This is a genomic window from Aquabacterium humicola (assembly GCF_030167915.1).
Classification (GTDB): Bacteria; Pseudomonadota; Gammaproteobacteria; order Burkholderiales; family Burkholderiaceae_C; genus Pseudaquabacterium; species Pseudaquabacterium humicola.
In genome coordinates this window covers 283,446-338,166 of sequence record NZ_JARGNB010000001.1, presented here as the reverse complement: position 1 = coordinate 338,166, position 54,721 = coordinate 283,446, and the positions used below count along the sequence as shown (strand labels likewise).

Annotated in this window: 54 protein-coding genes and 1 pseudogene (2 of these 55 only partly in view); 34 read left to right on the top strand and 21 right to left on the bottom strand. The window is 71.2% G+C overall.

The genetic code is table 11. The annotated features are described in order from the left end of the window. Positions 1 to 801, top strand: partial view of a ferritin-like domain-containing protein gene (locus P1K89_RS01520; protein ID WP_284614586.1) — the 3' portion only. Its footprint begins 3 nt before the window's first position; 801 of the gene's 804 nt are visible here — the last part of the coding sequence; the start codon falls outside the window, past its left edge; its stop codon occupies positions 799 to 801. After that, positions 798 to 2,309 carry a M81 family metallopeptidase gene (locus P1K89_RS01515; RefSeq protein WP_284614585.1) on the top strand — a complete coding sequence of 504 codons (1,512 nt, stop codon included), beginning with the start codon at positions 798 to 800 and terminating at the stop codon, positions 2,307 to 2,309. Before P1K89_RS01520 ends, P1K89_RS01515 begins: the two co-directional genes overlap by 4 nt. A 51-nt stretch (positions 2,310 to 2,360) precedes the next feature. On the opposite strand, the gene P1K89_RS01510 is transcribed toward P1K89_RS01515, so the two are convergent. From P1K89_RS01510 to P1K89_RS01490, 5 genes are all read right to left on the bottom strand, one after another. Beyond that, entirely contained in the window at positions 2,361 to 3,641 is a 1,281-nt protein-coding gene (locus P1K89_RS01510) for a DcaP family trimeric outer membrane transporter (RefSeq protein WP_284614584.1), read from the bottom strand. Positions 3,642 to 3,693: 52 nt separating this feature from the next. Continuing rightward, a complete protein-coding gene (locus tag P1K89_RS01505) occupies positions 3,694 to 4,434 on the bottom strand; it encodes an amino acid ABC transporter ATP-binding protein (RefSeq protein ID WP_284614583.1) in 741 nt (246 codons plus the stop codon). Continuing rightward, complete coding sequence (locus tag P1K89_RS01500) at positions 4,431 to 5,219, bottom strand: amino acid ABC transporter permease (protein ID WP_284614582.1); 789 nt, start codon at positions 5,217 to 5,219, stop codon at positions 4,431 to 4,433. Before P1K89_RS01500 ends, P1K89_RS01505 begins: the two co-directional genes overlap by 4 nt. A 158-nt stretch (positions 5,220 to 5,377) precedes the next feature. Next, positions 5,378 to 6,154: an ABC transporter substrate-binding protein gene (locus tag P1K89_RS01495; protein ID WP_284614581.1), complete on the bottom strand. Its 777-nt coding sequence runs from the start codon at positions 6,152 to 6,154 to the stop codon at positions 5,378 to 5,380. A 125-nt stretch (positions 6,155 to 6,279) separates the two neighbouring features. Then, positions 6,280 to 6,879, bottom strand: coding sequence for a MarC family protein (locus tag P1K89_RS01490; RefSeq protein WP_284614580.1), 600 nt, complete (start codon positions 6,877 to 6,879; stop codon positions 6,280 to 6,282). A gap of 179 nt (positions 6,880 to 7,058) precedes the next feature. Here P1K89_RS01490 and P1K89_RS01485 point away from each other — a divergent pair, with 179 nt between their 5' ends. Then, positions 7,059 to 7,517, top strand: a complete 459-nt coding sequence (locus P1K89_RS01485) for an Lrp/AsnC family transcriptional regulator (RefSeq protein WP_284614579.1) — start codon at positions 7,059 to 7,061, stop codon at positions 7,515 to 7,517. Positions 7,518 to 7,539: 22 nt separating this feature from the next. On the opposite strand, the gene P1K89_RS01480 is transcribed toward P1K89_RS01485, so the two are convergent. Further along, entirely contained in the window at positions 7,540 to 8,466 is a 927-nt protein-coding gene (locus tag P1K89_RS01480; RefSeq protein WP_284614577.1) for a LysR family transcriptional regulator, read from the bottom strand. 89 nt (positions 8,467 to 8,555) lie between these two features. Here P1K89_RS01480 and P1K89_RS01475 point away from each other — a divergent pair, with 89 nt between their 5' ends. Next, on the top strand, positions 8,556 to 9,434 hold the full coding sequence (locus tag P1K89_RS01475; protein ID WP_284614576.1) for a dienelactone hydrolase family protein: 879 nt from the start codon (positions 8,556 to 8,558) through the stop codon (positions 9,432 to 9,434). A gap of 30 nt (positions 9,435 to 9,464) precedes the next feature. Here P1K89_RS01475 and xerD read toward each other — a convergent pair whose 3' ends face one another. The 3 genes from xerD to P1K89_RS01460 all read right to left on the bottom strand — a co-directional run bounded on the left by xerD (position 9,465) and on the right by P1K89_RS01460 (position 12,091). Next, on the bottom strand, positions 9,465 to 10,394 hold the full coding sequence (xerD, locus tag P1K89_RS01470) for a site-specific tyrosine recombinase XerD (protein ID WP_284614575.1): 930 nt from the start codon (positions 10,392 to 10,394) through the stop codon (positions 9,465 to 9,467). 28 nt (positions 10,395 to 10,422) lie between these two features. Beyond that, positions 10,423 to 11,397 (bottom strand): tripartite tricarboxylate transporter substrate binding protein BugE, encoded by a 975-nt coding sequence (locus P1K89_RS01465; protein WP_284614574.1) that lies wholly within the window; start codon positions 11,395 to 11,397, stop codon positions 10,423 to 10,425. Between the two features lie 70 nt (positions 11,398 to 11,467). After that, positions 11,468 to 12,091 carry a chalcone isomerase family protein gene (locus tag P1K89_RS01460; RefSeq protein WP_284614573.1) on the bottom strand — a complete coding sequence of 208 codons (624 nt, stop codon included), beginning with the start codon at positions 12,089 to 12,091 and terminating at the stop codon, positions 11,468 to 11,470. A 77-nt stretch (positions 12,092 to 12,168) separates the two neighbouring features. Between P1K89_RS01460 and P1K89_RS01455 the strand changes: the two genes are divergently transcribed. Both P1K89_RS01455 and P1K89_RS01450 read left to right on the top strand, forming a co-directional pair. Further along, complete coding sequence (locus tag P1K89_RS01455) at positions 12,169 to 13,071, top strand: AEC family transporter (RefSeq protein WP_284614572.1); 903 nt, start codon at positions 12,169 to 12,171, stop codon at positions 13,069 to 13,071. Between the two features lie 4 nt (positions 13,072 to 13,075). Beyond that, the gene (locus tag P1K89_RS01450) at positions 13,076 to 14,878 is read left to right on the top strand and encodes a sensor histidine kinase (protein WP_284614571.1); all 1,803 of its coding nucleotides are present in this window, start codon (positions 13,076 to 13,078) and stop codon (positions 14,876 to 14,878) included. Here P1K89_RS01450 and P1K89_RS01445 read toward each other — a convergent pair. From P1K89_RS01445 to P1K89_RS01435, 3 genes are all read right to left on the bottom strand, one after another. Then, on the bottom strand, positions 14,822 to 15,550 hold the full coding sequence (locus tag P1K89_RS01445) for a response regulator (RefSeq protein ID WP_284614570.1): 729 nt from the start codon (positions 15,548 to 15,550) through the stop codon (positions 14,822 to 14,824). The two genes, P1K89_RS01450 and P1K89_RS01445, sit on opposite strands and share 57 nt — an antisense overlap. Positions 15,551 to 15,768: 218 nt before the next feature. Then, complete coding sequence (gene pncA / locus P1K89_RS01440) at positions 15,769 to 16,476, bottom strand: bifunctional nicotinamidase/pyrazinamidase (protein WP_284614569.1); 708 nt, start codon at positions 16,474 to 16,476, stop codon at positions 15,769 to 15,771. A 26-nt stretch (positions 16,477 to 16,502) separates the two neighbouring features. After that, entirely contained in the window at positions 16,503 to 17,702 is a 1,200-nt protein-coding gene (locus P1K89_RS01435) for an ABC transporter substrate-binding protein (RefSeq protein WP_284614568.1), read from the bottom strand. Positions 17,703 to 17,910: 208 nt separating this feature from the next. Here P1K89_RS01435 and P1K89_RS01430 point away from each other — a divergent pair, with 208 nt between their 5' ends. Together P1K89_RS01430 and P1K89_RS01425 are read left to right on the top strand one after the other, a co-directional pair. Then, positions 17,911 to 18,684: a ferredoxin--NADP reductase gene (locus P1K89_RS01430; protein ID WP_284614567.1), complete on the top strand. Its 774-nt coding sequence runs from the start codon at positions 17,911 to 17,913 to the stop codon at positions 18,682 to 18,684. Between the two features lie 86 nt (positions 18,685 to 18,770). Continuing rightward, on the top strand, positions 18,771 to 20,189 hold the full coding sequence (locus P1K89_RS01425; protein ID WP_284614566.1) for a GGDEF domain-containing protein: 1,419 nt from the start codon (positions 18,771 to 18,773) through the stop codon (positions 20,187 to 20,189). A 1-nt stretch (position 20,190) separates the two neighbouring features. Here the strand turns inward: P1K89_RS01425 and queG are convergent, their stop codons facing one another. Continuing rightward, entirely contained in the window at positions 20,191 to 21,273 is a 1,083-nt protein-coding gene (queG, locus tag P1K89_RS01420) for a tRNA epoxyqueuosine(34) reductase QueG (RefSeq protein WP_284616290.1), read from the bottom strand. A 78-nt stretch (positions 21,274 to 21,351) separates the two neighbouring features. Between queG and tsaE the strand changes: the two genes are divergently transcribed. Both tsaE and P1K89_RS01410 read left to right on the top strand, forming a co-directional pair. Beyond that, complete coding sequence (gene tsaE, locus P1K89_RS01415; RefSeq protein WP_439897945.1) at positions 21,352 to 21,840, top strand: tRNA (adenosine(37)-N6)-threonylcarbamoyltransferase complex ATPase subunit type 1 TsaE; 489 nt, start codon at positions 21,352 to 21,354, stop codon at positions 21,838 to 21,840. Then, a complete protein-coding gene (locus P1K89_RS01410; protein ID WP_284614565.1) occupies positions 21,833 to 23,251 on the top strand; it encodes an N-acetylmuramoyl-L-alanine amidase in 1,419 nt (472 codons plus the stop codon). Before tsaE ends, P1K89_RS01410 begins: the two co-directional genes overlap by 8 nt. A gap of 29 nt (positions 23,252 to 23,280) precedes the next feature. On the opposite strand, the gene P1K89_RS01405 is transcribed toward P1K89_RS01410, so the two are convergent. Further along, positions 23,281 to 23,937: a DedA family protein gene (locus P1K89_RS01405; protein WP_284614564.1), complete on the bottom strand. Its 657-nt coding sequence runs from the start codon at positions 23,935 to 23,937 to the stop codon at positions 23,281 to 23,283. 35 nt (positions 23,938 to 23,972) lie between these two features. Between P1K89_RS01405 and mutL the strand changes: the two genes are divergently transcribed. From mutL to P1K89_RS01370, 7 genes are read left to right on the top strand one after another with little or no spacing between them, the layout of a single operon-like run. After that, complete coding sequence (gene mutL / locus P1K89_RS01400) at positions 23,973 to 25,847, top strand: DNA mismatch repair endonuclease MutL (RefSeq protein ID WP_284614563.1); 1,875 nt, start codon at positions 23,973 to 23,975, stop codon at positions 25,845 to 25,847. Between the two features lie 10 nt (positions 25,848 to 25,857). Further along, entirely contained in the window at positions 25,858 to 26,619 is a 762-nt protein-coding gene (locus tag P1K89_RS01395) for a pseudouridine synthase (RefSeq protein ID WP_284614562.1), read from the top strand. Then, positions 26,612 to 28,033: a multidrug effflux MFS transporter gene (locus P1K89_RS01390; RefSeq protein ID WP_284614561.1), complete on the top strand. Its 1,422-nt coding sequence runs from the start codon at positions 26,612 to 26,614 to the stop codon at positions 28,031 to 28,033. Before P1K89_RS01395 ends, P1K89_RS01390 begins: the two co-directional genes overlap by 8 nt. Continuing rightward, positions 28,030 to 28,935, top strand: a complete 906-nt coding sequence (miaA, locus tag P1K89_RS01385) for a tRNA (adenosine(37)-N6)-dimethylallyltransferase MiaA (protein WP_284614560.1) — start codon at positions 28,030 to 28,032, stop codon at positions 28,933 to 28,935. Before P1K89_RS01390 ends, miaA begins: the two co-directional genes overlap by 4 nt. Before the next feature lie 15 nt (positions 28,936 to 28,950). After that, positions 28,951 to 29,610: an ABC transporter ATP-binding protein gene (locus P1K89_RS01380; protein WP_284614559.1), complete on the top strand. Its 660-nt coding sequence runs from the start codon at positions 28,951 to 28,953 to the stop codon at positions 29,608 to 29,610. Beyond that, positions 29,607 to 32,168, top strand: a complete 2,562-nt coding sequence (locus P1K89_RS01375; protein ID WP_284614558.1) for an FtsX-like permease family protein — start codon at positions 29,607 to 29,609, stop codon at positions 32,166 to 32,168. The genes P1K89_RS01380 and P1K89_RS01375 overlap by 4 nt, the downstream gene beginning before the upstream one ends. Beyond that, positions 32,165 to 33,283, top strand: a complete 1,119-nt coding sequence (locus P1K89_RS01370) for a lipocalin-like domain-containing protein (protein WP_284614557.1) — start codon at positions 32,165 to 32,167, stop codon at positions 33,281 to 33,283. Before P1K89_RS01375 ends, P1K89_RS01370 begins: the two co-directional genes overlap by 4 nt. A 9-nt stretch (positions 33,284 to 33,292) precedes the next feature. Here the strand turns inward: P1K89_RS01370 and P1K89_RS01365 are convergent, their stop codons facing one another. The 5 genes from P1K89_RS01365 to P1K89_RS01345 form a co-directional block, all read right to left on the bottom strand. Continuing rightward, on the bottom strand, positions 33,293 to 34,156 hold the full coding sequence (locus tag P1K89_RS01365) for a GGDEF domain-containing protein (RefSeq protein WP_284614556.1): 864 nt from the start codon (positions 34,154 to 34,156) through the stop codon (positions 33,293 to 33,295). An 86-nt stretch (positions 34,157 to 34,242) separates the two neighbouring features. Next, a complete protein-coding gene (locus tag P1K89_RS01360) occupies positions 34,243 to 35,811 on the bottom strand; it encodes a DHA2 family efflux MFS transporter permease subunit (protein WP_284614555.1) in 1,569 nt (522 codons plus the stop codon). Further along, a complete protein-coding gene (locus P1K89_RS01355) occupies positions 35,811 to 37,043 on the bottom strand; it encodes an HlyD family secretion protein (protein WP_284614554.1) in 1,233 nt (410 codons plus the stop codon). The genes P1K89_RS01360 and P1K89_RS01355 overlap by 1 nt, the downstream gene beginning before the upstream one ends. An 8-nt stretch (positions 37,044 to 37,051) precedes the next feature. Further along, entirely contained in the window at positions 37,052 to 38,503 is a 1,452-nt protein-coding gene (locus P1K89_RS01350; protein WP_350079774.1) for an efflux transporter outer membrane subunit, read from the bottom strand. Continuing rightward, the gene (locus P1K89_RS01345; RefSeq protein ID WP_284614553.1) at positions 38,500 to 39,009 is read right to left on the bottom strand and encodes a MarR family winged helix-turn-helix transcriptional regulator; all 510 of its coding nucleotides are present in this window, start codon (positions 39,007 to 39,009) and stop codon (positions 38,500 to 38,502) included. Before P1K89_RS01345 ends, P1K89_RS01350 begins: the two co-directional genes overlap by 4 nt. A 134-nt stretch (positions 39,010 to 39,143) precedes the next feature. Between P1K89_RS01345 and P1K89_RS01340 the strand changes: the two genes are divergently transcribed. The 16 genes and pseudogenes from P1K89_RS01340 (at position 39,144) to P1K89_RS01265 (ending at position 49,689) form a co-directional block, all read left to right on the top strand. Then, positions 39,144 to 40,940, top strand: a complete 1,797-nt coding sequence (locus P1K89_RS01340) for an ABC transporter transmembrane domain-containing protein (protein ID WP_284614552.1) — start codon at positions 39,144 to 39,146, stop codon at positions 40,938 to 40,940. Between the two features lie 29 nt (positions 40,941 to 40,969). Further along, positions 40,970 to 41,239 (top strand): type II toxin-antitoxin system CcdA family antitoxin, encoded by a 270-nt coding sequence (locus P1K89_RS01335; protein WP_284614551.1) that lies wholly within the window; start codon positions 40,970 to 40,972, stop codon positions 41,237 to 41,239. Then, on the top strand, positions 41,236 to 41,553 hold the full coding sequence (locus P1K89_RS01330; RefSeq protein WP_284614550.1) for a CcdB family protein: 318 nt from the start codon (positions 41,236 to 41,238) through the stop codon (positions 41,551 to 41,553). Before P1K89_RS01335 ends, P1K89_RS01330 begins: the two co-directional genes overlap by 4 nt. A 58-nt stretch (positions 41,554 to 41,611) precedes the next feature. Then, positions 41,612 to 42,577, top strand: a complete 966-nt coding sequence (locus tag P1K89_RS01325) for an ImmA/IrrE family metallo-endopeptidase (RefSeq protein ID WP_284614549.1) — start codon at positions 41,612 to 41,614, stop codon at positions 42,575 to 42,577. Positions 42,578 to 42,647: 70 nt separating this feature from the next. After that, the gene (locus P1K89_RS01320; protein ID WP_284614548.1) at positions 42,648 to 43,457 is read left to right on the top strand and encodes a thymidylate synthase; all 810 of its coding nucleotides are present in this window, start codon (positions 42,648 to 42,650) and stop codon (positions 43,455 to 43,457) included. Beyond that, positions 43,457 to 43,987, top strand: a complete 531-nt coding sequence (locus P1K89_RS01315) for a dihydrofolate reductase (RefSeq protein ID WP_284614547.1) — start codon at positions 43,457 to 43,459, stop codon at positions 43,985 to 43,987. The genes P1K89_RS01320 and P1K89_RS01315 overlap by 1 nt, the downstream gene beginning before the upstream one ends. A gap of 106 nt (positions 43,988 to 44,093) precedes the next feature. Next, a pseudogene (locus P1K89_RS01310) lies at positions 44,094 to 44,315 on the top strand (hypothetical protein); the annotation flags it as partial. Positions 44,316 to 44,323: 8 nt separating this feature from the next. Continuing rightward, positions 44,324 to 44,749, top strand: coding sequence for a hypothetical protein (locus tag P1K89_RS01305; protein WP_284614546.1), 426 nt, complete (start codon positions 44,324 to 44,326; stop codon positions 44,747 to 44,749). Then, positions 44,749 to 45,234 carry a [protein-PII] uridylyltransferase family protein gene (locus P1K89_RS01300; RefSeq protein ID WP_284614545.1) on the top strand — a complete coding sequence of 162 codons (486 nt, stop codon included), beginning with the start codon at positions 44,749 to 44,751 and terminating at the stop codon, positions 45,232 to 45,234. Before P1K89_RS01305 ends, P1K89_RS01300 begins: the two co-directional genes overlap by 1 nt. A 51-nt stretch (positions 45,235 to 45,285) precedes the next feature. Further along, positions 45,286 to 45,516, top strand: coding sequence for a hypothetical protein (locus P1K89_RS01295; protein ID WP_284614544.1), 231 nt, complete (start codon positions 45,286 to 45,288; stop codon positions 45,514 to 45,516). Positions 45,517 to 45,592: 76 nt separating this feature from the next. Further along, a complete protein-coding gene (locus P1K89_RS01290; RefSeq protein ID WP_284614543.1) occupies positions 45,593 to 46,387 on the top strand; it encodes an MlaE family ABC transporter permease in 795 nt (264 codons plus the stop codon). Continuing rightward, positions 46,387 to 47,436, top strand: a complete 1,050-nt coding sequence (locus tag P1K89_RS01285) for an MlaD family protein (RefSeq protein ID WP_284614542.1) — start codon at positions 46,387 to 46,389, stop codon at positions 47,434 to 47,436. The genes P1K89_RS01290 and P1K89_RS01285 overlap by 1 nt, the downstream gene beginning before the upstream one ends. After that, positions 47,433 to 48,095, top strand: coding sequence for a hypothetical protein (locus P1K89_RS01280; RefSeq protein WP_284614541.1), 663 nt, complete (start codon positions 47,433 to 47,435; stop codon positions 48,093 to 48,095). The genes P1K89_RS01285 and P1K89_RS01280 overlap by 4 nt, the downstream gene beginning before the upstream one ends. Positions 48,096 to 48,120: 25 nt before the next feature. Further along, positions 48,121 to 48,450: a nuclear transport factor 2 family protein gene (locus P1K89_RS01275; RefSeq protein ID WP_284614540.1), complete on the top strand. Its 330-nt coding sequence runs from the start codon at positions 48,121 to 48,123 to the stop codon at positions 48,448 to 48,450. A 16-nt stretch (positions 48,451 to 48,466) separates the two neighbouring features. Further along, complete coding sequence (locus P1K89_RS01270) at positions 48,467 to 48,835, top strand: DUF1801 domain-containing protein (protein WP_284614539.1); 369 nt, start codon at positions 48,467 to 48,469, stop codon at positions 48,833 to 48,835. A 17-nt stretch (positions 48,836 to 48,852) separates the two neighbouring features. Then, positions 48,853 to 49,689 (top strand): PPK2 family polyphosphate kinase, encoded by an 837-nt coding sequence (locus P1K89_RS01265; protein ID WP_284614538.1) that lies wholly within the window; start codon positions 48,853 to 48,855, stop codon positions 49,687 to 49,689. Between the two features lie 4 nt (positions 49,690 to 49,693). Here P1K89_RS01265 and P1K89_RS01260 read toward each other — a convergent pair whose 3' ends face one another. Further along, complete coding sequence (locus P1K89_RS01260; RefSeq protein WP_284614537.1) at positions 49,694 to 51,091, bottom strand: sensor histidine kinase; 1,398 nt, start codon at positions 51,089 to 51,091, stop codon at positions 49,694 to 49,696. A gap of 147 nt (positions 51,092 to 51,238) precedes the next feature. Beyond that, complete coding sequence (locus tag P1K89_RS01255) at positions 51,239 to 53,974, bottom strand: alpha-1,6-glucosidase domain-containing protein (protein WP_284614536.1); 2,736 nt, start codon at positions 53,972 to 53,974, stop codon at positions 51,239 to 51,241. Positions 53,975 to 54,107: 133 nt separating this feature from the next. On the opposite strand from P1K89_RS01255, the gene P1K89_RS01250 reads away from it, so the two are divergent. After that, a protein-coding gene (locus P1K89_RS01250) for an alpha-amylase family glycosyl hydrolase (protein WP_284614535.1) crosses the window boundary here: on the top strand, positions 54,108 to 54,721 show its 5' end (the start). Its footprint extends 979 nt past the window's final position; the window shows 614 of its 1,593 coding nt (coding positions 1-614); it begins with the start codon at positions 54,108 to 54,110; the stop codon falls past the right edge of the window.

Below are 54,721 nucleotides of genomic sequence, written 5' to 3'. Positions count from 1 at the left end.
CAGCTCCGACCGCAAGCTTTGCAGGTGCTTCTGATCGCCGACCCCGCCGCGAAAGCCGAGGCGGCGCGGGCGCTGCTGCAGGCCGCACGCGCGGGCGAGCTGTCGATCGACCCGGACGCGGCCCTCGGCACCGACGAGGCCGCCCTGCCCGGCCGCCCGCCGCGGCCGCGCCTCGTCGCCGCGGACCAGGTGCCGCGGCGCTCGCCGTTCACGCTGGCCGGCCGCGCCGCGCTGCTGCACGCGATCGCGCACATCGAGTTCAACGCGATCAACCTCGCGCTCGATGCGGTGTGGCGTTTTGCCGGCATGCCGCCCGAGTTCTACCGCGACTGGCTCCAAGTGGCCGGCGAGGAGGCCCTGCACTTCACGCTGCTGCGCGAGCACCTTCAATCGCTCGGCCATGACTACGGCGACTTCGACGCCCACGACGGCCTCTGGCGCATGACCGACAGCACGAAGCACGACATCGTCGCCCGCATGGCGCTGGTGCCGCGTACTTTGGAGGCCAGGGGCCTGGACGCGACGCCGCCGATCCAGGCCAAGCTGGCGAAGGCCGGCGACATGCGCGCGGTCGAGATCCTCGACGTGATCCTGCGCGACGAGATCGGCCACGTGGCAATCGGCAACCGCTGGTACCGTTGGCTGTGCGAGCGCGACGGGCTGGACCCGGTCGCAATCTATCCCGAGCTGCTGGCGCGCCATTCGGCGCCGCGGCTGAAGGGCCCCTACAACCTCGGTGCGCGCCGCGACGCGGGTTTCACCGACGACGAGATCGCCTACCTCACCCAGGCCCATCCATGACCCGTATCTTCATTGCCGGCTTCCAGCACGAGACCAATACCTTCGCACCGAGCCAGGCCGACTGGGCGGCGTTCAACCGCGGCTCGTCCTACCCGGCGTATGCGCGCGGCGACGCGATGGTCGAGCTGATCGCGCCGGGAAGCCTGCCGCTGTCGGGCTTCATCACCGCGGCGCGCGAGCGCGGCTGGACGCTGGTGCCGTCGGTGTGGGCCGGCGCGACACCATCGGCGCACGTCACGAAGGACGCGTTCGAGCGCATCGCCGCGGAGATGGTCGAGGACCTGCGGGCGGCCGCCGGCCGCATCGACGGCATCCTGCTCGACCTGCATGGCGCGGGTGTCGCCGAGCATGTCGACGACACCGAGGGTGAACTGCTGGAGCGCCTGCGCGCGGTGGTCGGCCCCGACATGCCGCTGATCGCGACCCTGGACCTGCACGCCAACGTCAGCGAACGCATGCTGCGCCACGCGGATGCCTTCTTCGTCTACCGCACCTACCCCCACGTCGACATGCGCGAGCGCGGCCACGCGGCGGTGGCGGCGATGGCGCGCCGGCTGGCGCCCGGCGCGCGGCCGCTGCACACCGCGTCACGCCGCCTGCCCTACCTGCTGCCGCTGAACACGCAGTGCACGCTGCTGGAACCCGCGGCCGGTTTGATGCGCACGCTCGACGCGCTGGAGCGCGAGCACGGCGTGCAGCTGGAATTCGCGATGGGCTTCCCGGCCGCCGATATCGCCGACTGCGGGCCGGTGGTCTTCGGTCATGGCGAGCACGCGGCGGCCGTCGGGCGCGCGGTCGAGGCGCTGGCCGCGGCGGTGAACGCACGCCGCAGCGAATTCGCGCTGCAGTGGCTGCTGCCGCGCGACGCGGTGCGCGAGGCGCTGCAGCGCGCGCAAGGGGCCTCGGCGCCTGTCGTCATCGCCGACACGCAGGACAACCCCGGCGCGGGCGGCGACAGCAATACCACCGGCATGCTGCATGCGCTGCTGGCCGAAGGCGCCGGACGGCGCTTCCCGGGCCGCATCGCGCTGGGCCTGCTGTTCGATCCCGACGCCGCCGCCGCGGCGCATGCGGCCGGCGTCGGCACGACGCTGACCCTGACGTTCGGCCGCTCGGTCAAGGACTACCGCGGCGAGCCGACCGATGCAGCGCTGACACGTGAAGTACGCGTGGAGGCGATCAGCGACGGCACGATCCCGCTGCACGGCCCGATGACCGCCGGCAGCACCGTGCGGCTGGGGCCGTGCGCGCGCATCGACGTCGACGGCGTGCAGGTGCTGCTGGCCAGCGCGAAGTGCCAGATGCTGGACCTGGACCTATGCCGCTTCCTCGGCGTGCAGCCCTCGGAGATGGCCGTGATCGTCGTCAAGAGCTCGGTGCACTTTCGCGCCGCGTTCCAGCCGATCGCGCACAGCATCCTCGTCGCCAAGGCGCCGGGGCCGATGGCGGCCGATCCCGAGGACCTCGCCTGGACGAAGCTGCCGGCGACGACGGCGCGGCGGCCCTGAAAGACAAACGCGGGCCGAGGCCCGCGTCGTTCGTTGCGCCGAGGCGCCGGATCAGAAGCTGTAGCGCCCCATCAGGTCGACGCGCCGCATCTGGCCCTTCTCGCCGAGGAAGGTCTTGCGGTCGCCGACGATCAGCTCGGCGCCCAGCTCGATGTTCTTGATCGGCGAGTAGATCAGGTTGACGAACAGCTGCGACAGGCGCTTGTTGTCGGCCAGCGCGGTGGCCCGCTCGGCGCGGTTGTGGCCGAAGGCCACCGTGCCGCGCAGCTGGCCACTGTAGGTGTGCGCCCAGCCCAGCACGATGCCCTTGTTCTTGTCGAAGGTGATCGCGCCGGTGTCGGCATCGATGTCGTAGCCGTTGCTGCCGTACATCTGGTCGATGTCGCCGTCGACGCGCGCGAACTGGCCCATCAGCAGGTCGCTGTCGCCGAGCTTGAAGCTGCCGCCCACGCCGAAGCCGAAGCCGCGCTTGGTCTCGCCGGCGCTGCGCTTCTCGTGCGCCAGCGCGCGCACGTTGATCGCGCCCCAGTCGAAGCTCTTGTCGAAGCGGGCGACGAACTGCGGCATGCGCTCGTTCGCGCTGCCGCCGCCGAACTGGTCTTCCGGGTCCTCGAGCGCGAAGGTCAGCTTCGCGAACTGCGGGTTGTTGTAGGTGTAGCGGATCATCGCGCGGCGCGAGAACGGCGCGCCGATCGGACCGTTGAAGTCCACCGTCTCCGGCAGATTGTCCAGGTCCATGAAGGTCGACCAGGTCTGGCCGACCAGGAAGCCGGCGTACTCGCCGTAGGCGTGGCGCAGGCGCAGGCGGTTGCGCGTGCTGCTGCCGTACGAGTAGAAGTCGGCCTCGACCTTGGCATTGAAGGCGCCCAGGTCCGTCGGCGTCGACGACTCGAAGCCGAAGCGCGAGGTCGCCGCGGTGAACTTGGTCTTGCCCTTCTGCGCCGAGCCGCGCACCGGCGTGTACATCAGGTCGGTGAAGAAGTCGCTCGAGCCGACCTCGCGGAAGTCGTGGATCGCATGCGTCTCGGCGTAGCCGTAGAAGCGCAGCGAGGTCTCCGAGCCCGGCAGGCGGAAGCTGCCGCCGATGTCGCCGAGCACCACGGCGTCCTTGCTCTTGATCTCGAGCTGCTCGATGCGCTCGCCCCAGCCGCTGGCGTCGGCGGGCTTGGCTTCGGCGGCCTTCTGCTTCTTCAGCTCGTTGACTTCGGCGCGCAGCTTGCGGATCTCCTCGCGCAGCTCGTCGAGCACCGCGTTCGATTGCGCCAGAACGGGCGCGCTGCCCAGCACGAGCAGCGAGGCGACGAGGCCGATCAGCGTGGGTTTGGTCTTCATCTTCTTCACCTTCTCCTGTGTCGATAGCGACGGAAGTCTTGTCAATCGGTTGTCAATGCGCGATCTGGCCGAGGAACGAACGGATGCGCTCGTTGTCCTGCGCGCCGAAGAACTGCGCCGGTGGCGCATCGGCGGCGATGCAGCCCTGGTCGAGGAACAGCACGCGGTCGGCGACCTCGCGCGCGAAGCCCATCTCGTGGGTGACGACGAGCATCGTCATGCCGGTCTTCGCGAGGCCCTTCATCACGTCGAGCACTTCCTTGACCATCTCGGGGTCGAGCGCCGAGGTCGGCTCGTCGAACAGCAGCACCTTCGGTTGCATGGCCAGGCTGCGGGCGATCGCCACACGCTGCTGCTGCCCGCCCGAGAGCTGGAAGGGGTGCTTGTGCGCATGCGCCTTCAGGCCGACGCGGTCGATCAGCTCCAGCGCCCTCGCCTCGGCCGCCGCCCGGTCCATCTTGCGCACGCGCCGCGGCGCGAGCGTCACGTTGTCCAGCACCGTCAGGTGCGGGAACAGGTTGAACTGCTGGAACACCATGCCGACCTCGGCGCGCAGCTTGTCGAGCGCCGCATGGTTGTCGTTGACCTCGATGCCGTCGACGACGATGCGGCCCGAGTCGTGCGTCTCCAGTCGGTTCAGCATGCGCAGCAAGGTGCTCTTGCCCGAGCCCGACGCGCCGAGGATCACGGTGACCTTGCCGGCGTCGAAATGCGTCGTCACGTCGCGAAGCACATGGTGCGGGCCGAAGTGCTTGTTGACGTGGTCGACGGTGATGAGGGCGTTCGAATTCATCCCAGCTTCCCCTCGACGTCGAAGCGGCGCTCGACCGCATCCGATATCTGGGTCATCACCGTGGTCAGCACCAGGTAAATGACTGCTGTCGCGATGAACACCGGCACCGCCTGGAACGAGGTGCTCTTGACCTGCGAGCCGGCATTCGTCAGCTCGACCACGCCGATCGTGAAGGCCAGCGACGAGTCCTTCAGCAGCGCGACGATGTTGTTGACCAGCGGCGGCAGCGAGATCTTGAAGGCCTGCGGGAAGGTCACGTCGACGAACGTGTACCAGCGGTTCAGGCCCAGCGAGCGCGCCGCCTCGATCTGGCCCTTCGGCACCGCGAGCAGGCCCGAGCGGATGGCTTCGGCGTTGTAGGCGCCGACGTTCAACGCGAGCGCCATGCAGGCGGCGGTGAACTCGCTCATGCGCAACAGCGGGTGCACCTCGGGCAGCGCGAAGTAGACGAACAGCACCTGCACCAGCAGCGGCGTTCCGCGCATCACCCAGATGTAGAAGCCCGCGATCCAGCGCAGCGGCGCGAAGCGCGACACCTTGCCCAGCGCCGCCGTCACGCCCAGCAGCACGCCGATGACGCCGGCCACCACCGTCAGCTGCACCGTGACGCGCGTGCCTTCGGCGAACAACTGCGCGTTGTTGCCGATCGGCTCCGGCGCCCAGGACAAGGGAATCGGGATCAGCCACAGGATCAGCATCAGCAGCACCGACGCGCTGAACATCGTCGCGCTGCTGCGCTGCTGGCGCGACCACCCGGCCGGCCATATCGAAAGCACTCGGTCCACGATCGTGGCTCCTCCTGCGGGAACGGCCGCCGCACCATCGGCGCGGCGCCCTCAAGCGCGCGGCTTGCAGGTCATGCCGGCGCGCGCGCCGGTCCCCTCGTCAGTGCGACCGGTTCACTGGGCCGGTCGCATCACTCGGCGCCCTGCGGGCGCCTCGTTCACTTGCAGCGGATATCGTCGTTGAAGTACTTCTTGGAGATCGCGGCATAACTGCCGTCCGCCTGGATCGCCGCCAGCGCCTTGTTGATCTCGCCGGCGAGGCCGGTATTGCCCTTGGCCACCGCCGACGCGATGCGCTCGATGAACAGGAAGTCGCCCATCTTCAGGCCCGCGCCGGGGTTGGCCGACAGCGAGTTCATCGCGACGAAGCGGTCGGTGACCCACGCGTCGACACGGTCGGACACCAGCGCGGCGCGCGCATCGGTGTCCTGCGGGAAGTTCTTGATCTCCTTGACCGCGCTGACCTTCTTGACGTTTTCCTGGTAGGTCGTGCCGGTCTGCACCGCGATGACCTTGCCCGCCAGGTCCTTCGCGGTCTTGATCTCGGGCTTCTTGGTGATGATCACGCCGCCCGAGCAGTAGTGCGGCTCGGTGAAGGTCACGGCCTTCGCGCGCTCGTCGGTGATGCCGTGCGAGGCGATCACCATGTCCCAGCGGTCCTGGCGCAGGCCGGTCAGCAGCGCGTCGAAGGACAGCGCCTTCCATTCGACCTTCAGGCCCATCTTCGCGGCGATCGCCTCGGCCACCTCGACCTCGAAGCCGGTCAGCTTCGAGCCCTGGAAGAAGTTGAACGGTGCGAACTGGCCCTCGGTCGCGATGACGATCTTGCCGTCCTTCTTGATGTCGTCGAAGGAACGGGCCTGCACCGTGACCGCCATGCCAGCCAGGGCAACGGTGATCAGGGCGCGTCGGGTCAGCGACTGCAGCAGCTTCATGGCGTGGACACCTTTCATGGGTCTTCGAGAGAGAACAGATCTAGGGAAAACGCGAGGAATGGCCTTGTTTCGGCTGGGGGCGGATTCTAGGAGTGGCAACCCCGTGAATCACGCGGAAATCAGTTTCAGGCGGCGTCGAAAAAATAGCGTTTGAGGCCCGCGAGAATCATTTCGACGGCGATGGCCGTGAGCACCAGGCCCATCAGCTTCTCGATCGCCGAGACCATCGACGAGCCGAGCCAGCGCCGGATGCGATCGGCCGCCACCAGCACGGTGCCGGACACGGCCATCGCGAGCGTCAGCGCACCGACCCAGTGCCACATGCGGTCGGGCTGGCGCGACGCCAGCAGCAGCACGGTGGCCATTGCCGACGGCCCGGCCAGCAGCGGCACCGCCAGCGGAAAGATCAGCGGTTCGCGCGCCGCATCGCTGGCGTACACCGCTTCGCCACCCGCGAAGATCATGCGCATCGCGATGATCAGCAGGATCACGCCACCGGCCACTTCGAGCGACCGCTCCGACAGCCGCATCAGCGCGAGGAAACCCTGGCCCGCGAGCATGAAGGCCAGCAGCACCGCGAAGGCGATCAGCACCTCGCGCAGGGCGACCCTGGCCTTGCGCTGCGGCGCCACGCCGCCCATCACCGAGATGAAGATCGGCAGGCTGCCGAAAGGATCCAGCACCAGCAGCAACAGCACCAATGCCGACCAGAAGCTGTGATCCATGGTTTTTCATCGTACCCCTCGGCCCCGTCGCGCCCGTCGACCATCGACCGCGGCTGCGGCGTCCCGACAACAGTGCGCGATGGTAGGGATCGCGGTGCGAAAGATGCTTTCCACTTGCTGCATCGATTCGATGCGATACGCAATAATGTTTCATCGAAGTTGAGGCATTAGTCGTCACCATGGATCTGGACAGCATCGACCGAAAGATCCTTTCGTACCTGCAAGCCGATGGCCGCATGTCGAACGTCGACCTCGCGGCCAAGGTGCACCTGTCCGCACCGCAATGTTTGCGCCGGGTCCGTGCACTGGAAGAGCGCGGCGTGATCCGCGGCTATCGCGCGCTGGTGCAGGGCGACAAGCTGGGCTACCAGGTGGTCGCCTACGTCAGCCTCAACATCGACGGCGGCAAGTTCGACCGCGTGCGCGAGATCGAGGCGACGATCCGCAGCTTCGCGCAGATCCTCGAGTGCCACACCGTCTCCGGCGACTACGACTACCTGCTGAAGGTGGTGGCGCCGGACCTGAAGAGCCTGTCGCAGTTCCTGACCGACCGGCTGATGCAGACGCCCGGCATCGCCGACGTGCGCTCGATGATCTGCATGGAAGAGGTCAAGCCGGCGGCGCCGCTGCCGGTGTGACGTCGGCCGCCTCTTATCGACGTTACTGATCGGCCACGCGGACGCGCCGGTGCAGCGGCAGGCCACCGCCCGCCAGGGTCTGCTTCAGCACCTCGACGAGCCGGCGCGCGGCCGGGCGCAGCGGCCGGTCGCGCCGGGCCATCACCTGCACGTGTCGCTCGATCGCCGGCGCGAACGGCGCGAACCGCAGCCCGGCCGCCTGCGGATGGCTGGCGCCCAGCGCCGAGACGACGCTGACGCCGACACCCGCCTGCACCAGCGACAGCTGCAGCGCGAGGCTCGAGGTTTCGATGCCGCCTTCCATCGTGCGCGCCCAGTCCGAGCCGTGTGCCCGCAGCAGCTGCATGATGCTGGTGTCCTCGGACTCCTTGATCAGCGGCCAGTCCATCGCGCTGCGCGGCGTCGGGCGCGGCGGCAGCCGGTGCACGGCCGGGTTCCAGATCAGGCCCAGCGGCGCCGACAGCAGCGTCTCGGCGGTGATGCCCGGCGCCTGGCCCAGCACCGAACCGATGCCCAGGTCGACGTCGCCGGCCACCGCCGCCGCGGTGATCGCCCCGCTGTTGGCATCGATCAGCTGCACGCGCACGGCCGGGTGCTGCATCGCGAAGCTGCGCAGCGCCTCGGGCAGCACGGTGCAGCCGAACGCGGTGCCGACGCACAACGCGATGCCGCCGGACAACTCGGCATCGCGGCCCTGCAGCACCGACACCGCCTGCCGCAGATCGTCGAGCAGGCGCTTCGCATGCGGCAGGAAGCGGCGGCCGTCGGCGCTGAGCCCGAACTGCCGGGTGCTGCGGTGGAACAGCACGACGCCGAGCTGCTGTTCCAGCGCCTGCAGCGCGCGCGACAGCGCCGGTTGAGACAGATGCAGGCGCTCGGCCGCACGCGAGAGGTTCAGCGTGTCCGCGGTGACGGTGAAGAGCTGGAGCTGGCGCTGGGTCAGATTCATGCAATGTCGACATGAATGTCGCCACATTATGCAGTTCACGTTTGACCGACCGCTGCCTAGAGTGCACCCGTCGCCTCACGGAGCCCAGCATGCCGGCGTCCCCCATCCCGCACCCCACCCGCCCCCCGCGCAGCGGCCTCGCCCTCGCCGCGCTGGCCGTCGCGTCCTGGCTCGGCGCCTGCGCGAGCGGACCGCCGCCGGCACCCGCCGGCACCACGCAGGGCCGCGCGACCGCGCACACCGCCGCGTCACGCGACGCCACGCTGACGCGCGCCCAGCTGGCGCTGCCGGCGGCGGTCACCGGCGGCGAGGTCTACCTCGGCCCCTGGTCGCAGCAGCCCGCCACCCGCGGTGCCCAGGTGCCGGTGGTGGTGTTCCTGCACGGCTCGTCCGGCCTCGGGCTGAAGGCCATCGCCGACTGGCAGCGCTGGCTCGCCGGGCTGGGCATCGCCAGCGTCGCGCCCGATTCGTTCGCGCTGCCCGACCGGCTGGTCTACCAGTCGCCGATCGAACGCGCGGTCTACGAGCGGCTGCATGCGCTGCGGGCCAGCGAGATCGACCCCGCGCTGCAGGCCCTGCGCCGGGCGAGTTGGGCCGACCACCGGCGCCTGCTGCTGGCCGGCACCAGCGAAGGCGCGGTGGCCGTCGCGCGCCACGACGGCGCGGGCTTCGCGGGACGGCTGCTCTACGCCTGGTCGTGCGAGGACAACTACTTCGTCGACGGCCACCGCACCGCGCTGGCGCCGGCCCTGCCGGTGCTCAACGTGATCAGCAGCAGCGATCCGTACTTCTCGCCACGCAACACCTGGCTCGGCAATGCGCAGGCCGCGGGTCACTGCGCCCGGGCGCTGGACGGCCACCCGCGCGCGGCCGTGCTGCTGATTCCCGGTGCGCCGCACACGCTGCTGAACCTGCCGGCCGCGCGCGACGCCACCGCCGCCTTCGTGCACGACGTGCTGCGGCCCTGACCCGTCGTCGTCGCAGCGCCGGCGCTGCATTCAGCCGCGCGGATGGTGCTGGGCGTGCAGCTGCTTCAGCCGCTCGCGCGCGACGTGCGTGTAGATCGTCGTCGTCGAGATGTCGGCGTGGCCCAGCAGCATCTGCACCGCGCGCAGGTCGGCGCCGTGGTTCAGCAGGTGCGTGGCGAACGCATGGCGCAAGGTGTGCGGCGACAGCGGCGCATGGATGCCGGCCGCCAGCGCGTGGCGCTTGACCAGCGTCCAGAACATCTGCCGCGTCATGCCGGCGCCGCGGCTGGTGACGAACAGCGCGTCGCTGTGCCGGCCCTTCAGGATCGCCGGGCGGCTCTCGGCCAGGTAGCGCTCGATCCAGGCATGCGCCTCGGCGCCGAACGGCACCAGGCGTTCCTTGCTGCCCTTGCCGAGCACGCTGACGACACCCTCGTTGAGGCCGATGCGCACGGTCTTCAGCTCGACCAGTTCCGACACGCGCAGGCCCGAGGCGTACATCAGCTCCAGCATCGCGCGGTCGCGCAGGCCGAGCACGTCCTCGATGTCGGGGGCCGCGAGCAGCGCCTCGACCTGGGCCTCGCTCAGCGTCTTGGGCACGCGCATCGGCTGGCGGGCGCTGCCCAGCCGCATCGTCGGGTCGGCCGGCACCAGACGCTCGCGCACCGCCCACCTGAAATAACGCTTGAAGACGGTGAGCCTGCGGTTGGCCGTCGTCGCGCGCGACTCGGCATGGCGCGCGGCGATGTAGCCCAGCAGGTCGACCTCGGTGCTGGCATCCAGCGCGCGGCCGCCGCCTTCGCCGCCGAGCCACAGGGCGTACAGGTTCAGGTCGCGCCGGTAGGCCTCGAGCGTCAGCCGCGCCAGGCCGTCCTCGATCCACAGCGCGTCGACGAACCGGTCGATCGAAGCGCGGCTGTCGCGCACGCAGCGCGGCTCGACCGGCTCGAGCGGCTCCATCGACGATGCGGGCGCGCTCAGGCGACGATCACTCGAGCGTCAGCCTCTGCAGCTGCACGACCTTCTTGTAGGTCACCAGCTCGCCCTTGATCTGCTCGGCGAACTCGGCCGGCGTGTTCAACACGATCAGCGAACCGGTGTCCTCGATGCGCTTCTTCACGTCGGGCAGATCGACGGTCTTCTTGATCGCCGCGTGCACCTTGTCGACGACCTCCTTCGGCAGACCCTTCGGCCCGTAGACGCCGTAATAGGCCATGCGGTTGACCGGCTGCAGCTTCACCTCGGCGAAGGTCGGCACGTTGGGCAGCACGGACAGGCGCTGCGGCGCGGCGACGACGATGGGGATCAGGCGGCCGTCCTTGATGAACGGCAGCGCCGACGGCAGGTTGTCGAAGATGATCGGCACCTGCCCGGCGACGGTGTCGTTCAGCGCCGGGCCCGCGCCGCGGTACGGAATGTGCGTGATGAAGGTCTTCGACATGCTCTTGAAGAGCTCCATCTGCAGGTGGCCGATGCCGCCCGCGCCCGAACTGGCATAGCTGTACTTGCCGGGGTTCTTCTGCAGTTCAGCGATGAAGGCCGCGTAGTCCTTCGCCGGGAAGGACGGGTGCACCGCGATGACGTTCGGCGTCGCGGCGATGTTGGTGATCGGCGTGAAGTCGGTCAGCGGGTCGTAGGCGATCTTCGGGTTGATCGCCGGGTTGGCGGCGGTCGTCGACACGGTGGCCATGCCGAGCGAATAACCGTCGGGCGCCGCACGGGCCGTTTCGGTGGCACCGATCGACCCACCGCCGCCGGCCTTGTTCTCGACGATCATCGGCTGGCCCAGCGCCGCCTGGATCTGCTGCGCGACCACCCGCGCGATGATGTCGGTGGTGCCGCCCGGGGCAAACGGCACGACCAGCTTGACCGGCTTGTTCGGATACGCCTGCGCCCAGGCCGCCAGCGGCGCAGCGGCCGCCAGCGTGAGCATCACGAAGGACTTCTTCAACGACGGTTTCATCGGGTCGGTCTCCGGGTCGGGAATGGGCGATTCTGCAACGAGCGTGCAGAGGCGACGAACGGCGAGCCGATCAGGCGCCGCCGCGGCCGAGCAATCCGGCCTTCAGCTCGGGATCGACCGGGCGCTCGCCGATGAAGACGCGCAGCAATGCGCCATACAGATCCTCGCCGGGGATGGCCGGCCCCAGCAGGCGGGCGTTGTGGCTGAACAGCAGGCCCTGGCCGGGCACGTAGTCGAGGTTGACGAGGTCGCCCTTCTTCACCTTGCCGATCCGGCGCAGCAGCCCGTCGAAGCGCTCCATGCGCTCGGCCAGCGGCGGCTGCTCGGGCGCCGGCGTGTTGCGCGCCACGCCCTTGTGGAAGGCCTTGACGAACTCCTCGGCGGGCACGTCGAGCAGCATGCGGATCTGCAGCCGCTTCGCACCCGGCTGCTCGACGAGCTGGCGCGGGTCGTCGCTGCGGCGGCCGACGTACAGCGCCGCGGCAAAGCCGGTCAGCAGCGGGATCGCGCGCAGCCCGGCGCCATTGAGCGACAGCGCCTGGCCGGCCAGTTGCAGGTCGGGCGCGAAACGCACGCCGCCGACCTGCGTCAGGGGCGCGGCGCCGGCCGGGCCGCAGGCCAGCGCCAGCGCACCGGCCGCCAGCAGGCCGCAGACGGCGCGGCGCCGTCGGATCGAAGGGGAGGATGGATTCATCGCACTTCGACAACGTCCGGCCCCCGCAGTTCGCCGACACACCGTAGCCGCTTGAAACGCGCTGGCACACTGCGCCGATGCCCGACCTGCTGGTCCTGCTGCCCGATTTCGCGCTGATCGTCTGCGGCTACCTGATCTGCCACCACACGCTGCTCGACCGCAGCGTGTGGGACGGCGCCGAGCGCCTCGTCTACTACCTGCTGTTCCCGGCGCTGCTGTTCAACGCGATCGTGCGCAACCCGATCAATCCGGGCACCGCGCTGCATTTCGGCGGGGCCGGCGTGGCGGTGATCGCCACTGGCGTGGTGCTCGCGTATGCGTTGCGTCATGCCCCGGGCGTCGACGATCGCCTGCACGCCTCGGGCGCGCAGACGGCTTTCCGCTTCAATTCCTACGTCGGCCTCGCGTTGGCCGAACGGCTGGCCGGCGCGCAGGGCTTGGCCTGGCAGGCGCTGCTGGTGTCGCTGTGCGTGCCGCTGTGCAACATCGCGGCCGTGTGGCCGCTGGCACGCGCCGGCGGGCACGGCTACCTGCGCGAATTGGTGCGCAACCCGCTCATCCTCGCGACCGCCGCGGGACTGGCGGCCAACCTCGCCGGCCTGCAGCTGCCGGAGATCGCGTCGATCACCTTGAACCGCATCGGCGGCGCCGCACTGCCGCTGGGGCTGATGGCGGTCGGCGCCGGCCTGCGGTTCGGTGCGCTGCGCGAGGGGCCGGGCCTGGCCGCCGCGCTGATGGCGATCCGCCATGCCGTGCTCCCGGCCGTGGCGATCGCGCTGGCGCTGGGCCTCGGGCTGCCGCCCGGGCAGCAGGCGGTGCTCGTCGCGTTCGCGGCGCTGCCCACCGCGAGCAGCGCCTACGTGCTGGCCACCCGCATGGGCGGTCACGGCAGCTACGTCGCGGGGCTGGTCACGGTGTCGACCTTGATCGGCATGCTGGGGCTGCCGATGGCGCTGGCGCTGCTGGGCCTGCTCCGGTAGCGCGATGCGATCGACGGCGGGCCCGATCCGGCGCGCGGCAGCGACCACGCTGCTGTTCCCGCACCGTTTTCCGGCCGAGACCGAGCGCCGCTTCCTGCAACAGCACTGCGAGCATTTCGCGCCCTTTCGCCAGGTGACGCTGATCTTCGCCGTCTTCGTCTGGCTGGCGTTCCTGCCGCTCGAGATCGACGACGTGCACGCGGCCGTGGCGATTCCGGTGCGGCTGGCGGTCGCGGCGCTGCTGCTCGCGACGCTGGCGCTGTCGTTCACCCGCGTGCTGCGCGACGAGCGCCGCTGGACCCTCGCGATCCTGCTGGCCGGGCTGACGATGACGGGCGCGGAATTCGCGATGGCGCTGGTGGTGGTGCCCTACCCCATCGGCTACAGCGCCTACTACCCCGGCGGCTTCGTCATCGTGATCGGACTGTTCGCGTTCACGCACATCCTGTCGCGGCCGGCGGCGGCCTCGGGGGCGGTGATCCTCGGTCAGCTGGCGCTGTTCAACGGGCTGTCGGAGACGGTCGATGCGTTGTGGACGCTGTCGGCGCTGCCGCTCGTGCTGATCTGCCACAGCATCTGCGTGCGCCTGGAACTGTACGAGCGCGATCGTTTCACGCGCGAGCGCCTGCTCGAACGCGCGGTGGACGATGAGCGGCAGGCACGCCGCGACGTCGAGCAGGCGACCGAGCTGCTGGTGCTGCAGAAGGAGCGCGAGCGCAACGCCGCGCTGCAGGCCAACCGCGCGAAGTCGAAGTTCCTCGCCGAGGCGGCGCACGACCTGCGCCAGCCGATGCAGGCGCTGGGCAACTACCTCGACGCCGCCAGCGCCGGTGCGCGCGCCAGCGCGGACGCGCGCGTGCACGAGCTGCTCGTCGCCGCCAAAGCCGCGGCGAACGAAACGCGCACGACCTTCGCCGCGGTGCTCGAGCTGTCGACGCTCGAAGCGGCCGAGCGCGTGCCGAACTACGAGCACTTCGACCTCGCCGAGCTCGTGCGCGCGATCGCCTGGCTGGCCGCGGGCACGGCCGCCCGCACCTCGGTGAGCGTGCGGCTCCTGCGCTGCGACCGGCCGGCCATGGTGCGCAGCGACCGCACGTTCGCGCGCCGCATCCTCGAGAACCTGGTCTACAACGCGATCAAGTACGCCGATCCGGCCAAGAACGCCCGCCAGGTCGTCATCGGCCTCGTGCGCCTGCCGACGCGGGTGCGCATGGACGTCGTCGACAACGGCATCGGCATCGCCGCCGACGACCTGGCCAAGGTCTTCCGCCCGTTCTTCCAGGCCGGTCAAGCGACGGACGATCCCCAGCGCGGCGTCGGGCTCGGGCTGTCCATCGTCAACGCGATGATCGCGACGCTGTCCGAGCACCAGCTCGTGGTGACGTCCGCGCCCGGCCGCGGCACCCGCTTCTCGATCGACCTGCCGCTCGGCCAGGGGCCAGAGCTGCCCGAGCCGGCGGCGCGGGATCGCCGCACCGGCACCTTCGCCGTGATCGTCGTGATGCCCGCGTCGCCGGAACGGGACTCGCTGGCCGCGGCGCTGTCGCGCGCGGGCCACCTGTGCGAAGCGGCCACGCTGGCCGAGCTGCCCGCGCTGCTGGAGGAGATGCCCTACGAAGCCGAGTTGGTGCTGATCGATCCCCGGGCGGCCGAGCCGGCCGCGGTGGCCGCCGTCATCCAGGCGGCCTACGGCCACACGATCCCGATCGACCTGCTGCAGCCGCACGCCGATCCGGCGCGCGTGATCGGATCACTGCAGAACCTGCTCGCACGCGCCAGGCGCGGCGACGACGATGCCCCGGCGTGAGATCTCGATGATCAACTCCGTGCGGCGCCGGACGCCGAAGCACTGGTAGATGGCGGTCACGTAGTCCTTGCGCACGGTGCCTTCCGCGATGCCCATGCGGTCGGCGATCGACTTGTTCGGCAGGCCCTGGCAGATGTAGTACAGCACTTCGCACTGGCGCGGCGTCAGGCCGAGCGCTGCGGCGCCGACGACCGGGCGCTGCAGCGGGGTCGACGGCACGTAACCGCCGCGGCCGAGCACCGACGCCGGCAGGTAGAGGCAGCCGCCCAGCACGGTTTCGATCGCGCGACGGAACACGTCTTCGGCGCTGAACGGCTCGAACGCGCTCGGCGCCATGTCCTTCAGGATATAGCCGCAGGCACCCGCATCGATGCAGGCCATCACCGTCGATCGGTCGTTGACGGCCGACAGCATGATCGCGAGCGTCGGCATCGCGTGCTCGTGCAGATGGCGCAGCACGTCGACCCCGGTGTGCTCGCTGTCCTTCAGGTCGATGTCGAGGAAGGCGATGTCGAAGGCCCGCGCATCGAGCTGCGCCACGGCCTCGCGGTAGCTGCCCGCCTCGACCACCTGCGCCCGCGGTTCGGCCAGCTGGATCAGCGCCTTCATACCGCCGCGGACCATGGCCATGTCCTCCAGCAGCAGGATCGACTTCGGCGCCGGCACATTCATGCATCGATGATAGAAGCGCCGCCGCGCTGCGTGACCGGACATTTGTCGGGTACGCATTCGCGGGGGTGGCCGAGCATTTGTCGGATGGTCAGGCGCGGCGGCGCCGGCGACAGTTCGGCCCAGTCACACGGTCTCGGCCTGGGGAGGAGAGAGCAAAGCGGACCCGGCCCCTCGCCCTGGTTGCAGGGGCCGGGAAACCCGCCAGCGCCGTGGCGCCTTCAGGCGATGTCGAGGTCGCCCGACTGGATGCGCTTGACGCCCTTGGCTGCCATCGACTTCCACGCCGCGGCCAGCGAGCCGTTCAAGTCGATGCCTCGGCTAGCGTCTTCGATCACGTAGGTCTCGAAGCCGAGCTTGCGCGCGTCCATCGCGGTCCACGCGACGCAGAAGTCGGTCGCCAGTCCGGCGACGAAGACGGTCTTGATGCCGCGCGCCTTCAGGTACCCAGCGAGGCCGGTCGAGGTCTTGCGGTCGGCCTCCTCGAAGGCCGAGTAGCTGTCGACCGCCTTGTTGAAGCCCTTGCGGATCACCAGCTGCGCGGTCGGCAGCTTCAGGTCCTTGTGCAGCGCCGCGTCGTCGCTGCCCTGCACGCAGTGGTCGGGCCACAGCACCTGCTGGCCGTACTTCAGCGTCGTGGTCTCGAAGGGCTTCTTGCCGCCGTGCGCGCTGGCGAAGGACGCATGGCCCGGCGTGTGCCAGTCCTGCGTGATCACGATGTTCGGGAAGCCGGCGGCGATGCGGTTGATCACCGGCACCACCTCCTCGCCCTTCGCCACCGGCAGCGTGCCGCCGGTGACGAAGCAGTTCTGCACGTCGACGACGATCAGCGCGCTGTTCGCGCCGGGCTTGATCTTGCCGGCGCTCCACGCGGGCAGCGCGGCGAGGGACAGCGCACCGAGCAGCGCGCGGCGTTGGATCGTGGCCATGCTCACCTCCTTGAAGGAACGGTGGTTCAGTTCGCGGGACGCAGCTTCTTGACCTCGTCGTTCGACGGCTGGTACTTCGCGCCGTCGAGGTAGACGTAGTCGACCATCGTGCCCTTGCCCTTGTCGTTCTTGGTCTTGCCGACGTAGGCCCCCATCGTCGACTGGTGGTCCTCGGCGCGGTAGGTGGCCTTGCCGAACGGCGTGTCGACGACCAGTCCGCGGAAGGCGGCGATCAGCTTCTCGGTCTCGCTGCTCTTGGCCTTCGCGACGCCGGCGGCGATCGACTTGATCGTCGTATAGCCGACCACCGACCCCAGGCGCGGATAGTCGCTGTACTTGCGGTGGTAGGCCAGGAAGAAGGCCTTGTGCTCGGGCGTCTGGATGCCGTACCACGGGTAGCCGGTGACGATCCAGCCGTTGGGCGTCTCGTCCTTCAGCGGGTCGAGGTACTCCGGCTCGCCGGTCAGCATGCTGACGACCTCGCGGCCCTGGAACAGGCCGCGGGTATTGCCCTCGCGCACGAACTTCGCGAGGTCGGCGCCGAACAGCACGTTGAAGATCGCGTCCGGCTTGGCATCGGCCAGCGCCTGCACCACGCTGCCGGCATCGAGCTTGCCCAGCGGCGGCGCCTGCTCGGCGACGAACTCGACGTCCGGCTGCGCGGCCTTCAGCAACTGCTTGAAGGTGGCCACAGACGACTGGCCGTACTCGTAGTTCGGGTAGACCACCGCCCAGCGCTTCTTCTTCAGCTTGGCGGCCTCCGGCACCAGCATCGCCGACTGCATGTAGGTCGACGGGCGCAGACGGAAGGTGTACTTGTTGCCGTTGCCCCAGACGATCTTGTCGGTCAGCGGCTCGGAGGCGAGGTAGAAGAACTTCTTCTGCTTCGCGAAATCGGCGAGCGCCAGGCCGATGTTCGACAGGAAGCCGCCGGCCAGCACGTCGACCTGCTCGCGCGAGACCAGCTCCTCGGCGGCGCGCACCGCATCGCCCGGCGTGCCGTTGTCGTCGCGCGTGATCAACTGGATCTTGCGGCCGTTGACGCCGCCGGCCGCGTTGATCTCCTCGACGGCGAGCTCCATGCCCTTCTTGTACGGCTCCAGGAAGGCCGGCTGCACCTTGTAGCTGTTGACCTCGCCGATCTTCAGCGTGCCCTGCGCGGACGCCAGCGTCGTGAAGCTCGTGAATCCGGCCAGCAGCACGGCGGCGATGGAATGACGGGTCATGCGGAAATCCTCCAGAGTTTGTGCGGCCTCAACGGCAGGGGATCAGGGTGAACCCGGGGTTCACGGCAGAATAGCGACTTTCGCCACGGTCGTGAATTTCATGTAGTCTCCACTACATGAACATCGGTGTCCACCCGATGTCGCGGCCGAGACGGACGCCGCCGTGCCGGCAGCGCATGATTTCCTCGCAACCCCCGAAGCAAGACCCATGAGTGCCTTCAACGAAGAGCGTGTGCTGAGCGTTCACCACTGGACGGACCGGCTGTTCACCTTCACGACCACCCGCGACCAGTCGCTGCGCTTCTCGAACGGCCACTTCACGATGATCGGGCTGAAGGTCAACAACAAGCCGCTGCTGCGCGCGTACTCGATCGTCAGCGCGAACTACGAGGAGCACCTCGAGTTCCTGAGCATCAAGGTGCCGGACGGCCCGCTCACTTCGCGGCTGCAGCACATCCAGGTCGGCGACTCGATCATCGTCGGCCGCAAGCCCACCGGCACGCTGGTCGTCGACTACCTGCTGCCGGGCCGGCGCCTGTACCTGATGTCCACCGGCACCGGCCTGGCGCCCTTCATGAGCATCATCCGCGACCCGGCCACCTACGAGAAGTTCGAGCAGGTGGTGCTGGTACACGGCGTGCGCCAGGTCGACGAGCTGGCCTACCACGACCTGCTGGTCGAGCACCTGCCGAACCACGAGTTCCTCGGCGAGATGGTCACCAGCCAGCTGCGCTACTACCCCACCGTCACGCGCGAGACCTACAAGAACATGGGCCGCGTCACCGAGCTGATCGAGTCCGGCAAGCTGACTCAGGACCTCGGCCTGCCGGCGCTGGATGCCGCGCACGACCGCGTGATGATCTGCGGCAGCCCGGCGATGCTGCGCGACCTGAAGCACATGCTCGAGCAGCGCGGCTTCAAGGAAGGCAATACCTCGACGCCGGGCGACTTCGTCATCGAGCGCGCGTTCGCCGAGCAGTAATCCCGATCCCGCGTCCGGCGCGGCCGGGCCAGAATCCTGCTCCGAACAACAACGGCGCCGCCCGCCGGGCGGCGCGCGAGCGGCGCATGGCCGATCTCTATGCCGACATGTTCGAGCTGGCGCCGGTCTCGCTGTGGCTCGAGGACTACAGCGAACTGCAGGCGCTGTTCGTGCAGTGGCGCGACCAGGGCATCACCGACCTGCGTGCGCACCTGCACGCCCACCCGTCGCTGCTGGACGACTGCAAGCGGCGCCTGAAGGTGCTGCGCGTGAACCGCCGCACGCTGGTGCAGTACGGCGCGCGCGACCTGCAGCACCTGGTCGACAACCTGCACCTCGTGATGCGCGACGACGTGCAGACCGCCTTCATCGAGGAGCTCGGCCAGCTCTGGGACGGCCGGCAGCACCTGTCCACCCGCACCATCAACCACACGCTGCAGGGCGAACGCATGCACCTGCAGCTCAGCGCCAGCGTGATGCCGGGGCACGAGGCGCGCTGGGACCGGGTGCTGGTGTCGCTGGAGAACGTCACCGAACGCGAGCGGGCGCTGGCCCACGCGCGCGCGCTGTTCGAGCACTCGCCGATCTCGCTGTGGCTGGTGGATTTCAGCGCCGTGCGTGCGCTGCTGGCCCAGGCGCTGCCGCGCGGCCAGGCCGTGCCGTCGCTGGAGGGCGACGCCGGCTTCATCGACCGCTGCCTGGCCGCGATGGTGCTGCGTGACGTGAACCGGCGCACGCTGGACCTGCTGGGCGCGCGCGACCTCGAGACGCTGCGCCGCGGGCTGCCGCAGGTGCTCACGCCGCGCCTGCGATCGCTGATGGGCGAGCAGCTCGCCGAGCTGTGGCGTGGCGGACCGATACGCGGGCACGAGGCGCCGCTGCGCACGCTGGACGGGCGCGAGGTCTTCGTCGTGCTGCAGGTATCCGCGCTGCCGGGCCACCATGAACAGTGGGACCAGGTGCTGCTGTCGCTGACCGACATCAGCGACCGCAAGCGGGCCGAGGACGCGCTGGCCTTCGTCAGCAGCCACGATGCGCTGACCGGCCTGTACAACCGCAGCCACTTCAATGCGCAGCTGGCGCGGCTCGATGCCGCGGCGACGGCCGTCACGCTGGTGGCGATCGACCTCGACGGCCTGAAGGCCACCAACGACAGCCTCGGCCATGCCGCCGGCGATGCGCTGCTGCAGCGCGCCGCGCGCCTGATCGGCGCCTTCGTCGACGCGCCGGGCTTCGCGGCACGCATCGGCGGCGACGAATTCGTGCTGCTGCTGCCGGGCCTCGACGAGCCCCAGGCCGAGGCGATCGTGCAGCGCCTGCTGGCCGTCGTCGACGCCGACAACCGCATGGCGGGCGACGCGCCGCCATTGCGCGTGTCGGTGGGCATCGCCGAGCGCGCGGCCGGCGAAGGGCTGGAAGCCACCGCGCGCCGCGCCGATGCGCGCATGTACGAGCACAAGCGTCGCCGCTACGCCGAGCGCGGCATCGACCGCCGCCTGCCCTGAATCAGGCAGACCGTGCAGCGCGTGCCCGCTGCGCGAGCGCCCAGTCGAGGTGCTCGCGCAGCAGCGGCGCTGCGTCGCCCTGCGCCGCTGCCAGCGCCTCGGCGATCGCCGGATCGCCGGTCTCCCGCCACGCGTTGCCCAGTGCCACCGCGAGGTTGCGGCGCCAGCGCGCGAAGCCGATGCGGCGGATCGCGCTGCCTTCGGTGTGGCGCAGGAAGTCGGCTTCGCTCCACGCCCACAACACGAGCAGCGGCGGCTCGGCCAGCGCCTCGCGGCGGTCGAAGTCGGGCAGCGTGCTGCGCTGCGCGTATTTGTTCCACGGGCACACCAGCTGGCAGTCGTCACAGCCGTAGATGCGATTGCCCATTGCGACGCGGAACGCCTCGGGGATCGGCCCGTCCTGCTCGATCGTCAGGTAGGACAGGCAGCGCCGCGCGTCGAGCCGGTACGGCGCGACGATCGCGCGCGTCGGACAGACGTCGAGGCAGGCCGTGCACTGGCCGCAATGCGCACCGCCCGGCTCGGTGACCGGCAACGCCAGGTCGACGTAGATCTCGCCGAGGAAGAACATCGAGCCGCCGTCGCGCGACAGCACCAGCGTGTGCTTGCCGCGCCAGCCGAGGCCGCTGCGCTGCGCCAGCTCGACCTCGAGCACCGGCGCCGAATCGGTGAATACGCGGTGGCCGAACGGGCCGACGGCGTCCTGCAGCCGGTCGGCCAGCTTCTGCAGCCGCTGCCGCAGCACCTTGTGGTAGTCGCGGCCGCGGGCATAGAGGGAGACGTTGCCGAGCCGCGCATCGTGCAGCCGCTGCCAGCCGGTCGCCTGCCAGCCGACCGTTTCATCGTCGTCCCGGCCCAGCACGGTGTCGCGCGGCAGGTAGTCCATGCGCGCCGTGACCACGCGCAGCGTGCCCGGCACCAGCTCGGCGGGGCGCGCGCGCTTCAGGCCATGCGCCTGCATGTACTGCATGTCGCCGTGGAAGCCGGCCTGCAGCCAGGCCAGCAGGCCCGGCTCGGCCTCGTGCAGGTCGACGCCGGCCACCCCGATCTGTGAGAATCCGAGCTCGTGGCCCCAGGCGCGCAGCCGCTCGAGCAGCCCGGCCGCGTCGAGCGTGCCGTCCACCGCGTCGGGTCCCTCCGCCCGTTCTGCCTGACCCGTCACGTGACCCTCGCGCACCATCCACCGATTCTAGGAACGCAGCAGCTGCACTGGCCCGACGAAGGGGCTTGCGCGGCCTTTGCGCAGGCGCTGGCCGCGCGGCCCGGCATCCACGATGCGCTGATCGAGCTGCACGGCCCGCTGGGCGCGGGCAAGACCAGCTTCGTGCGCCACCTGCTGCGCGCGCTCGGCATCACCGGCCGCATCAAGAGCCCCACCTATGCGGTGATGGAACCCTACGAGTTGCCCGGCGGCACGCCGGCCGCTCACTTCGACTTCTATCGATTCAGCGACCCCCGCGAAGGCCTGGACGCCGGCCTGCGCGACGTGCTGGCCGCCCCGGGCCTGAAGATTGCCGAATGGCCGGACCATGCCGCCGGCCTGCTGCCCGTGCCCGATCTGCGCCTCGTGATCGCCGTCGCCGACGACGAATCGCGGGATGTCCATGTCGACGCGATGACGCCGCGCGGCGTTGCCCTGCTGCATGGCTGAGCACACAGCGCCTTCCGTCCACCCGCCTCGCCGCCGGGCGCTGCAGCGCCTGGGCACGCTGGCGCTGCTGCTGACCGCGCGCGACCTGGCCTGGGGCGCCGCCAGCATCGTCGGCGTGCGGGTGTGGCCGGCCAAGGACTACAGCCGCGTGACGATCGAGTCCGATGTCGCGCTCGCCGCGCGCCACTTCGTCGCCGACTCGCCGCCGCGCCTGGTGATCGACATCGACCAGCTCGAGCTGAGCCCCGCGCTGCGCGAGCTGGTCGGCAAGGTGCAGGCGGACGACCCGTTCATCGCCGGCGTGCGTATCGGGCAGTACCAGCCGCGCATCGTGCGCCTGGTCGTCGACCTGAAGCAGCCGGTCGAGCCGCAGCAGCTGACGCTGCCGCCGGTGGCCGCCTACCGCCATCGCCTGGTCTTCGACCTGCACCCGACGCACGAGCGCGATCCGCTGCTGGAGCTGATCGTCGAGCGCGAGCGCGCCGAGGCGCAGGCCACGAAGAGCATGAACGATGCGCTGGGCGAGTTCATCGGCCGGCTGGAGAAACCACGCGCCGAGCCGCCGATCGCCGCCGCGCCCGGCCCTTCGGCGTCGTCGGCGCCGGCGGGCGCGCCGCCGGCACCGCCCGCAGCGCCGCCACCGCCGTCATCCACCTCGCCGGCCGCCATGCACCTGCCGCCCGACGAGCAGCGCCGCATCGATCGCCTGATCGTCATCGCGATCGACCCCGGCCACGGCGGCGAGGACCCCGGCGCGATCGGCCCCAGCGGCCTGCGCGAGAAGGACGTCGTGCTGCAGATTTCGGCCAAGCTGCGCGAGCGCCTGAACAGCGTCCCGGGCATGCGCGCGATGCTGACGCGCGATGCCGACTTCTTCGTGCCGCTGCACGAGCGCGTGCGCAAGGCGCGCCGCGTGCAGGCCGACCTCTTCGTGTCGATCCATGCCGACGCCTTCTTCACGCCGCAGGCCAAGGGGGCGTCGGTGTTCGCGCTGTCCGAGTCCGGCGCCACCAGCAGCGCGGCGCGCTGGCTGGCGCAGAAGGAGAACGCGGCCGACCTGGTCGGCGGTGCGAACACCGCGGTGAAGGACGCCCAGGTGCTGCGCGCGATGATCGACATGAGCACCACCGCGCAGATCAAGGACAGCCTGGTGATCGGCCGCGAGGTGCTCGAGCGCATCGGCAAGGTCGGCAGCCTGCACAAGCGCCACGTCGAGCAGGCCGGCTTCGCGGTGCTGAAGGCACCGGACATCCCGAGCATCCTGGTCGAGACCGGCTTCATCACCAACCCCGGCGAAGAAGCGCGGCTGCGCGACGAGGACTACCAGGACAAGCTGGTCGAGGCGCTGTTCACCGGCATCCGGCGCTACTTCGCGCGCAATCCGCCGCTGGCGCGCAACCGCGCGTTGTGAGCGGCCGGTCCCGGCCGCCCCCGTCCGCGTCAGACCGCGGGCGGCCGCGCCGGCGCCCGCCGCGCCTTCAGCGCGCCGATCATCACGATCACGCCGGGAATGATCAGCATCGCCCAGATGATGTTCGACAGGTTGCGCTGCACCCACGGGATGTTGCCGAACAGGTAGCCCGCGGTGACCAGGCTGACGACCCACAGCGTGCCGCCGGTGACGTCGTAGAAGGTGAACTTGCTGCGCGTCATCTTCGCAACGCCGGCGACGAAGGGCGCGAAGGTGCGCACGAACGGCATGAAGCGCGCCAGCACGATCGTGATGCCGCCGTACTGCTCGTAGAACAGGTGCGCGCGGTCGAAGGCGCGCTTGTTGAACCAGCGCGACTGCTCCCATGAGAACACTTTGTCGCCGACACGCCGTCCGATCGCGTAGTTGGTCTGGTTGCCGGCGATCGCGGCGATTGTCATCAGCAGCATCACCAGCGGGTAGCTCATCAGCCCCAGGCCGCACAGCGCGCCGACGACGAACAGCAGCGAATCGCCCGGCAGGAAGGGCATCACGACGAGGCCGGTCTCGACGAAGATGATCAGGAAGAGCAGCGCGTAGACCCATGAGCCGTAGGTCTCGACGAAGATGCGCAGGTGGCGGTCGACGTGCAGCACGAAGTCGACCAGGGTCATCAGCAGTTCCATCGGGCGGATTATCACGGCGCCGATAATCCGGCCCGATGAACCCCGATCGCCGTCCCATTCGCGAATTGCCCGACGAGCTGGTGAGCCAGATCGCCGCCGGCGAGGTGATCGAGCGCCCGGCCTCGGTGGTGCGCGAGCTGGTCGACAACGCGCTCGACGCCGGTGCGACGCAGGTCACCGTGCGGCTGATGGCCGGCGGCGTGCGCAGCATCGTGGTCGAGGACGATGGCCACGGCATCCCGACCGACCAGCTGCCGCTGGCGTTGAAGCGCCATGCAACGAGCAAGATCGCCAACCTCGCCGAGCTCGAGTCGGTGGCGACGATGGGCTTTCGCGGCGAGGCGCTGGCGGCGATCGCGTCGGTGGCCGAGCTGTCGATCGCCAGCCGCTGCGAAGGCGATGCGCATGCCCATCGCCTGGACGCGCGCAGCGGCGAGCTGCAGCCCGCCGCGCGCGCCCGCGGCACCAGCGTCGAGGTGCGCGAGCTCTTCTTCGCGACACCCGCGCGCCGCAAGTTCCTGAAGACCGACGCCACCGAGCTGGCCCACTGCGTCGACGCGGTGCGCCGCCATGCGCTGGCGCGGCCCGACGTCGGCTTCGCGATCTGGCACGAGGGCAGGCTGGTCGAGCAGTGGCGGCCCGCGACGCCCGAGCAGCGCATCGCCGACGTGCTGGGCGCCGACTTCATCGACGGCAGCCGCCCGCTCGCCGCGAGCTTCGGCCCGCTCCGACTCGAAGGCCGCGCCGGCCTGCCCGACGCCGCCCGGGCCCGCGCCGATCAGCAATACGTCTACGTCAACGGCCGCTTCGTGCGCGACCGCCTGATCGCGCACGGCGCGCGCAGCGCGTACGAGGACGTGCTGCACGGCCAGCGCCAGCCGGTCTACGTGCTGTTCATCGACATCGATCCGCAGCGGGTCGACGTCAACGTGCACCCGACGAAGATCGAGGTGCGCTTTCGCGACGGGCGCGAGGTGCACCAGGCGGTGCGCCATGCGATCGAGGCGGCACTCGCCGAGTCGCGTGCGCCGCAGGAGGCCGCCGCGACGGCGCCGCAGCCCGCGCCGGTGCCCTTCACGCCGGTGACGACCTGGCGGCCGATGGTCGGCGGCGAACAACGGGGCCTCGGCCTGCAGGAACTGGCCTGGCTGCGGGCCGAGGAGCCGGCGCCGCGCTGGACCACGCTGGGCGCCGCGAACGGCGGTGCCGCCGGAGGCCCTACGACGGCCGTGCTCGACACCCCGGCGATGGCGCCGGTGGCCTCGACGAGCTCGCCGTCGGCCGCCAATGAACCGCACGCCGCTGCCGCCGCCCCCGACGATGCCGCCTGGCCACTGGGCCGCGCGCTCGCGCAGTTGGCCGGCGCCTACATCCTGGCGGAGAACCGCCACGGCCTGGTGATCGTCGACATGCATGCGGCGCACGAACGCATCGTCTACGAGCGCCTGAAGCGCACGCAGGGCGATGCCGCACTGGCCGCGCAGCCGCTGCTGATCCCCGCGACCTTCGCCGCCACCGGCGACGAATGGGCGACCGCCGAGGCGCAGCCCGAAGCGCTGGCGGCGCTGGGCCTCGACGTCGCGCCGCTGGCGCCCGGCGTGCTGGCGGTGCGTTCGCGTCCCGCCGCGCTGCCCGATGCCGACCCGGTCGCGCTGGCGCGCGCGGTGCTCGCCGAGCTGGCCGAGGTCGGTGCCTCGCGCGCCGTGCAGCGCGCCCGCGACGACCTGCTGGCGACGATGGCCTGCCATGGCGCGGTGCGCGCGAACCGCACGCTCACCCTGGCCGAGATGAACGCCCTGCTGCGCGACATGGAACGCACCGAGCGCGCCGACCAGTGCAACCACGGCCGCCCGACCTGGCGGCAGGTGACGATGAAGGAGCTCGACGCACTGTTCCTGCGCGGGCGCTGACACCCACTCCATGGATCAAGACGACAAGACCAACCCGGAAGGCATCCGGCTGTCGAAGCTGCTGGCCGAGCGCGGCCTCGCGTCGCGCCGCGAAGCCGACGAATGGATCGAGGCCGGCTGGGTCAGGGTCGGCGGCGTGCCGGCGGTCCTGGGCCAGCGTGTGCAGCCGGATGCGGCGATCGAGATCGATGACGCGGCGCGCAACCAGCAGGCGCAGCGCGTCACCGTGCTGCTGCACAAGCCGATCGGCTTCGTCTCGGGCCAGGCCGAGGACGGCTACGAGCCGGCCAAGGTGCTGGTCACCCCGGCGAACCGCTGGCGCGAGGACAAGCTGCCGCTGAAGTTCCACGCCGGCCACCTGCGCAGCCTGGTGCCGGCCGGCCGGCTCGACATCGATTCCACCGGCCTGTTGGTGCTGACGCAGGACGGCCGCATCGCAAAGCTCTTGATCGGCGACGACAGCCGCGCCGAGAAGGAATACCTGGTGCGCGTGCAGCCGCAGCCCGCGTGGTCGCCCGAGAAGATCGGCCTGCTGCAGCACGGACTCGTGCTCGACGGCAAGGCGCTGAAGCCGGCGCGCGTCAGCTGGGCCAACGAGGACCAGCTGCGCTTCGTGCTGCGCGAGGGCCGCAAGCGCCAGATCCGCCGCATGTGCGAGCTGGTCGGGCTGAAGGTGGTCGGCCTCAAGCGCGTGCGCATCGGCAGCGTGGTGCTCGGAAAGCTACCGCCCGGGCAGTGGCGCTACCTTCGCCCGGACGAGCGTTTTGTCTGATAGCACGCTCGGCCCGAGCCCGGTCCGCGCGGCACGACCCCCGCTGACGCCACTGGCCGCGGCCTGGCTGCTGGCGATGCTGCTCGGCCTGCAGCCGCTGACCACCGACCTGATGCTTCCGGCGCTGCCGGCGCTGGGCGCCGACCTGCGCGCGCCGGTGGCGCCGGTGCAGATGACGATGACCGCGCTGATCCTGGCGTTCGGCCTGGCGCAGCTGGTCTGGGGCCCGGTCGCCGATCGCGTCGGCCGCCGCCCGGTGCTGCTGGCCGGCCTCGCGCTGTACGTGGCGGCCTCGGTCGGCGCCGCGCTGGCCGGCGACGTCGCGCAGGTGATCGGCTGGCGGGTCGTGCAGGGCGCGGCGCTGTCGGTGCCGGTGGTCTGCGCGCGCGCGATGCTGCGCGACCTGTACGAACCGCACGAAGGCGCGCTGGTGATGGCGCGCGCGCTGTCGGGCCTCGGGCTGGTGGCGATCGCCAGTCCGCTGCTCGGCGGGCTGCTGGTCGCGATCTTCGGCTGGCGCGCGACGTTGGCGACGATGGGCGTGCTCGGCGCCGCGCTGTGGGGCTGGCTGGCGTGGAGGGTGCCGGAGACGCTGAAGCAGCTCGACCCGCAGGCCACGCGCATGAAGCCGCTGGCCCTGCAGGTCGGCCGCATCCTCGCGCACCCGGGTTTCCGCGCCTGGGCGCTGCTGGTGGCCTGCGCCTATGCCGGGCTGTTCGTCTTCCTCTCCGGTTCGGGCTACGTGCTGATCCGCGTGCTCGGGCTGCCGCCGGCGCAGGCGGGCGTCGTGATGGCGACGACCTCGCTGGCCTACATCACCGGCACCTTCATCTGCCGCCGCTGGCTGCCCCGGCACGGGCTCGTCGGCGCGGTCAAGCGCGGCAGCGCGTTCTCGATCGCCAGCGTGGCCGGCATGGCGCTGCTGGCGTGGACGGATCACCGCGCGGTGTGGGCGGTGATGCTGCCGACCTGGCTCTACATGCTCGGCCACGGCGTGCACCAGCCCTGCGGCCAGGCCGGCGCGGTCGGCCCCTTTCCGCGCTCGGCGGGGCTCGCCGCGGCGGTCGCCGGCGGGCTGCTCGCCCTGGCCACCTTCGCCATCGGCGCGTGGCTGGGCAGTGCGCTCGACGGCACGCTGCGGCCCTTCGCGATCGGCCTCGCCGTCGGCGGCAGCGGCGTGTCGCTCGTCGTCTGGACGCTGGTGCGGCGGCATGGCGAGCCGCCGCGGAGCACGACCGACGAGGGGCGGGCCGAGCGCCGGGCCGCCCCAAGCCGGCCCGCCATCCCCTCGGGGGCTGAGCCCGGACGAGGACAGTCCGGTGGACTGTCCTCGCCTGGCGAAGAGCCGAGCCGCAAGGATCGGCGCGGCCCGCAGGGCCGGCGGACGTACTCGTCCGACGAGGGGTCGACATGAAAGCGCTGGGCCTGGCGGGGCCGACCGCCTCGGGCAAGACCGGCCTCGCGCTGCAGCTGGCCGAACGCGTGCCGCTGGAGATCGTCAGCGTCGACTCGGCGCTGGTCTACCGCGGCATGGACATCGGCACGGCCAAGCCCGGCCCCGCCGAGCTGGCCGCGGTGCCGCACCATTTGATCGATATCGTCGAGCCGACCGAGGCCTACTCGGCCGCGCAGTTCGCCGCCGATGCGCGCCGCCTGATCGGCGACATCAACGCGCGCGGCAGGCTCGCGCTGCTCGTTGGCGGCACGATGCTGTACTTCAAGGCGCTGATCGACGGGCTCGACGCCCTGCCCGCCGCGGATGCCGGCGTGCGCGCCGCGCTCGAAGCGCGCGCCGCGACCGAAGGCTGGCCGGCGCTGCATGACGAGCTGCGGCGCATCGACCCGGCCACCGCCGCGCGCCTGGCGCCGAACGATGCGCAGCGCATCCAGCGCGCGCTCGAGGTGTTCCAGCTCAGCGGCCGGCCGCTGTCGCAGCACCATGGCCGGTCGACCACGCCCGGCCTCGCGCTGCCGCTGGTCACGCTGGAGCCGGTGTCGCGCGCCTGGCTGCACCGGCGCATCGCCGAACGCTTCGATGCGATGCTGGCGGCCGGCTTCGTCGACGAGGTGCGCCGGCTGCGCGCCCGCGGCGACCTGCAGCCGACGATGCCTTCCATGCGTTGCGTCGGCTACCGGCAGGCCTGGGAGGCCCTGGACGACGACGAACTCGGCCCCCTGCGCGAGCGCGGCATCGCGGCCACGCGGCAGCTCGCGAAGCGGCAGCTGACCTGGCTGCGCTCGATGCAGCGCACGGTCATCGCCTGCGACGCGGGCGGCGACCTGATCGGCCCCCTGCTCGCCCACGTGCCCGCCTGAGCGGCCGTTTCCCCCATGCTCTCGATCACGCGACTGAAGAAGGCCTACGCCGAGACGCCGGTGTTCGCCGACGTCTCGCTGGACATCGCGCGCGGCGAGTTCGTCGCGATGCTCGGCGAATCCGGCGTCGGCAAGTCGACGCTGCTGAACTGCATCGCCGGCCTCGACGAGGCGGATGCCGGCGAGATCGTGCTCGATCGCGAGGCCGTGCGCACGCTGTCCGAGCCCGGGCGTGCGCGACTGCGCCGCGAGAAGCTGGGCTTCGTCTTCCAGGCCTTCCACCTGCTGCCGCATCTGTCGGTGGCCGAGAACGTCGCGCTGCCGCTGCTGCTGCTCGATCGCCCGGACGGGCAGCGCGTTGCGCAACTGCTCGCTGCGGTGGGGCTCGCCGGCCTCGGGGCACGCAGCCCGGCGCAGCTGTCGGGCGGGCAGCTGCAGCGCGTCGCGCTGGCCCGCGCGCTGGTGCACCGGCCGCTGCTGATCCTGGCCGACGAGCCGACCGGCAACCTCGACCCGGCGACCGCGTCGCGCATGCTCGACGTGCTGCAGGCCCAGGTCCGGGCCGAAGGCGCGGCCTGCCTGCTGGTCACGCATTCGGCCGCCGCGGCCGCGCGCGCGGACCGGGTGCTCAGGCTCACCGCCACCGGCATCGTCGCCGAAGCCGGATCGCCATGAGGCTGCGGCCGCTGCTGCCGCTGTCGTGGGCCGAGTGGCGCCACCATCCCTGGCGCCATGGCGTCGCGCTGCTCGCGGTGGCGCTCGGCGTCGCGCTCGCCGGCTCGGTGCAGATGATCAACCACTCGGCGCTGACCGAGTTCGCGCAGGCGGTGCGCACGGTCAACGGCGAGCCGGACGTCGTGCTCGCCGCGCAGACCGGCGCCGGCTTCGACGACGGCTGGATCGCGACGCTGATGGCCGACGAGCGCGTCGCCGTCGCCAGCCCGGTGCTGGAGATCGACAGCCAGGCGCGACGGGTGCCCACCGCGGACGCACCCGCCGCTCCGGCGGTCGAGATGCCGGCCCCGGTGCGCATCGTCGGCATCGACGCGTTGCGTGTCGCGGCCATCGCGCCGATGCTGCTGCCGCGGCCCGCATCGGCGCCGTCCGATCCGGGCGGGACGCAGGGCGCGCTGCTGCTGCTCGACCCCGGCCTCGCCTGGCCCAATCCGGCGGCGATGGCACGGCTGAAGCTGCAGGCCGGCGACACCGTCGAGCTCCAGACGGCTGCCGGCTGGCGCCGCCTGCGCATCGGCGGCAGCGTCGCCGCCGGCAGCACGCCGCTGATCGCGATCGACATCGCCGCCGCGCAGGCCCTGTTCGGCCGCGAGGGCCGGCTGTCGCGCATCGATGTCAAGCTGGTGCAGGGCATCGACCGCGGCGCCTGGCTCAATCAGCTGGCGCTGACGCCCGAAGTACGCGTCGGCGCGGCCGACGACGCGCTGCAGCGCGTATCGAACCTGTCGCTGGCCTACCGCGTGAACCTGGGCGTGCTGGCGCTGGTCGCGCTGCTGGTCGGCGGCTTCCTCGTCTATTCGGTGGTGTCGCTGTCGGTCGCGCAGCGCACGCCGTCGTTCGCGCTGCTCGGCGTGCTCGGGCTCGCCGCGCGCGACCGGCGCCGGCTGGTGATGGCCGAGGCCGCGCTGCTGGGGCTGGTCGGCAGCGGCCTCGGCCTGGCCGCCGGGGCGCTGCTGGCCTGGGGTGCGCTGCGCCTGCTCGGCGGCGACCTCGGCGGCGGCTACTTCGCCGGCACGGCGCCGCGGCTCGCCTGGCCCTGGCCCTGGCTGGCCGCCTGCGGCGCGCTGGGCGTGCTGGCGACGGTGGGCGGCGCGTGGTGGCCGGCCCGGCGCGCCGAACAACTCGCGCCGGCCCTCGCGCTGAAAGGCCTGGGCGGCAGCGGCGGCACGGCACCGCCGGTGTGGCCGGGGCTCGCAGCCCTCGCCGGCGGCGCGCTGCTGGCGCTGGCGCCGCCGATCGCCGGCCTGCCGCTGGCAGCCTATGCGTCGGTCGCGCTGCTGCTGGGCGGCGGCGTCGCGCTGGTGCCGGCCGCGGTGCAGGCGCTGATCGGCCGCCATGCGACACCCCACAGCGCCCTCGCGCTGCTGGCCTGGCGGCGCGCGCGCTTCGCACGCCAGACCGCCAGCGCGACGGTCGCCGGCGTCGTCGCGAGCCTGGCGCTGTCGGTGGCCCTGACGGTGATGGTCGCGAGCTTTCGCGATGCGGTGAGCGACTGGCTGGACCACGTGCTGCCGGCCGACCTGTACCTGCGCACCGCCCAGAGCGCCGGCGCCGCCGAGCTGGCCCTGCTGCGGCCGGACTTCGTCGCCGCCGCGGCCAGCGTGCCCGGCGTCGCGCGGGTGCAGGCCGCGCGGCACCGGCCGATGGCGCTCGACCCGCACCGGCCGCCGGTCATGCTGGTCGCGCGGTTGATCCCCGACCCGGCCGCCACGCTGCCGCTGGTCGGCACGCTGGTACCGGCCGAACCCGGCACCACCGCGGTCTACGTCAGCGAGCCGGCCGCCGCGCTCTACGGCTGGTCGGTCGGCCAGCGCATCACGCTGCCGCTGCCGGGGCTGCAGGCGCCGCTGCAGGTGCGCGGCATCTGGCGCGACTACGCACGCCAGTTCGGCGCGGTGGCGATCGATCTCGCCGACTACCGGCGCCTGACCGGCGATGCGGGCGTCAACGAGCTGCAGCTGTGGCTGGCGCCGGGCGCGGCGCCGGCGGCGGTGGAGGCCGCGCTGGTCGCGCAGGCGGGGCCGGGCCTGCCGGTCGAGACCGCCGGCACCGCGCAGCTGCGCCGCATCTCGCTGTCGATCTTCGACCGCAGCTTCGCCGTCACCCGCTACCTGCAGGCGGTGGCGATCGGCGTCGGCCTGGTCGGCGTCGCCGCCAGCCTGTCGGCGCAGGTGCTGGCGCGGCGCAAGGAATTCGGGCTGCTCGCGCACCTCGGGCTCACGCGCCGACAGGTCATCGGCCTGGTGACGCTGGAGACGCTGGCCTGGCTGGTCGCCGGCTGCGCAGTGGGCGTCGGGCTGGGCCTGGCGATCGCGGTGGTGCTGGTGCACGTCGTCAATCCGCAGAGCTTTCACTGGACGATGTCGATGACCTTGCCGGTCGCGCCGCTGGCCGCGCTGGCCGGCGCGGTGCTGGCCGCGGGCGTGCTGACGGCCGCGTTCAGCGCGCGGCGGGCGGCGTCCCGGCAGGCGGTGCTGGCGGTGAAGGAAGACTGGTGAGGCCCGCCCGCCGCCGCCTTCTGCAGGCCCTCGCCGCGGGCGCCGCGGGGGCCTGCACGACGGCCGCGCGCGCCGACGCCATCGACGACACCGTCTCCCCCGACCGGCCGCTCGACTTCCCGCGCGACCACGGCGCGCACGCCGGCACGCGCATCGAGTGGTGGTACGCCACCGGCTGGCTGCGCGCGGCGCCCGACGCCCCGCCGATCGGCTGGCAGCTGACCTTCTTCCGCAGCCGCACGGCGCTGGCCGCCACGCTGCCGGGCCGCTTCGCGCCGCGGCAGCTGCTGTTCGCCCATGCGGCGATTTCCGACATCGGCGCGCGCCGGCATCGCGACGCCCAGCGCGTCGCGCGCTGGTCGGGCGATGCGGCGCAGCCGGAAGCGCATGCGCGCTCGTCGGACACCGATGTGGTGATCGGCCCGTGGTCGTTGCGGCGCGGCGCCGACGGCCGCTACGCCGCCCGCCTGCCGGCGCCGGAAGCCGGCTTCACGCTGGCGCTGACCCTGGCGCCCACGCAGCCGCTGCTGTTGCAGGGCCAGCGTGGCCACTCGCGCAAGGGGCCGCTGCCGCAGCAGGCCAGCCACTACTACTCGCAGCCGCAGCTGGCGGCGGAGGCCCGCTTGCAGCTCGACGGCCGCAGCCGCACGCTCGCCGGCCGCGGCTGGCTGGACCACGAGTGGAGCAACGAGCTGATGGCGCCCGGTGTGATCGGCTGGGACTGGATCGGCATCAACCTGCACGACGGCGGTGCCTTGACCGCCTTCGTGCTGCGCCGCGCCGACGGCAGCGTGGTGTGGGCCGGCGGCAGCCACCGCGGCGCGGACGGCGTGCTGCGCATCTTCGGCGATCACGAGGTCCGCTTCGAGCCGGGCCGCGAATGGCTCAGCCCGGGTTCGGGCGCGCGCTACCCGGTGGAGTGGACGATCACCACGCCGGCCGGCCGCTTCGCGCTGGCCGCGCTGCTCGACGCGCAGGAGCTCGACAGCAGCGCCAGCACCGGCGCGATCTACTGGGAAGGGCTGTCGGCCTTGCGCGATCCGGCGACCGGCCGCGAACTGGGGCTCGGCTACCTGGAGATGACGGGGCGCAAGACGGCGCTGAAGCTCGGCTGATGCCGCCGCCTAGATGGGACCCTTGGCCCGGCGGTCGCCCAGCGACGCCCCCGGCGCCGGCTGGCGGCGCGGCTGCACCGGTGCGGCGCGCACGCAGTTGCGGCCGGCGGCCTTGGCCTCGCGCAGCGCGGTGCCGGCATCGGCGATCACCGCATCGAGCGCGGCATGGTCGGCGCCGACGGCCGCGACGCCGATGCTGACGGTCATGCCGACCGACTGGCTTTCCCAGGTCAGGCGGTAGCCCGCGACACGTTCGCGGATGCGTTCGGCGACGTCGAGCGCGCCGATCGGATCGGTGTGCGGCAGGTAGACGACGAGCACGCCGCCGCCGAAGCGCGCGAGCAGGTCGTACTGGCGCAGCGTGGCCGAGGCCAGGCGGGTGATTTCCACCAGCGCGGCATCGCCGCAGGCGCCGCCGTGCTTGTCGTTGAGGGTGCGGAAATGATCGACGTCGACCATCAGCAGCGCGGCATCCTCGCCGTGACGGCGGATGCGGGCCCATTCGCGGTCGGTCGCGGCGACGAAGTGGCGCTGCGTGAAGGCGCCGGTGAGGGCGTCGCGCGTGGCCGCGACGTCGACCTCCGGCAGCGCCGGGACAACGCCGGGGCCGGCGCGCCAGAACAGCGTGGCAGCGAACAGCACGGACGGCAGCGCGGCCGCGGCGCCGAGCAGCGCGAAGGCGGCCACCGACGCGCCGGTGGCCGCGGCGATCGCCGCGCCCGTCAACGCCGCCAGCGCCACCGCGACCGGCAGCACCACCAGCGCCAGCTTCACCGGCCCGATGCGGCCGGCCCAGCGTCGCCAGTCAGCACCCTGCGGCGTGACGGACGCGCCCACGACGGGCAATGCGGCGGCGGGTCGGGGGGCACTCATGATCGTTCGATTCGACCACAAACCGACCTTGCACGAGCGTGAGAATTGCATCGGCGTGGTAGCGCATTTCCGGGGGGTGGACCCCGTCAATGCGCGCCCGCATCGGCCGGCGCCGCAGCCGACATCAGGCGCGGCCGACGCATCGGCCACAGCAGCACGATGAGGCCCAGGAACAGCAGCGACGAGGCGAGGAAAACATCGTCGGCGGCGCGGGTGAAGGCCTGCTGGTCGACCAGCCGGTTCACCTGCGCCAGCGCCTGCGCGGCGCTCAACCCGGCCTGCTCCAGCTGCGCGAGCGTCGCGGCCATCGGCCCGTCGCCGAGCGCCAGTTCCTCAGTCAGGTGCGCATGGTGCAGTGCCGCACGCGATTCCCACAGCGTCGTCGCGATCGAGGTGCCGACCGCGCCGGCCGTGATGCGCACGAAGTTCGTCAGGCCCGACGCCGACGCGATGCGCTCGGGCGGCAGGCCGGCGAGCGTCAGCGTGGTCAGCGGGATGAAGAAGAAGGCCATCGCGGCGCCCTGCAGCACCGTCGGGATCATGATGTGCACCAGGTCGGTCTGCGGCGTGAAGCCCGAGCGCAGCCACAGCACGAACGCGAAGCCGACGAAGGCGCCGCCCGCCATCCAGCGCGGGTCCCAGCTGGCCACCTTGCGGCCGACCAGCGGCGTGAACAGGATCGCCAGCACGCCCACCGGCGCCAGCGCCATGCCGGCCGCGGTGGCGGTGAAGCCCATGTGCTGCTGCAGCCACAACGGCAGCAGCACGACGTTGCCGAAGAACAGGCCGTAGGCCACCGACATCGCCAGCGTGCCGACCGCGAAGTTGCGGCCGCCGAAGAGCCGCAGGTCGACCACCGGGTGCGCGTCGGTCAGCTCCCACACCACCAGCAGCACGAGGCCGACCACCGCGGCGATGGCCAGGCCGACGATCAGCGGCGAGGCGAACCAGTCGAGCTCCTTGCCCTCGTCGAGCATCAGCTGCAGCGAACCGACGCCGGTCACCAGCAGCGCGAGGCCGATGCGGTCGATCGGCAGCTTGCGCGTCGCCGTCTCGCGCTTCTTGTAGATCACCCAGGTGACCGCCGCGGCGCCCAGGCCGACCGGCACGTTGATGTAGAAGATCCACGGCCAGGCGATGTTGTCGGTGATCCAGCCGCCCAGCAGCGGCCCGGCCACCGGCGCGACCAGCGTCGTGACGCCCCACAGCGCCAGCGCGGAGCCGGCCTTCTCGCGCGGGTAGCTCGCCAGCAGCAGGGTCTGCGACAGCGGGATCATCGGCCCGGCGACGAGGCCCTGCAGCACGCGCGCGGCGATCAGCAGCTCCAGCGTCGGCGCGAAGCCGCACAGCCACGACGACAGCACGAACAGCAGCACGCTGGCGGTGAACAGCCGCACCGCGCCGAAGCGCTGCGTCAGCCAGCCGGTCAGCGGCACCGAGATCGCGTTGGCGATCGCGAAGCTGGTGATGACCCAGGTGCCCTGCGACGGGCTGGCGCCCAGGTCGCCGGCGATCGCCGGGATCGACACGTTGGCGATCGACGAGTCCAGCACGTTCATGAACGTGGCCAGCGACAGCGCCAGCGTGCCGAGCGCCAGCTGCCCGCCACGCAGCGGCGGCGGCGGGGCCGCCGCCATCGTCGGAGCGGACGACATCACTGCACCGCGGTGGCGCCGCGCAGGTTGGCCTTGACGATGCGCTGCACCTCGGCATCGGCCTCGCGCGCCAACGCGTCGAAGACCGTCGTGCGCTGCGTCGCCGGCGCGCTGGCCGGCGCGTTGGCCAGCGCGGCGCCGCTGCCGTCGCTGACGTCGACCTCGACCGCCATCGACAGGCCGACGCGCAGCGGGTGCGCGTTCAGCTCGGCGGCATCGAGCGTGATGCGCACCGGCACGCGCTGCACCACCTTGATCCAGTTGCCGGTGGCGTTCTGCGCCGGCAGCAGCGCGAAGGCCGCGCCGGTGCCGGCGCCGAGGCCGGCGATGCGCCCGCTGTAGCGCACCTTCTCGCCGTAGACGTCGGCCACCAGCGTCGCCGACTGGCCGATGCGCAGCTTGCGCAGCTGGCTCTCCTTGAAGTTCGCGTCGACCCACAGCCGGTCGAGCGCGACCACGGTCATCAGCGGCGCACCGGCGGCCACACGCTGGCCGACCTGCACGCTGCGCCGCGCGATCACGCCGTCGACCGGGGCCTTCAGCTCGGTGCGCTTGACCGCCAGCCAGGCCTCGCGCACGCGGCTGGCGGCGCGCTGCACGCCGGGATGCTGCTCGACCGCGGTGCCGGCCGTCATCACCTGGTTCGACGCCAGCGCCTGGCGCGCCGCGACGGCGGCCGACTGCGTAGCCGCGACCGCGCTCTGCGCCGCCGACAGCTGCGCCTTCGCATGCGCGAACTCTTCCTGGCCGACGGCCCCGGAGGCGACCAGCGGCGTGCGCCGCGCGACGTCGTCCTGCGCGCGCGCCAGCTCGGACTTCGCGCGGGCGGTCTCGGCATCGCGCAGCGCGACCTGCGCCGCCAGGGTCGCGTTGTTCGCGTACATCGTGCGCACTTCGCGCACCGCCTGGCCCAGCTGGGCCTCGGCCTGCTCGAGCGCCAGCTGCGCATCGGCCGGGTCCAGCCGCACCAGCGCCTGGCCGGCCTTCACCGCGTCGGTGTCGTCGGCCTGGATGGCCACCACGGTGCCGTTCACCTGGGGCGTTATCTGCACGACATGGCCCTGCACGTAGGCGTTGTCGGTGTGCTCGACGCGGCTGGCGATCAACCACCACCACGCCGCGCAGGCGATGGCGCCGAGGGTCAGCACGCTGCCGACGGCAGCGAGCGCCTTGCGGCGGGTGGCGGGTGCCGCCACCGGGGCGGGAATCGGCGCGGAGGTCGGTGCGTTCATCGGGGTGTCTAGAGCGTCAGGTGAGGGTCGGCCTGCCACCCGCCGCCGAGGGCATGGGCGAGGTCGATGCGGGCGTCGAGCGCACGCGCCTTCAGGTCGGCGCCGAGGCGCCGCTGTGCCAGCACGCCGCTTTCGGCACTGAGCACCGTGAGGTAGGTGCCCAGGCCGGCGCGGTAGCGCTGCTGCGCGAAGTCGTAGGCGGCCTCGGCCGCCGCCTGGGCGGCCTGCTGCTCGGCCTGCTGGCGCTCGATCGAGCGCAGCGACGCCACCGCGTCGGCCGTCTCGCGCGCGGCGTCGAGCACGGCGCCGTTGTAGGCGGCGATCGACGCGTCCAGCTCGGCTTCGCGGCCCTTCAGCTGCGCGCGCAGCCGGCCGCCGTCGAACACCGGCAGGCGCAGCGCCGGGCCGATGCCGACGTTCAGCGCGCCGGCGCTGAGCAGGCGATCGAGGCCGAGCGCGCTGAAGCCGGCGAAACCGATCAGGTCGATGTCGGGATAGAACTCGGCGCGTGCGCCCTGCACGTCGCCAGCCGCGGCCTCGATGCGCCAGCGCGCGGCGACGACGTCGGCGCGGCGGCCGAGCAGGTCGGCCGGCAGGCGCGCGGGCAGCGGCTCGGCCGGCAGCGCCTTCAGCGCCGGCGCCAGCGTCGCCAGGGCCTGCGGCGGCTGGCCGGCCAGCACCGCGAGGCGGTGGCGCGCCAAGGTGATCTGCTCCTCGAGCGCCTCGATCTGCTGGCGCACCTCGGGCACCGCGGCTTCGGCCTGGCGCAGCTCGACCTGGGTGTCGACGCCGCCGCCCACGCGCTGGCGCGTCAGCCCGAGCATCGCTTCGCGCTGCTGCAGCGTGCGGCGTGCGATCCCGCGCTGCTCGACCAGGCGCGCCAGACCCACGTAGCCTTCGGCGATGCGCAACGCCAGCAACACGCGCGCGGCAGCCAGCTCGGCCTGCGCGGCCCGCTGGCGGCCCAGCGCGGCCTGCAGCGCCGCCTCGTGACGGCCGAAGAAGTCGAGCTCCCAGCGCCCGGCCAGCTGCAGCGTCGCGTTCGTGCGCTCGCTGCCGGCGATCGGCGGTGGCACCAGCCCGCGTTCGGTGTAGTGCTGGCGGGTGGCGTCGGCGGCCAGGTCGAGGCGCGGCGTCGTCGCGGCGCGACGGCCGGCGAGCGCGGCATCGGCCGACGCAACGCGGGCGGCGGCGACCTGCAGGCCGGGCTGGTTCGCGAGCGCCTGGTCGATCAGGGCATCGAGTGCCGGGTCGCCGAAACGGCGCCACCAGGCGGCGTCCGGGGCGCGGGATGTCGTCGCGTCGTCGAAGCCGGCGGCGGCGGCTTCGATGCGCTGCAGCGGCGTCGCCGCCGGTCCCGGACTGGCACAGCCGGCGAGCAGCAGCACCAGTGCCGCCGCCACCGCCAGCGCGGCGACGCCACCGGTCTGCAGCGCCGGCTTCGCGGCCGTCATCTTCATGTCGTCGGTTCCTTGTCGTCCTTGTTCTCGCGCATCGCGTCGCCATTGGCGACCAGGCGCTGCAGCAGCGAGACCAGCGTCTGCCACTCGGCCTTGGTGAAACCGGCGAGGTGGGCGTTGAAGACCTCGGCCAGCACGGCCGGCACCAGGTGCGCGAGCTGCTCGCCTTCGGGCGTCAGCGCGAGCTTGACGACGCGGCGGTCGTCCTCGGAGCGCACGCGCTTGAGCAAGCCCTTGGTCTCCAGGCGGTCGAGCGCGCGCGTCATCGCGCCGGGGTCGAGCACCACGCCGCGCGCAAGCTCGGCCATCGTCGAGCAGTCGCCGTTGGCGATCTTGTACAGCGGCACCCACTGCGCATGCGTCAGGTCGTGCGGCGCGAGCCGGCGATCGACCTGGCCGACGATCGACAGCTGCGCGCGTTTGGTCAGCAGGCCGATGCTGTCGTCGGCGCGCAGGGTGTCGGCGCGGTAGAACACGGCGGGCTTGGGGGGCTTCGGCGCGACCATGGACCGGAAATATGCTTGCTTAGGCAATGGTTGTCGCGGCACTATTTGAATAGGCTAGCTTTCTGCAGGGTCTTGCCGGCGGCGGGCACCGGGGCGCCCGGCCGTCCTGCGAATCGGCCTCCTACACTGGCGCCATGCCACCTGCTTCTTCCGACCGCCCGAAGGCCGCGACACCGCAGTCGCTGTCGGGCCTGCTGCCTTTCCTGCGGCCGTACCGCGGCCGCATCGGCCTCGCGCTGCTGTTCCTGGTGATGGCCGCCGCGACGACGCTGGTCTTCCCGATGGCGCTGAAGTCGCTGATCGACCAGGGCCTCGTCGCCACCGACCCCGGCGCGCGGGTGATGGCGCTGCGCGGGCACTTCGCGGCGCTGTTCGCGGTGGGCGTCGCGCTGGCGCTGTTCTCGGCGCTGCGCTTCTACATGGTCAGCTGGCTCGGCGAGCGCGTGACCGCCGACCTGCGCAACGCCGTCTACGGCCACGTGCTGCGGCAGAGCCCGGAGTTCTTCGAGACCACCGCCACCGGCGAGGTGCTGAGCCGGCTGACGACCGACACCACGCTGGTGCAGACGGTCGTCGGCTCCAGCCTCAGCATGGGCCTGCGCAACACGGTGATGGGCATCGGCGCGCTGGCGATGCTGGTGATCACCAACCCCGCGGTGATGATGCAGGTGCTGGGCATCCTGGTGCTGGTGGTGCTGCCGAGCATCTACTTCGGCCAGCGCGTGCGCAAGCTCAGCCGCGCCAGCCAGGACCGCGTCGCCGATTCGAGCGCCATCGCCGCCGAGGTGCTGAACGCGATTCCCGTCGTGCAGGGCTACGTGCAGGAGGGCCGCGAGTCGGCGCGCTTCGACACCGCCACCGAGAACGCCTTCGAGACCGCGCGCAAGCGCACCCGCGTGCGCTCGCTGCTGATCGCCTTCATCATCAGCTCGATCTTCGGCGCGCTGCTGTGGGGCCTGTACCAGGGCACGCAGGCGGTGATCGCCGGCCGCATCTCGGCCGGGCACCTGGGGCAGACGGTGGTCTACGTGATCATCCTGGTCAGCTCGGTGGCCGTGCTGTCCGAGGTCTATGGCGACCTGCTGCGCGCCGCCGGCGCGACCGAGCGGCTGATGGAGCTGCTCGCGGCGCGCTCACCGGTCGCCGAACCGGCGCGGCCTCGGGCGCTGCCGCCGGCGCAGGGCGGCTCGCGCGTCGAACTGCACGGCGTGCGCTTCCACTACCCGTCGCGGCCGCAGCATGCGGCGCTGGCGGACATCGACCTGGTCGTCGCCCCGGGCGAGACCGTCGCACTGGTCGGCCCCAGCGGCGCCGGCAAGAGCACGGTGCTGCAGCTGCTGCTGCGCTTCTACGACGTGCAGGCCGGCAGTGTCGCGATCGACGGCGTGCCGGTGCGCGACGTGTCGCTGGCCGCGCTGCGCGAGCGCATCGGCCTGGTACCGCAGGACAGCACGGTGTTCTCGACCAGCGCGCTGGAGAACATCCGCTACGGCCGCCCCGACGCGAGCGACGAGGAGGTGATCGCCGCCGCCAGGGCCGCCTTCGCGCACGACTTCATCAGCGCGCCGCCCGAGGGCTACGGCACCTTCCTCGGCGAGCGCGGCGTGCGCCTGTCCGGCGGCCAGCGCCAGCGCATCAGCATCGCCCGCGCGATCCTGAAGAACCCGCCGCTGCTGCTGCTGGACGAAGCCACCAGCGCGCTCGATGCCGAGAGCGAACGCATGGTGCAGGCGGCGCTCGAGGCGGCGATGGCGCACCGCACCACCATCGTCATCGCGCACCGCCTGGCCACCGTGCTGAAGGCCGACCGCATCGTCGTGCTCGACGGCGGGCGCATCGTCGACGTCGGCACGCACGACGAGCTGGTGGCGCGCGGCGGGCTCTACGCGCGGCTGGCGTCGATGCAGTTCGGGCTGGAGGCAGAGGCATAATCCATGCACATGTCTTGTGGAGATGCATGATGCGCAGCATTCGCAACGCCCCCAAGCGCCCGATCAATCTGTCGCTCAACGCCAAGGTGCTGGACATGGCCAAGGAGATGGGCATGAACATATCGCAAACCGTCGACGCCCTGCTGACCGAAGAAGTGCTGAAGCAGCACTGGGCACGCTGGCAGCAGGACAACGCCCAGGCGATCACCGACTACAACGCCCGCATCGAGCGCGAGGGCTTGTTCTCCGATCGCTACCGCACCTTCATGCGACCGCCCGCGGACCGCGACGCCGCATGATGGCCCGATTCGACGTCTACGCGAACCCGTTCGCACCCGAACGCTCGCACACGCCTTTTGTGCTCGACATGCAGAACGACCATTTGGGCCCCATCGGAACAAGGGTCGTCATTCCGCTGCGGGCGCCCAAGGGCTTCGGGATGCCGGCCCAAGGGCTAAATCCGGTCCTCCAGGTGGATGGCAAGAGCGTCATACTGGACACTGCATCACTGGCGCCAGTGCCCTCCACGCTGCTCAAGAAGCCCATAGCCAATCTCGCAGGCCACCGCGACGAGTTGCTCGACGCACTGGATACCCTCTTTGGGGCGTATTGACGCGCGTCAGGGCGGCAGTCAAGCAGGCCCCGTCTGTCCGCCAAGGAGCACGACATCCATGAGCACAGTGAAGCCATCAATCTCGGATGCGCGCCGACTGCTAGAGAACCCCTACGCATATGTGGAGGTGTTGGGTGTCGATGACTTCGAAACGGGTGTCGAAGTCAACCCGGCAACGCACTCGAGCACAGCCGCACTGGGCACCGCCGCCGCCCACCCATATGCCCGCATCATTGACGTTGACGAGCTGGACAACGGCGCGCAATCACGACTGGACAAGTTGGCTTCCGGCCCCGACGAGACAGAGACATCCTCGGTCACGGTAGCGACGAAGCCTCGGCGCAACACAAGGACCATGATTTCGGCCTCTGTTCGAGGCGTACATCGACGGCTCTGGTCAGAACGACACGCACTTTGGGACGGCCACCCGCCGAGCGATCCGGTCGATCTGCTCGACCCAGTCATGGCATTGCAGTCCGCCGGTTTTACGGTGGAGGTTGTCCCGGGCCTGGGTCAGACGCGATCTGGATCGCAGGTATTGGAGGTGGCGGGAGTCCTTGATGCTCTGTCTCGGAGGGTGCGAATTTCGGCAAGGGTTCCAGAGCACGTTGGGCGATTCACCCTCGCTCACGAACTGGGGCACGTCATACTCCACGGCGGCATGGCTGGCCTCCACCGCGACGTGGGAATCGACAGTTCAACGAAACAGCATGACCCGATTGAACGGGAGGCCAATCGCTTCGCCGTGGAATTCCTAATGCCGGAAAGACTGGTCATCCGTCGATTCGAGGAGATCTTCGGCCATTGGCAACTGAGCCTGAACGAGGCTACTTGGTTTGAACTCTTTGGCTCTTCAGCCAACTACGACCCGACGAGGGCGATCGATGTGAGATCAGTGACTAAGCGACTGGCGGCAATCGACCGCTTCTCAGGGGCACAACACATCTCGCTGGCATCGCAATTCGGAGTCTCCGTTGACGCCATGGCGATCCGCTTGGAGGAACTCAAGTTATTCGTGGGTTGAACGCACGCGTTGCCAGATCCTGATCGCCCGTGCTGATTGCACGCATCGCTTCCTGAACAGAGTCTCTGAGTTGACCCGCCCCATCCGCCACCAGTACGAAGACTTCATGCGCCATGTCTTCTTCCATGGCACGCCGAAGGCCGACCGCACCGGCACCGGCACGCGCAGCGTGTTCGGCCACCAGATGCGCTTCGACCTGAACGAAGGCTTCCCGCTGGTGACGACGAAGAAGGTGCACCTGAAGTCCATCGTCCTCGAGCTGCTGTGGTTCCTGCGCGGCGACGGCAACGCCCGGTGGCTGCAGGAACGCGGCGTGACGATCTGGGACGAATGGGCGAAGCCCGACGGCGACCTGGGGCCCGTCTACGGCGTGCAGTGGCGCAGCTGGCCGACACCCGACGGCGGCCACATCGACCAGATCGCCGACGTCGTGAAGACGCTCAAGAGCAACCCCGACTCGCGCCGCATCATCGTCAGCGCGTGGAACGTGGCCGAGCTGTCGAAGATGGCGCTGATGCCCTGCCACGCGTTCTTCCAGTTCTACGTCGCCGACGGAAGACTCAGCTGCCAGCTCTACCAGCGCAGCGCCGACATCTTCCTCGGCGTGCCGTTCAACATCGCGAGCTACGCGCTGCTGACGCAGATGCTCGCGCAGCAGTGCGACCTGGGACTCGGCGACTTCGTCTGGACGGGCGGCGACTGCCACATTTACGACAACCACGTCGAGCAGGTGCAGGCGCAGCTGGCGCGCACGCCCTACCCCTACCCGCTGATGCACATCAAGCGCCGGCCGGCCTCGATCTTCGACTACGACTACGAGGATTTCGAGCTGCGCGAGTACCAGCACCATCCGGCGATCAAGGCGCCGGTGGCGGTGTGATGGCGACGTCGCAGAAGCGGCCGCAGATCGCGCTGATCGCCGCCGTCGCGCGCCATGGCGTCATCGGCGATGGCCAGCGCCTGCTGTGGCGGCTGCCCGAGGACATGCGCTACTTCCGTGCGCAGACGATCGGCCACCCGGTGATCATGGGCCGCAAGACCTGGGACTCGGTGCCCGAACGCTTCCGGCCGCTGCCGGATCGCACCAACATCGTCGTGACGCGGCAGCACGGCTGGTCGGCGCCGGGCGCCATCGTCGTGCACGGCCTCGACGAGGCGATCGCCGCGGCCGGCGACGTGCCACGCCTCTTCGTCATCGGCGGGGGCGAGCTCTACGCGGCGGCGCTGCCGATCGCCGACGAGCTGCTGCTGACCGAGCTCGATGCCGACTTCGAAGGCGCCGCGCATTTCCCGGCCTGGGACCGCGCGCAATTTGTCGAGACCAGCCGCGAACCGCACCACGCCGAGCCGCCGAACCACTTTCACTTCGCCTTCGTGCGCTACCGGCGCCGGCATCCCTCCGACGGTTGAGTCGACCCCCCGTTTGCTGGGGGGAATCGAGCAGACGACTCCCTAAACTACGCGGATCCGGGCGCGCCGTCGAAGACCCGGACCGACGACGAGAGGGAGGATCGCCATGCCGTTCATCGGCCTCGGCCTGCATGTGCTGGTCGCGCTGTTCTTCGCTGTGCATGCCGTGCGCAGCGGCCAGCAGACCTGCTGGCTCTTCATCCTCTTCTCGATCCCGCTGCTCGGCAGCATCGTCTACTTCCTGACGATCTACCTGCCCGACTTGCGGCTGGAGCGCGGCGCCCGCAGGGCGGTGCGCGGCGCGGTGATGGTGCTCGACGCCACGCGCTGAAGACCATGCTGCGCTTCTACGCCGCCCTCGCCGTCGTCTGGCTGCTGCTGATGCCGCCGCTGTTCACCAACGGCGACTGCACGGCCGAGCTCGAGGGCCTGTCGTCGACACTCGAACGCCAACCGCGCCTGATCTCGACGCCGAACGCGGCGCGCGAGCTGCTGGCCGCGCGCGACGCGGCGATCTCGGTGGTCAGCGCCGACGACTGCCGCCGCGTGAAGCCGCGCTTCCTCTCGTCCTGCGGTTCGGGTCCGCTGGTCTATGCCGAGGTGCCGGTGCGCAACCGCATCTGCCGCCTCTACCGCGACGACGCGATCAAGGTGCAGCTGCAGTACGACGAACGCAACCGGCTGAACCGGCTGGTCTTCGACATGGCGCCGTACCGCTCGCTGCCGCTGCCGTGGGGCGGCGCGATCCATTGGGGGCGCTGATGATGAACCGCATGGCGCGCCGCTCGCCCCTCCTGATCGCGATGATCACCGCCGCCGCGTTCGGCCCGGTGGCGGCGATGGCGCAGGGCAAGCCCAAGCTCGCCACCCGCGACGACTACCGCGCGTGCGTGGCCGAAGACGACCGGCTGCTGCCGATACGGCAGTCGCTGCAGGCCCGCAAGGCCCAGCACGACGCCGAACTGAAGCGTTTCCAGGACGACTCGCAGGCGCATGTGGCGGAGCAGCCGAAGGTCGACACGAACGACCAGGCCGCGGTCGATGCCTTCAATGCGCGGCTCGACGCGCTGAACGCGCGGGTCGCGGAACTGAATGCGCACTCGGCGCGCATGAACGACGAACAGGCGGCGTTCAACGCGCAGGTCGCCGCGCACAACAAGCGCTGCGCCGGCATGGTGGTCTCCTTCACCGACCGGGACGCGGTGATGAAGGAGCGCGCGGCCGCGCAGCGTGGCGGCAAGCCCTGACCGGGCCGCCCGCGCACGACGGACATTTCGACAACCAGGGAGGAAAACATCATGAATCGACAAGCGACTCGACTGCTGGCCAGCATGGTGGCCGCAGCCATCGTCATTGCGCTGTTCGGCTGCAAGGACATCGGCGATGGCGAGGGCGGCCAGTGCCAGCCCTGCCTGGACCAGAACCCGCGCTGCGATTCGGGGCTGGTGTGCAAGCAGTTCAGCGGCGGCGGCGAGACGAAGGACCTGTGCGCCCGGCCCGAAACGACGAAGTGCAACTTCGTGCCCTGACCCGTACCGCCTGGCGCGCGTAGCCGGCGCGGCGCTTGCCGCTCGGGCGGCCGGTGCCGCCACTTATCATCGACCGATGTCCAGCGCCCCAGGCCTCGCGCGCCAGGTCCGCATGCCGGTCGCACGCTGGCTCGGCGGCTGGTGGCGCGTCGCGCAGTTTTCGGCGTCGATGCTGTCGCTGGCCGCCAGCCCGGCCAGCTACCGCGGCGAGCAGCGCCGCATCGTCGCCCATCACCTCGTCGCCGGCACCGGCAGCGCGCTGCTGTGGTTCACGCTGGTCGCCGCACTGGCGACGCTGGTGATCACGCGCATCGTGCTCGTCACCGCGATCAGCTACGGCCTGTCGCGCTACGCGCTGGAGATGCTGATCCGCGTGCTGGTGCTCGAGCTGATCCCGCTGGCCGCGGCCTTCTTCGTCGCGGTGCAGTTCGCGCTGCCGGCCGGCACCGAGATCGTGCAGTTGCGACGACGCGGGCAGTTCGCCGCGCAGCAGGCCGCCGGGATCGACCCGCTGCGGCGCGAGCTGCTGCCGCGCGCGCTCGCCGGCGTGTTCACGGTGCTGATGCTGGCCAGCACGGCGGGCGTCGTCGCGCTGGTGCTGGCCTACCTCGTCGCGCACGGCTTCTCGCCCTGGGGCCTGGCCGGCTATACGCGCACGGTCGGCCACGTGATGAGCCCGGCGGTGGCGCTGGTCTTCGCACTGAAGACGCTGCTGTTCAGCCTGGCTGTCGCGCTGATGCCGCTGGCCTCGGCGATGGCCGATGCGCCGGCCCGGCGCGTGCGCGCCGGCCCTGAGTTGCGCGGGCTGATCCGCATGCTCGCGGTCATGGTGCTGATCGAGCTCGGCTCGCTGATGGTCAACTACCTCTGATGGATTCCCCGCCACCCCCGACCGCCGGACCGCCGGCTCCGGCTCCGGCTCCGGCCCCGGCTTCAACCCCCGGCCCGGCGCCGGTGACCGCCGAGCCAGTGCCGATCGCGCAGGTCGAGCTGAAGGCCACGGCGCTGCTGCTGCTGCTGGTCGCGCTGATCGCCGGCACCGTGCTCTACGTGATGGCCGCGCGCGGCGCCTTCGAGCCGACGCAGGAGCTGGTGCTGGTGGCCAACGATTCCGAAGGCGTGGTCGTCGGCATGGACCTCACCTTCTCCGGCTTTCCGATCGGTCGCGTGCGCCGCATCGAGCTGGCGCCCGACGGCAACGCGCGCATCGTGATCGACGTGCCGAAGAAGGACGCCCACTGGCTGCGCACCACCAGCGTCTTCACGCTGGTGCGCGGCCTCGTCGGCAACACCGCGATCCGCGCCTACAGCGGCATCCTGACCGACCCGCCGCTGCCGCCCGGCGCGGTGCGCACCGTGCTGATCGGCGACGCCACCGCCGAGATCCCGCAGGTCATCTCGTCGGCCAAGGCGCTGATCGACAACCTCAACCGCCTGAGCGGCAGCGATTCGGCGCTGCAGAAGACGCTGGACAACCTGCAGGCCACCACCGCGCGGCTCAATGCGCCGCAGGGGGCGCTCGGCGCACTGCTGGGCAGCGACGCCGACGCGAAGAAGCTGATCACCACGATCGACCGCACGAACGCGTTGCTGGCCCGGCTCGACGGGCTGACCGCCCGCGCCGACGAGCAGCTTTTCGGCGCCGGCGGGCCGAAGGGCGAGGCCGGCCTGACGAATGAAGTACGCGGCACCGTGCGCGAGCTGAACCAGATGCTCGCCGAAGCGCGCACCAGCCTGAAGAAGGTCGACGCGGTGCTGGCCGACGCGCAGGCAGTGGCCGGCAATGCGAAGACCGCGACCGCGGACCTCGGCACCTTGCGCGCCGAGGTGGAGTCCAGCCTGCGCAAGGTCGAGCAGCTGGTCAACGAGATCAACCGCCGCTGGCCCTTCGCGCGGCAGACGGAGATCAAGCTGCCATGATCCGCGCGTCCCTGCTGTCGCTGCTGGCGTTGCTCACCGCCTGCGCCAGCGGCCCGCCGCCGCCGGACTGGCAGATGAACGCGCGCTCGGCGATGCAGGATGTGGTGGACGCGTACTTCGCCGGCAATGAACGTGTGGAGGCGCAGGCGCTCGCGCGGGCGCGTTCCGAGATCGGCCGCACCGGCCGCCCCGACCTGCTGGCCCGCGCCGAGCTGCTGCGCTGCGCGGCGCAGGTGGCGAGCCTGCAGTTCGACGACTGCCCGGCCTACCGGGCGCTCGAGACCGATGCCGCGCCGGCCGAACGCGCCTATGCCGAGTACCTGTCCGCGCGCGCGACGCCGGCCGGCGCTGCGTTGTTGCCCGAGCCGCAGCGCGCGCTGGCGGGCAGTGCCGGCGGTGCGGGCGACGCCGCGGCGCTGCAGAAGATCGAGGACCCGCTGTCGCGCCTGGTCGCCGCCGGCGTGTTGCTGCGTGGCGCGCGGGCCCATCCGGCGGTCTTCGACGTGGCGATCGACACCGCGTCGGCGCAGGGCTGGCGGCGGCCGCTGATGGCCTGGCTGAAGCTCGCGCTGCAGCGCGCCGAGCAGGCCGGCGCGGCGGACGACGCGGCGCGGCTCAAGCGTCGGCTCGCGCTGGTCGAAGGCACGCCCCCGCGTTGACGATCCCTTGGCGAGGAGACCCCCGGTGAACCCCTCCGATCCCGTGCAGCGCCAGCTCGAGGCCTACAACGACCACGACCTCGAGCGCTTCGTCGCCGAGTACACCGACGATGTGCAGGTTTTCCGGCCGCCGGCGCTCGAACCCGTGCTGTCCGGCAAGGCGGCCTTCGCCGCGCACTACGCGAAGAACCGCTTCACGCTGCCGGACCTGCACGCCGAGGTGGTCAACCGCATGGTGTGCGGCCAGACGGTGATCGACCACGAGCGCATCACCGGCCTGCCCGACGGCCCCGTCGAGGCGATCGCGGTCTACCGGATCGAAGACGGGCGCATCCGCACGGTCTGGTTCTACTGAACGGCGCCTCGCGACCATGGCGGTGAAGATGATCCTGACCCCGGCGACGGACCCGGACGGGTACATCGCCTGCCTCGGCGGCTGGCAGCGCGCCTATGCCGAGGCGCTGCGCGAGACCGTGCGCGCCGTGGTGCCGGACTTCGACGAGCGCCTCAAGTGGGGCCACATCGTGTACTTCCGCAACGGCCCGGTGCTGCTGATCCGCGCCGAGCCGCAGCGCGTGCTGTTCGGCTTCTGGCGCGGCCAGCGGCTGCGGCACATCGAGCCTCGGCTCAGGCCCGGCGGCAAGTACGAGATGGCCACGCTCGAGCTGCGGCCGGACACGCCGCTGGCGCGCGAGACGGTCGTGCGGCTGGCCACCGAGGCCGCGGCGCTGGCGCGCTGACCCCCAGCTGCATCGCCATGCCCAAGAACACACCGCTCGATACGCTGATCGCCCCCTACCGCCATGCGCGGCCGGCGCCCCGTTTCGCGCTGGGCCGCATCGACCCGTCGGCGACGCCGCTGGGCAGCGGCGACAAGGAGCTCGACCGCGCCGCGGTCGAGGCGCTGGCGCTCGAGCTCGACGGGCTGCAGGACCGGCTGCGCGCCGATCGCCGATACAAGCTGCTGGTGGTGCTGCAGGGCGTCGACACCAGCGGCAAGGACGGCACGCTGCGTCATGTCTTCGGCCGCATGAGCCCGCTGGGCGTGCACACCGTGGCGTGGAAGGCGCCGACCGAGACCGAACGTGCGCACGACCCCTGGTGGCGCATCCATCATGCGGTGCCGGCCGCCGGCGAGACGGTGGTCTTCAACCGCAGCCACTATGAAGACGTGCTGGTGCCGGTGGTGCAGGGCACGCTGTCGCCGCGCCAGACCCGCGAGCGCTATCGCCAGATCAACGACTTCGAGCGCATGCTCTGCGAGCACGGCACGGTGATCTGCAAGTTCATGCTGCACATCTCGAAGGACGAGCAGCGCGAACGGCTGCAGGCGCGGCTGGACGACCCCGACAAGCGCTGGAAGTTCGACCCGGCCGACCTGCAGGTCCGTGCGCAATGGGACGACTACCAGCGCGCCTACGCGGCGGCGATCGCCGCGACCGGCACGCCCTGGGCGCCGTGGATCGTGGTGCCGGCGGACTCGAAGACGCACCGCAACCTGATGATCGCGCGCGTGCTGAAGCACACGCTCGAGAAGCTGCGGCTGCGCTATCCGCCCGGCGATCCGGCCCTGGCCGGCCGCCGGATCGCCTGAGCGTTCAGGCCGCCAGCGGCAGGGTGAAGTAGAACTGCGCGCCCTGCCCCGGCGTCGCTTCGGCCCACACGCGGCCGCCGTGCCGCTCGACCGCGCGGCGCACGATGCTCAGCCCCACGCCCGAACCCTCGAAGCGCCGGCCGTGCAGGCGGCGGAACGGCTCGAAGATCTGCTGCGCGGCGGCGGCATCGAAGCCGGCGCCGTTGTCGGCGACGCGCACGACATGTTCGCGGCCCTGCTGCTCGGCGCTGACCTCGATGCGCGGCTCGGCGCGCTCGCGGCTGAACTTGATCGCGTTGCCGATCAGGTTGGTCAGCACCGGGCGCAGCAGGTCGGGGTCGCCGTCGACCTGCGGCAGGCCGGCGAATCGTACCTCGGGCAGCGGCTGCGTCGGCTGCGCGGCGGCCAGGTGGTCCAGCACTTCACGAACCAGCGCATCGAGCGAGACGCGGCGGCGCTGCAACGCGGCGTCGCCGACACGCGCCAGGTCGAGCAGCGCGCCGACCAGCCGGGTCGAGGTTTCGGCCTGCGCGGCGATCGCCGGCAGCACGCGGCGCGCGACCGAGGCGTCGCCGTTCTCCTCCAGCGCCTCGTGCGCCATGCGCGCGAGGCCCTCGATGCCGCCGAGCGGCCCGCGCAGGTCGTGCGACACGCTGCGGTTGAAGCTCTCGAGGCCGCCGACCAGCTGGCCCAGGTCGGCCGTGCGGTCCGCCACGCGCTGTTCCAGCGTCGCGTTCAGCTGCGTCAGCTCGGCTTCGACCGCGGCGCGTCGCCGAACTTCGGCTTCCAGCGCGCGGCGCCGGCGCAGCAGGCTGACGGTCAGCAAGGTCAGTCCGAAGAACAGCACCGGCAGCACGCCGAGGTAGCGCAGGTAGCGCAATTCGACCTTCAGCAGCAGCAGCAGCGGCAGGATCAGCGGGATCGCCAGCACCGCGATGCCGATGATCGCGTGGCCGGCGCCGGGCTCGTGGCGCGCGGCGCGGAAGGCCATCACCGCGCAGCCGACATAGCCGAGCACCGCCGCGGCATTGGTCACCGAGCGCAGCATCGGCACGCCGGCGATGTAGCCGGCCAGCACCAGCGCCCCGGGCGCGAGCAGCACGTACAGCACGGTGCGGCGCAGGCGGGTCAGCGGCCCCAGGTAGCGCATCAGCCCGATGGTCATCGTCATCGTGCTGAGCAGGATGATCGACGCCATGCCGTACTGGCCGGCCTCGATGTAGGCGCCGGTCGGCAGGTACTGCTCGCTGCCGGCGTACCAGACGGCCGCCAGCGCGAAGCTGAACGACAGCCACGACATGCCGGGCTCGCGGTCGCGCAGCCACAGCGCGCCATACAGCAGCGCCAGCACGGCCAGCACGAAGGCGGCCATGTCGGTGGCGGTCAGCGGTTGCGCGGTCATCGGCCAGCGGGGATCCGGGGGTCCGTCCGTGCGGCCGGCGCGCGAAGGCGCGCCCACTTCCGTTACGGCGGGCAACGATCCTAACGTGCCGATTCGCCTGCTTGCCGGTCTGTTTGCGTGAAATCGATCGCGCCTTGAAAGCGCTTGTCAATCCCTCACCCAGACGACGGCGCTGCGCGGCGGCACGGTGAAGCGGCCAGCGGCGCGATCGAAGCGCGCGTCGGTGCGCGCCCGGCGCTCGGCCGCGTGCGGCTTCAGGTGCACGGGATGCAGCCGGAACCCCTGGCCACGCACGGCATCGACGACGATGGTCTGCGCCGCCTTGTCGGCATTGAGCAGGTAGACGATCTCGCGGAAGCGCGCGCCGGGGTAGCCCTCGCCCCGCAGGTGTCCGGCCAGCACCGTCGGCACCTGCTGCGGGCCGGTGTTCGGGAACTGCAGGCGGGCCTCGATGTCGGCGGCCGAGCGCAGCCGGAACAGCGTCGACGAGGCGCGGATCGCCAGCAGGTCGCGGAAGGCATCGCGCATCCAGGCGATCTCCGCCGGCCCCGGCTTGATCGAGGCATCGGCCAGCAGCGCCTTCATCGCCGGCCAGTCGCGCGCGTTGTCGGGCCGCGGCGGCAGGCCGGCGCCGAAGCCGTTGTCGCGGTAGCTGAAGTCGAGGCGGTTGAACCAGTCGCCCGAGTCGAAGCTGTTGCCGTCCATCGACTTGCTGCGCAGCAGGTCCTGGCCCGCATGGAAGTACGCCAGCCCCTGGCTGAAGGCCACGGCCGCGGCGCCCAGCAGCTGCACCCGCGCCCGGTCGATGCGCGAAGTGCCGGGCGGCAGCTTGGCCGCCGCATCGTCGAAGAAGGTGCTGTTGTCGTGGTTCTCGACGTAGTTGACCACCTCCGACGGCTCGGCCACGTAGCCCGCCGGCTGCTGGCCGCCGTAGCGCAGGGCCTCCAGCGCCTGCACCGTGCCGTCGGCGGTCTGCAGGCGGTAGCGGCGGATCGAGCCGGCGAGGCCGACGCGTGCCAGGTCGGCGGCGCGCAGCAGGTCGTCACGGGTGGCGGGCGGCGCGGCCGGATGCGGATCGAAGTGAAGCCCGTTGAGCCAGCCCTGCGCATGCAGGCCGCCGCGGCCGCGCAGCGCATCGCGCGCGCGATCGCTGAAGGTGGCGATGCCGGTGCCGTTCAGCGACAGCTGCGACGCCTGCTCGAAGCGCGCGCCGTCGGCCACCTCGCCGAAGTTCCAGCCTTCGCCGATCAGCGGAATGTCGCGGCCGAGTTCGGTCTTCAGGCGGCGTTGCAGGTCCAGCATCGCGGCCTTCGGCTGGTGGCCCATCAGGTCGAAGCGGAACGAGTCGATGCGGTAGGCCTTCGCCCACGTGAGTACCGAGTCGATCATCAGCTTGCCCATCATGCGGTGCTCGGTGGCCGTGTTGTCGCAGCACGTCGAGCGCTCGACCACGCCCTGCGCGTTCAGCCGGTGGTAGTAGCCGGGCACGATGCGGTCGAGCAGCGACTTCGCCTGCTGTCCGGAGGCCGCGGTGTGGTTGTAGACCACGTCCATGCCGATGCGCAGCCCGGCGCGGTGCAGCGCCATCACCATGCGGCGGAACTCGACGATGCGCTTCGCCGGGTCGGCCGCATCGCTGGCATAGCTGCCCTCGGGCACGGTGTAGTGCCAGGGGTCGTAGCCCCAGTTGAAGCAGTCGGTCGCGGCGCCCGCCATCACCGCCGCCTGCTGCGCCTCGCCGTCCGGCGGCCCCTGCAGCGCGGATGCGGGCGGCGAGGTGCAGCCGCGCTCGGGGATGGTGGCGAGGTCGAACACCGGCAGCAGGTGCACGTCGGTGAGCCCCGCCTTCGCCAGCGCCGCGAGGTGGCGCATGCCGGCGCTGCGGGGTTCGGCGAAGGCGGCGTACTTGCCACGGTTCGCTGCGCTCACGCTCGCATCGCCGATCGAGAAATCGCGCACGTGCAGCTCGTAGATCACGAGGTCGGTCGGCGCCCTCACCGTTTGCGGCGTGCGGTGCGCATCCCAGCCCGGGGGCTTCAGCGCCGGCGCGTCGAGGTCGGCGAGCCAGGCGCGTTGCGAATCGGCGCTCAGGGCCAGGGCATAGGGGTCCGTCACGCGATTGCGAACGAGACCGACGCCGGGAACGATCACGTCGACGAGGTAGCGGTAGAAGCGCCCGGGCAGCGGCGCGGGCAGCCGCGCCGACCAGACGCCGCTGGCCTCGTCGGCCTGCATCGCCACAAGGCGCCGCGCCGGGCCGTCGGCGCTGTCGTGCAGGCACAGCGCGACCTGCTGCGCCGTCGGCGCCCACAGGCGCCAGTCGGCGCCGTCGCGACGCAGCGTCGCGCCCAGCGCTGCCGCTTCGGCCGCTGCGAACAGCTCGTCGAGCGCCGCGGCCGCTTGCAGCGGCGTCGAGCGCAGCACGCGGCCCTGCGCGTCCTCGTGCACCAGCAGCGTCTGCGAACGGTGCAGGCGGCGCAGCGACGCGGGGTCCGCGTCGGCCTGCAGCACGAGGCCGGCGGCGACGTGGCGGAAGCGTTGCGCGGCGTCCGCGGGGGCTGCGGCCGGGCGCAGGTCGACGACCCCATCGGCGCCGCGCATCGGCCGGCCGTCGAGCGCGGCTAGTGACGCGTCTTTCGCGTGATAGAGACGGAACCGCGTGCCGTCGGCCACCGCCATCTGCGGCCACTGCAGCACGGTGCCGCTCAGCCAGACCGCCTGCGCGGGCTTGGGCTCCGGCTCCGGCGTCGGCGGCGCAGGCTGCGCGGCCGCCAACAACGTGCGCGCGAAGGCGCTGCTGTCACAGTCGGTCAGCGAGGGGCTCGCGGCCACGGCGGCGGGCGCCATCAAGGACAGCAGCAGGGCGACGATGGGCAGGGGCATCACGGCAGGAATCCGAAACGACGGCCGTGGCATGGTACAGAAACAAAACTACGTCACCAACATCTGCAGCAAACCCTGATTGCAGGCATTTATGTACCTAAACTACATTGATTGAATGCGCCTTCTTGCAAGTTTGACTGCCGCCAGCGTCGCGCTGCTCGCCGCCTGCGCGCTGATGCCGGCCGGTGAGCCCATCCCCTTCGACCGCCGCCCGGTCCCCGCCGCCGACCCCGGCAGCACCTTGCCCGAGGGCTGGCAGCACGGCGCGTTCATGGAGATCTTCGTGCGCGCCTGGCGCGACAGCGACGGCGACGGCATCGGCGACCTGCGCGGCCTGACCGAATCGCTGCCCTACCTGCAGGAACTCGGCGTCAAGGGGATCTGGCTGATGCCGATCACCCGCAGCGCCGACCACGACCACGGCTACGCGGTGACCGACTTCCGCGGCATCGAGCCGGCCTACGGCACGCTGGCCGACTTCGATGCGCTGATCCGCGAGGCGCACGCTCGCGGCATCGGCGTGATCATGGACTACGTGATCAACCACGCGGCCCGCGAGCACCCGGCCTTCCGGCTGTCGACCGCGTCGACCACCGATGCACTGCGCGACTGGTTCATCTGGCAGCCCGAGGCCCCCTCCGGCTGGGACGTCTGGGGCAAACACCCGTGGTACCCGGCCGGCGGCGCGTTTCACTACGCCACCTTCGGCCCGCACATGCCGGACTTCAACCTGCGCAGCCCGCGGGC

Excerpts from the sequence above, each read along its gene's own strand:
- P1K89_RS01515 (WP_284614585.1), top strand. The coding sequence starts at position 798 with ATGACCCGTATCTTCATTGCCGGCTTCCAGCACGAGACCAATACCTTC.
- P1K89_RS01510 (WP_284614584.1), bottom strand. The coding sequence starts at position 3,641 with ATGAAGACCAAACCCACGCTGATCGGCCTCGTCGCCTCGCTGCTCGTG.
- P1K89_RS01505 (WP_284614583.1), bottom strand. The coding sequence starts at position 4,434 with ATGAATTCGAACGCCCTCATCACCGTCGACCACGTCAACAAGCACTTC.
- P1K89_RS01495 (WP_284614581.1), bottom strand. The coding sequence starts at position 6,154 with ATGAAGCTGCTGCAGTCGCTGACCCGACGCGCCCTGATCACCGTTGCC.
- P1K89_RS01490 (WP_284614580.1), bottom strand. The coding sequence starts at position 6,879 with ATGGATCACAGCTTCTGGTCGGCATTGGTGCTGTTGCTGCTGGTGCTG.
- P1K89_RS01485 (WP_284614579.1), top strand. The coding sequence starts at position 7,059 with ATGGATCTGGACAGCATCGACCGAAAGATCCTTTCGTACCTGCAAGCC.
- P1K89_RS01480 (WP_284614577.1), bottom strand. The coding sequence starts at position 8,466 with ATGAATCTGACCCAGCGCCAGCTCCAGCTCTTCACCGTCACCGCGGAC.
- P1K89_RS01475 (WP_284614576.1), top strand. The coding sequence starts at position 8,556 with ATGCCGGCGTCCCCCATCCCGCACCCCACCCGCCCCCCGCGCAGCGGC.
- xerD (WP_284614575.1), bottom strand. The coding sequence starts at position 10,394 with ATGGAGCCGCTCGAGCCGGTCGAGCCGCGCTGCGTGCGCGACAGCCGC.
- P1K89_RS01465 (WP_284614574.1), bottom strand. The coding sequence starts at position 11,397 with ATGAAACCGTCGTTGAAGAAGTCCTTCGTGATGCTCACGCTGGCGGCC.
- P1K89_RS01460 (WP_284614573.1), bottom strand. The coding sequence starts at position 12,091 with ATGAATCCATCCTCCCCTTCGATCCGACGGCGCCGCGCCGTCTGCGGC.
- P1K89_RS01455 (WP_284614572.1), top strand. The coding sequence starts at position 12,169 with ATGCCCGACCTGCTGGTCCTGCTGCCCGATTTCGCGCTGATCGTCTGC.
- P1K89_RS01450 (WP_284614571.1), top strand. The coding sequence starts at position 13,076 with ATGCGATCGACGGCGGGCCCGATCCGGCGCGCGGCAGCGACCACGCTG.
- P1K89_RS01445 (WP_284614570.1), bottom strand. The coding sequence starts at position 15,550 with ATGAATGTGCCGGCGCCGAAGTCGATCCTGCTGCTGGAGGACATGGCC.
- pncA (WP_284614569.1), bottom strand. The coding sequence starts at position 16,476 with ATGGCCACGATCCAACGCCGCGCGCTGCTCGGTGCGCTGTCCCTCGCC.
- P1K89_RS01435 (WP_284614568.1), bottom strand. The coding sequence starts at position 17,702 with ATGACCCGTCATTCCATCGCCGCCGTGCTGCTGGCCGGATTCACGAGC.
- P1K89_RS01430 (WP_284614567.1), top strand. The coding sequence starts at position 17,911 with ATGAGTGCCTTCAACGAAGAGCGTGTGCTGAGCGTTCACCACTGGACG.
- P1K89_RS01425 (WP_284614566.1), top strand. The coding sequence starts at position 18,771 with ATGGCCGATCTCTATGCCGACATGTTCGAGCTGGCGCCGGTCTCGCTG.
- P1K89_RS01410 (WP_284614565.1), top strand. The coding sequence starts at position 21,833 with ATGGCTGAGCACACAGCGCCTTCCGTCCACCCGCCTCGCCGCCGGGCG.
- P1K89_RS01405 (WP_284614564.1), bottom strand. The coding sequence starts at position 23,937 with ATGGAACTGCTGATGACCCTGGTCGACTTCGTGCTGCACGTCGACCGC.
- mutL (WP_284614563.1), top strand. The coding sequence starts at position 23,973 with ATGAACCCCGATCGCCGTCCCATTCGCGAATTGCCCGACGAGCTGGTG.
- P1K89_RS01395 (WP_284614562.1), top strand. The coding sequence starts at position 25,858 with ATGGATCAAGACGACAAGACCAACCCGGAAGGCATCCGGCTGTCGAAG.
- miaA (WP_284614560.1), top strand. The coding sequence starts at position 28,030 with ATGAAAGCGCTGGGCCTGGCGGGGCCGACCGCCTCGGGCAAGACCGGC.
- P1K89_RS01380 (WP_284614559.1), top strand. The coding sequence starts at position 28,951 with ATGCTCTCGATCACGCGACTGAAGAAGGCCTACGCCGAGACGCCGGTG.
- P1K89_RS01375 (WP_284614558.1), top strand. The coding sequence starts at position 29,607 with ATGAGGCTGCGGCCGCTGCTGCCGCTGTCGTGGGCCGAGTGGCGCCAC.
- P1K89_RS01365 (WP_284614556.1), bottom strand. The coding sequence starts at position 34,156 with ATGAGTGCCCCCCGACCCGCCGCCGCATTGCCCGTCGTGGGCGCGTCC.
- P1K89_RS01360 (WP_284614555.1), bottom strand. The coding sequence starts at position 35,811 with ATGTCGTCCGCTCCGACGATGGCGGCGGCCCCGCCGCCGCCGCTGCGT.
- P1K89_RS01355 (WP_284614554.1), bottom strand. The coding sequence starts at position 37,043 with ATGAACGCACCGACCTCCGCGCCGATTCCCGCCCCGGTGGCGGCACCC.
- P1K89_RS01350 (WP_350079774.1), bottom strand. The coding sequence starts at position 38,503 with ATGAAGATGACGGCCGCGAAGCCGGCGCTGCAGACCGGTGGCGTCGCC.
- P1K89_RS01345 (WP_284614553.1), bottom strand. The coding sequence starts at position 39,009 with ATGGTCGCGCCGAAGCCCCCCAAGCCCGCCGTGTTCTACCGCGCCGAC.
- P1K89_RS01340 (WP_284614552.1), top strand. The coding sequence starts at position 39,144 with ATGCCACCTGCTTCTTCCGACCGCCCGAAGGCCGCGACACCGCAGTCG.
- P1K89_RS01335 (WP_284614551.1), top strand. The coding sequence starts at position 40,970 with ATGCGCAGCATTCGCAACGCCCCCAAGCGCCCGATCAATCTGTCGCTC.
- P1K89_RS01330 (WP_284614550.1), top strand. The coding sequence starts at position 41,236 with ATGATGGCCCGATTCGACGTCTACGCGAACCCGTTCGCACCCGAACGC.
- P1K89_RS01325 (WP_284614549.1), top strand. The coding sequence starts at position 41,612 with ATGAGCACAGTGAAGCCATCAATCTCGGATGCGCGCCGACTGCTAGAG.
- P1K89_RS01315 (WP_284614547.1), top strand. The coding sequence starts at position 43,457 with ATGGCGACGTCGCAGAAGCGGCCGCAGATCGCGCTGATCGCCGCCGTC.
- P1K89_RS01305 (WP_284614546.1), top strand. The coding sequence starts at position 44,324 with ATGCTGCGCTTCTACGCCGCCCTCGCCGTCGTCTGGCTGCTGCTGATG.
- P1K89_RS01300 (WP_284614545.1), top strand. The coding sequence starts at position 44,749 with ATGATGAACCGCATGGCGCGCCGCTCGCCCCTCCTGATCGCGATGATC.
- P1K89_RS01295 (WP_284614544.1), top strand. The coding sequence starts at position 45,286 with ATGAATCGACAAGCGACTCGACTGCTGGCCAGCATGGTGGCCGCAGCC.
- P1K89_RS01290 (WP_284614543.1), top strand. The coding sequence starts at position 45,593 with ATGTCCAGCGCCCCAGGCCTCGCGCGCCAGGTCCGCATGCCGGTCGCA.
- P1K89_RS01285 (WP_284614542.1), top strand. The coding sequence starts at position 46,387 with ATGGATTCCCCGCCACCCCCGACCGCCGGACCGCCGGCTCCGGCTCCG.
- P1K89_RS01280 (WP_284614541.1), top strand. The coding sequence starts at position 47,433 with ATGATCCGCGCGTCCCTGCTGTCGCTGCTGGCGTTGCTCACCGCCTGC.
- P1K89_RS01270 (WP_284614539.1), top strand. The coding sequence starts at position 48,467 with ATGGCGGTGAAGATGATCCTGACCCCGGCGACGGACCCGGACGGGTAC.
- P1K89_RS01265 (WP_284614538.1), top strand. The coding sequence starts at position 48,853 with ATGCCCAAGAACACACCGCTCGATACGCTGATCGCCCCCTACCGCCAT.
- P1K89_RS01260 (WP_284614537.1), bottom strand. The coding sequence starts at position 51,091 with ATGACCGCGCAACCGCTGACCGCCACCGACATGGCCGCCTTCGTGCTG.
- P1K89_RS01255 (WP_284614536.1), bottom strand. The coding sequence starts at position 53,974 with ATGCCCCTGCCCATCGTCGCCCTGCTGCTGTCCTTGATGGCGCCCGCC.